54 protein-coding genes (1 of these 54 running past the window's edge) are annotated in these 57,671 nt (G+C 68.1%); 15 read left to right on the plus strand and 39 right to left on the minus strand.

Annotation, left to right across the window (positions count from 1 at the left end; genetic code table 11):
- A partial coding sequence (gene eccD, locus NG1_RS16505) for a type VII secretion integral membrane protein EccD (RefSeq protein WP_157114089.1) occupies positions 1 to 882 on the minus strand: 882 nt, incomplete at its 3' end.
- A 287-nt stretch (positions 883 to 1,169) separates the two neighbouring features.
- On the opposite strand from eccD, the gene eccA reads away from it, so the two are divergent.
- A complete protein-coding gene (gene eccA, locus NG1_RS16510) occupies positions 1,170 to 3,002 on the plus strand; it encodes a type VII secretion AAA-ATPase EccA (RefSeq protein ID WP_062971797.1) in 1,833 nt (610 codons plus the stop codon).
- A gap of 83 nt (positions 3,003 to 3,085) precedes the next feature.
- Here the strand turns inward: eccA and eccB are convergent, their stop codons facing one another.
- A complete protein-coding gene (eccB, locus tag NG1_RS16515) occupies positions 3,086 to 4,594 on the minus strand; it encodes a type VII secretion protein EccB (protein WP_062971799.1) in 1,509 nt (502 codons plus the stop codon).
- Between the two features lie 265 nt (positions 4,595 to 4,859).
- Between eccB and eccE the strand changes: the two genes are divergently transcribed.
- Positions 4,860 to 6,506, plus strand: coding sequence for a type VII secretion protein EccE (gene eccE / locus NG1_RS16520; protein WP_245659930.1), 1,647 nt, complete (start codon positions 4,860 to 4,862; stop codon positions 6,504 to 6,506).
- A 63-nt stretch (positions 6,507 to 6,569) separates the two neighbouring features.
- On the opposite strand, the gene NG1_RS16525 is transcribed toward eccE, so the two are convergent.
- From NG1_RS16525 to dtd, 19 genes are all read right to left on the minus strand, one after another.
- Positions 6,570 to 6,863 carry a WXG100 family type VII secretion target gene (locus NG1_RS16525; protein WP_062971801.1) on the minus strand — a complete coding sequence of 98 codons (294 nt, stop codon included), beginning with the start codon at positions 6,861 to 6,863 and terminating at the stop codon, positions 6,570 to 6,572.
- A 60-nt stretch (positions 6,864 to 6,923) separates the two neighbouring features.
- Complete coding sequence (locus NG1_RS16530) at positions 6,924 to 7,229, minus strand: WXG100 family type VII secretion target (RefSeq protein WP_062971803.1); 306 nt, start codon at positions 7,227 to 7,229, stop codon at positions 6,924 to 6,926.
- A 90-nt stretch (positions 7,230 to 7,319) separates the two neighbouring features.
- A complete protein-coding gene (locus tag NG1_RS16535) occupies positions 7,320 to 8,111 on the minus strand; it encodes an ESX secretion-associated protein EspG (protein ID WP_062971805.1) in 792 nt (263 codons plus the stop codon).
- Positions 8,108 to 9,082 (minus strand): PPE domain-containing protein, encoded by a 975-nt coding sequence (locus tag NG1_RS16540; RefSeq protein WP_062971807.1) that lies wholly within the window; start codon positions 9,080 to 9,082, stop codon positions 8,108 to 8,110. The genes NG1_RS16535 and NG1_RS16540 overlap by 4 nt, the downstream gene beginning before the upstream one ends.
- Before the next feature lie 43 nt (positions 9,083 to 9,125).
- The gene (locus tag NG1_RS16545; protein ID WP_062971809.1) at positions 9,126 to 9,467 is read right to left on the minus strand and encodes a PE family protein; all 342 of its coding nucleotides are present in this window, start codon (positions 9,465 to 9,467) and stop codon (positions 9,126 to 9,128) included.
- 32 nt (positions 9,468 to 9,499) lie between these two features.
- Positions 9,500 to 10,876 (minus strand): hypothetical protein, encoded by a 1,377-nt coding sequence (locus NG1_RS36745; RefSeq protein ID WP_062971811.1) that lies wholly within the window; start codon positions 10,874 to 10,876, stop codon positions 9,500 to 9,502.
- A complete protein-coding gene (locus NG1_RS16555) occupies positions 10,873 to 11,190 on the minus strand; it encodes a type VII secretion target (protein WP_062971970.1) in 318 nt (105 codons plus the stop codon). The genes NG1_RS36745 and NG1_RS16555 overlap by 4 nt, the downstream gene beginning before the upstream one ends.
- 51 nt (positions 11,191 to 11,241) lie before the next feature.
- Positions 11,242 to 11,577 carry a YbaB/EbfC family nucleoid-associated protein gene (locus NG1_RS16560; protein WP_245659931.1) on the minus strand — a complete coding sequence of 112 codons (336 nt, stop codon included), beginning with the start codon at positions 11,575 to 11,577 and terminating at the stop codon, positions 11,242 to 11,244.
- Positions 11,578 to 11,614: 37 nt separating this feature from the next.
- Positions 11,615 to 11,971 (minus strand): hypothetical protein, encoded by a 357-nt coding sequence (locus tag NG1_RS16565; RefSeq protein WP_062971815.1) that lies wholly within the window; start codon positions 11,969 to 11,971, stop codon positions 11,615 to 11,617.
- A gap of 16 nt (positions 11,972 to 11,987) precedes the next feature.
- The gene (locus tag NG1_RS16570; RefSeq protein WP_062971817.1) at positions 11,988 to 12,764 is read right to left on the minus strand and encodes an ESX secretion-associated protein EspG; all 777 of its coding nucleotides are present in this window, start codon (positions 12,762 to 12,764) and stop codon (positions 11,988 to 11,990) included.
- On the minus strand, positions 12,761 to 14,611 hold the full coding sequence (locus NG1_RS16575; protein WP_062971819.1) for a hypothetical protein: 1,851 nt from the start codon (positions 14,609 to 14,611) through the stop codon (positions 12,761 to 12,763). The genes NG1_RS16570 and NG1_RS16575 overlap by 4 nt, the downstream gene beginning before the upstream one ends.
- 470 nt (positions 14,612 to 15,081) lie before the next feature.
- Complete coding sequence (locus NG1_RS16580) at positions 15,082 to 16,692, minus strand: hypothetical protein (protein WP_245659932.1); 1,611 nt, start codon at positions 16,690 to 16,692, stop codon at positions 15,082 to 15,084.
- A 98-nt stretch (positions 16,693 to 16,790) separates the two neighbouring features.
- Positions 16,791 to 17,234 (minus strand): TY-Chap domain-containing protein, encoded by a 444-nt coding sequence (locus NG1_RS16585; RefSeq protein ID WP_062971823.1) that lies wholly within the window; start codon positions 17,232 to 17,234, stop codon positions 16,791 to 16,793.
- Positions 17,231 to 17,722 carry a DUF6301 family protein gene (locus NG1_RS16590; protein ID WP_062971824.1) on the minus strand — a complete coding sequence of 164 codons (492 nt, stop codon included), beginning with the start codon at positions 17,720 to 17,722 and terminating at the stop codon, positions 17,231 to 17,233. Before NG1_RS16590 ends, NG1_RS16585 begins: the two co-directional genes overlap by 4 nt.
- Positions 17,723 to 17,751: 29 nt before the next feature.
- Positions 17,752 to 18,036, minus strand: coding sequence for a hypothetical protein (locus NG1_RS16595; RefSeq protein WP_040864907.1), 285 nt, complete (start codon positions 18,034 to 18,036; stop codon positions 17,752 to 17,754).
- 48 nt (positions 18,037 to 18,084) lie between these two features.
- Positions 18,085 to 30,405, minus strand: a complete 12,321-nt coding sequence (locus tag NG1_RS16600; protein ID WP_062971826.1) for a WXG100-like domain-containing protein — start codon at positions 30,403 to 30,405, stop codon at positions 18,085 to 18,087.
- 37 nt (positions 30,406 to 30,442) lie between these two features.
- Entirely contained in the window at positions 30,443 to 30,943 is a 501-nt protein-coding gene (locus NG1_RS16605) for a YbaB/EbfC family nucleoid-associated protein (RefSeq protein WP_062971828.1), read from the minus strand.
- A 19-nt stretch (positions 30,944 to 30,962) separates the two neighbouring features.
- On the minus strand, positions 30,963 to 31,286 hold the full coding sequence (locus NG1_RS16610) for a hypothetical protein (RefSeq protein WP_062971830.1): 324 nt from the start codon (positions 31,284 to 31,286) through the stop codon (positions 30,963 to 30,965).
- 185 nt (positions 31,287 to 31,471) lie between these two features.
- Complete coding sequence (dtd, locus tag NG1_RS16615; RefSeq protein ID WP_040864905.1) at positions 31,472 to 31,915, minus strand: D-aminoacyl-tRNA deacylase; 444 nt, start codon at positions 31,913 to 31,915, stop codon at positions 31,472 to 31,474.
- A 166-nt stretch (positions 31,916 to 32,081) separates the two neighbouring features.
- Here dtd and NG1_RS16620 point away from each other — a divergent pair, with 166 nt between their 5' ends.
- The 4 genes from NG1_RS16620 to NG1_RS16635 all read left to right on the plus strand — a co-directional run bounded on the left by NG1_RS16620 (position 32,082) and on the right by NG1_RS16635 (position 35,687).
- Positions 32,082 to 33,605, plus strand: a complete 1,524-nt coding sequence (locus NG1_RS16620) for a hypothetical protein (protein WP_245659933.1) — start codon at positions 32,082 to 32,084, stop codon at positions 33,603 to 33,605.
- Positions 33,606 to 33,966: 361 nt separating this feature from the next.
- Positions 33,967 to 34,425: a hypothetical protein gene (locus NG1_RS16625; protein WP_062971834.1), complete on the plus strand. Its 459-nt coding sequence runs from the start codon at positions 33,967 to 33,969 to the stop codon at positions 34,423 to 34,425.
- On the plus strand, positions 34,422 to 34,850 hold the full coding sequence (locus NG1_RS16630; RefSeq protein WP_040864902.1) for a DUF4254 domain-containing protein: 429 nt from the start codon (positions 34,422 to 34,424) through the stop codon (positions 34,848 to 34,850). The genes NG1_RS16625 and NG1_RS16630 overlap by 4 nt, the downstream gene beginning before the upstream one ends.
- Positions 34,851 to 34,886: 36 nt before the next feature.
- On the plus strand, positions 34,887 to 35,687 hold the full coding sequence (locus tag NG1_RS16635) for a class I SAM-dependent methyltransferase (protein ID WP_062971836.1): 801 nt from the start codon (positions 34,887 to 34,889) through the stop codon (positions 35,685 to 35,687).
- 441 nt (positions 35,688 to 36,128) lie between these two features.
- On the opposite strand, the gene map is transcribed toward NG1_RS16635, so the two are convergent.
- From map to rpsH, 9 genes are all read right to left on the minus strand, one after another.
- Entirely contained in the window at positions 36,129 to 36,926 is a 798-nt protein-coding gene (gene map, locus NG1_RS16640; RefSeq protein ID WP_062971838.1) for a type I methionyl aminopeptidase, read from the minus strand.
- 29 nt (positions 36,927 to 36,955) lie between these two features.
- Positions 36,956 to 37,501, minus strand: a complete 546-nt coding sequence (locus tag NG1_RS16645; RefSeq protein ID WP_062971841.1) for an adenylate kinase — start codon at positions 37,499 to 37,501, stop codon at positions 36,956 to 36,958.
- On the minus strand, positions 37,498 to 38,820 hold the full coding sequence (gene secY / locus NG1_RS16650; RefSeq protein WP_040864899.1) for a preprotein translocase subunit SecY: 1,323 nt from the start codon (positions 38,818 to 38,820) through the stop codon (positions 37,498 to 37,500). Before secY ends, NG1_RS16645 begins: the two co-directional genes overlap by 4 nt.
- Positions 38,821 to 38,992: 172 nt before the next feature.
- Positions 38,993 to 39,436 (minus strand): 50S ribosomal protein L15, encoded by a 444-nt coding sequence (gene rplO / locus NG1_RS16655; RefSeq protein ID WP_051168540.1) that lies wholly within the window; start codon positions 39,434 to 39,436, stop codon positions 38,993 to 38,995.
- Position 39,437: 1 nt separating this feature from the next.
- Positions 39,438 to 39,617, minus strand: a complete 180-nt coding sequence (gene rpmD / locus NG1_RS16660) for a 50S ribosomal protein L30 (RefSeq protein WP_040864898.1) — start codon at positions 39,615 to 39,617, stop codon at positions 39,438 to 39,440.
- Complete coding sequence (gene rpsE / locus NG1_RS16665) at positions 39,617 to 40,276, minus strand: 30S ribosomal protein S5 (protein WP_039795557.1); 660 nt, start codon at positions 40,274 to 40,276, stop codon at positions 39,617 to 39,619. The genes rpmD and rpsE overlap by 1 nt, the downstream gene beginning before the upstream one ends.
- Positions 40,277 to 40,307: 31 nt before the next feature.
- Entirely contained in the window at positions 40,308 to 40,715 is a 408-nt protein-coding gene (gene rplR, locus NG1_RS16670; RefSeq protein ID WP_062971843.1) for a 50S ribosomal protein L18, read from the minus strand.
- A 2-nt stretch (positions 40,716 to 40,717) separates the two neighbouring features.
- Positions 40,718 to 41,257 carry a 50S ribosomal protein L6 gene (rplF, locus tag NG1_RS16675; protein ID WP_062971845.1) on the minus strand — a complete coding sequence of 180 codons (540 nt, stop codon included), beginning with the start codon at positions 41,255 to 41,257 and terminating at the stop codon, positions 40,718 to 40,720.
- A gap of 13 nt (positions 41,258 to 41,270) precedes the next feature.
- Positions 41,271 to 41,669 (minus strand): 30S ribosomal protein S8, encoded by a 399-nt coding sequence (gene rpsH / locus NG1_RS16680; RefSeq protein WP_039795549.1) that lies wholly within the window; start codon positions 41,667 to 41,669, stop codon positions 41,271 to 41,273.
- A gap of 283 nt (positions 41,670 to 41,952) precedes the next feature.
- On the opposite strand from rpsH, the gene NG1_RS16685 reads away from it, so the two are divergent.
- Positions 41,953 to 42,606 carry a Uma2 family endonuclease gene (locus tag NG1_RS16685; RefSeq protein ID WP_062971846.1) on the plus strand — a complete coding sequence of 218 codons (654 nt, stop codon included), beginning with the start codon at positions 41,953 to 41,955 and terminating at the stop codon, positions 42,604 to 42,606.
- Positions 42,607 to 42,663: 57 nt separating this feature from the next.
- Entirely contained in the window at positions 42,664 to 42,912 is a 249-nt protein-coding gene (locus tag NG1_RS16690) for a hypothetical protein (RefSeq protein ID WP_062971847.1), read from the plus strand.
- A gap of 48 nt (positions 42,913 to 42,960) precedes the next feature.
- Here NG1_RS16690 and NG1_RS36750 read toward each other — a convergent pair whose 3' ends face one another.
- Complete coding sequence (locus NG1_RS36750; protein WP_157114090.1) at positions 42,961 to 43,098, minus strand: hypothetical protein; 138 nt, start codon at positions 43,096 to 43,098, stop codon at positions 42,961 to 42,963.
- 372 nt (positions 43,099 to 43,470) lie between these two features.
- Positions 43,471 to 44,406 carry an AraC family transcriptional regulator gene (locus NG1_RS16695; RefSeq protein ID WP_062971848.1) on the minus strand — a complete coding sequence of 312 codons (936 nt, stop codon included), beginning with the start codon at positions 44,404 to 44,406 and terminating at the stop codon, positions 43,471 to 43,473.
- 131 nt (positions 44,407 to 44,537) lie between these two features.
- On the opposite strand from NG1_RS16695, the gene NG1_RS16700 reads away from it, so the two are divergent.
- From NG1_RS16700 to NG1_RS16710, 3 genes are all read left to right on the plus strand, one after another.
- A complete protein-coding gene (locus NG1_RS16700; protein ID WP_168434221.1) occupies positions 44,538 to 45,230 on the plus strand; it encodes an NAD(P)H oxidoreductase in 693 nt (230 codons plus the stop codon).
- 66 nt (positions 45,231 to 45,296) lie between these two features.
- A complete protein-coding gene (locus tag NG1_RS16705; protein ID WP_084498976.1) occupies positions 45,297 to 46,889 on the plus strand; it encodes a cytochrome P450 family protein in 1,593 nt (530 codons plus the stop codon).
- Between the two features lie 236 nt (positions 46,890 to 47,125).
- The gene (locus tag NG1_RS16710; RefSeq protein ID WP_084498977.1) at positions 47,126 to 48,364 is read left to right on the plus strand and encodes an AraC family transcriptional regulator; all 1,239 of its coding nucleotides are present in this window, start codon (positions 47,126 to 47,128) and stop codon (positions 48,362 to 48,364) included.
- Between the two features lie 108 nt (positions 48,365 to 48,472).
- Here the strand turns inward: NG1_RS16710 and NG1_RS16715 are convergent, their stop codons facing one another.
- From NG1_RS16715 to rplN, 4 genes are read right to left on the minus strand one after another with little or no spacing between them, the layout of a single operon-like run.
- Positions 48,473 to 48,658 (minus strand): type Z 30S ribosomal protein S14, encoded by a 186-nt coding sequence (locus tag NG1_RS16715; RefSeq protein ID WP_014981705.1) that lies wholly within the window; start codon positions 48,656 to 48,658, stop codon positions 48,473 to 48,475.
- Positions 48,659 to 48,662: 4 nt separating this feature from the next.
- The gene (gene rplE, locus NG1_RS16720; RefSeq protein ID WP_040864866.1) at positions 48,663 to 49,226 is read right to left on the minus strand and encodes a 50S ribosomal protein L5; all 564 of its coding nucleotides are present in this window, start codon (positions 49,224 to 49,226) and stop codon (positions 48,663 to 48,665) included.
- 1 nt (position 49,227) lies between these two features.
- On the minus strand, positions 49,228 to 49,545 hold the full coding sequence (gene rplX, locus NG1_RS16725; RefSeq protein ID WP_040864865.1) for a 50S ribosomal protein L24: 318 nt from the start codon (positions 49,543 to 49,545) through the stop codon (positions 49,228 to 49,230).
- Between the two features lies 1 nt (position 49,546).
- Positions 49,547 to 49,915, minus strand: coding sequence for a 50S ribosomal protein L14 (gene rplN / locus NG1_RS16730; RefSeq protein ID WP_039795505.1), 369 nt, complete (start codon positions 49,913 to 49,915; stop codon positions 49,547 to 49,549).
- A 337-nt stretch (positions 49,916 to 50,252) separates the two neighbouring features.
- Here rplN and NG1_RS16735 point away from each other — a divergent pair, with 337 nt between their 5' ends.
- Positions 50,253 to 52,301, plus strand: a complete 2,049-nt coding sequence (locus NG1_RS16735; protein WP_245659934.1) for a M13 family metallopeptidase — start codon at positions 50,253 to 50,255, stop codon at positions 52,299 to 52,301.
- Positions 52,302 to 52,304: 3 nt separating this feature from the next.
- On the opposite strand, the gene NG1_RS16740 is transcribed toward NG1_RS16735, so the two are convergent.
- On the minus strand, positions 52,305 to 52,967 hold the full coding sequence (locus NG1_RS16740) for a TetR/AcrR family transcriptional regulator (RefSeq protein ID WP_084498978.1): 663 nt from the start codon (positions 52,965 to 52,967) through the stop codon (positions 52,305 to 52,307).
- A 69-nt stretch (positions 52,968 to 53,036) separates the two neighbouring features.
- On the opposite strand from NG1_RS16740, the gene NG1_RS16745 reads away from it, so the two are divergent.
- From NG1_RS16745 to NG1_RS16755, 3 genes are all read left to right on the plus strand, one after another.
- Positions 53,037 to 54,479: an MFS transporter gene (locus NG1_RS16745; protein ID WP_174315474.1), complete on the plus strand. Its 1,443-nt coding sequence runs from the start codon at positions 53,037 to 53,039 to the stop codon at positions 54,477 to 54,479.
- Between the two features lie 282 nt (positions 54,480 to 54,761).
- Positions 54,762 to 55,151, plus strand: coding sequence for a cupin domain-containing protein (locus NG1_RS16750; protein WP_062971861.1), 390 nt, complete (start codon positions 54,762 to 54,764; stop codon positions 55,149 to 55,151).
- 104 nt (positions 55,152 to 55,255) lie between these two features.
- Entirely contained in the window at positions 55,256 to 55,552 is a 297-nt protein-coding gene (locus tag NG1_RS16755; RefSeq protein WP_062971863.1) for a hypothetical protein, read from the plus strand.
- Here the strand turns inward: NG1_RS16755 and NG1_RS16760 are convergent.
- On the minus strand, positions 55,501 to 56,634 hold the full coding sequence (locus tag NG1_RS16760; RefSeq protein WP_062971869.1) for a DUF6545 domain-containing protein: 1,134 nt from the start codon (positions 56,632 to 56,634) through the stop codon (positions 55,501 to 55,503). The two genes, NG1_RS16755 and NG1_RS16760, sit on opposite strands and share 52 nt — an antisense overlap.
- Positions 56,635 to 56,683: 49 nt before the next feature.
- Positions 56,684 to 57,671: the 3' portion of an MFS transporter gene (locus NG1_RS16765; RefSeq protein WP_084498987.1), read on the minus strand. 752 nt of this gene lie beyond the right edge of the window; only the last 988 of its 1,740 coding nucleotides appear in the window; its start codon lies off the right edge, out of view; its stop codon occupies positions 56,684 to 56,686.

Consider the following 57,671-nt stretch of genomic DNA (forward strand, 5'->3'; position numbering starts at 1 on the left):
GCCGCCCGCGGTCGGGACCGGCGGAATCGGCAGCCGCGCGAGCACCGCCGCCAGCCTCGGCACCGCCGAGATGATCGCGATGCCCGCCACCAGCAGACCGGCCGACAGCTTCGGCAGGCCCGGATGCCAGATCAGGTAGATCGCCGCGGCGACGCCCGCGATGACGGCAAGCGCTGCGGCGCAGGAGAACAGCGTCGCGCCGGTGCCGGCGACCCGGTAGCCCACCAGCGCCGCGATCAGCAGCACCGAACTGCCCAGCAGCAGATGGGGACTGCCGAGCGTCCCTGGCACCAGCAGTGCGGCGCCGCCGAACAGCAGCAGCAGTCCGTCCAGCGACAGCCAAGTCGCGGTCACCGCGTCGGTGTACCTGTGCGCGGCGATACCCGCCGCGACGAACGCGGCGATACCCGCGCCGAGCAGGGCGAAAGCGGGCGCGAGCGGATCGCCGTTCCCACGCGAGACCACCAGCACGGCCAGCGCGGCGAGCACGGCGAGCGCCGAGACGATCAGCCCCATCCAGCGGGCGGCCAGGCCGGACCAGCTCTCGAAATCCTCTGTGGTGAGCCGCGATACCGCGTCGATGACGTCATCGAACAGTGCGGGCGATTCCTTCGCGGTGACCGACCGCAGCACCAGCAGTTCACCGTCGTAGACCTCGGCCTCGGTGAGCGTGCGACTCGGCGCGATCGCCTCCCGGCCCAGCCGGGCCAGCGTCCAGTGCCGGGCGTCCAGCGGCGCCGACTCCTCCTCGGTCTCGGGTCGCTCCGGATTGCGGGATTCGATCAGCGCCACCAGATCGCCGATGAAGGTGGCGATCGGCACGGTAGCCGGCAATCCGACATCGACCTGGGTGTTTCCGCCGATGACCGAAACACGACTCAATACGGGCTCGGTGGTACGTGTAACGCTCGCCGACTCGATCAACGGCAACCATCCCCCGCCCTCATCCGGAACAATGAATCACACATCGACAACATTTGCTGGAACACGTCCTGAGTGAACGACTTCACCACTCGTCGAGCACTCTCACACATAACCGACTCTTGCGTTGCGACCTCCCGGCAGCTGAACCTAATGTAACGGACGCACCGGGCCACGCGCGATCGGTAGTCTGGTATCCAGATGAACGTCTCTACTACGAGAAACGAAGATTTCGGGGTTCGACAGCAATGACCGGCAACCGTCAAGCACAACGCGCATTCGATGCCGGAATCCTGTCGCTCGGATTGTCCATCGAGGGGCAAGAATCCGCACGTGATCTCGACTACGCGAAACTGGCTTTTCAGCGCGCCACGGAGTGGGATCCCACGATGTGCGACGCATGGCTCGGCCGCGCCGCCGCGGGCGAGCTGACCAAGGACGTTCTGTTCAACCTGTACAAGACCGCTACGAGCACGCTCTATCGCGAGCAGCGCAGGCTCGGCCTGCGCCCGCGTGAACTCGCGGGCCGGTTCGTGCCCGGTCTGTACATCGACTACCCGCTGGCCAACCACACCGAGATCACGCTGGCCTGGGCGTCCCAGCTGATCGCCGACAAGGAGTACGACGAGGCCGAGCGGGTGCTCGACGAACTCGACACGTTCCGACGTGGCCAGTTGAGCAATCCCGACGGCGAGATCGACAACCGCATCTGCGCGTATATCCGTGGCGTACTGCACTACAACACCCAGCGCTGGCCCGATGTGATGGCGGTGCTCGCGGGTTCGGCGGACTGGGAGGACCCGTACCTGGCGGCGGGCGCGCACGTGATGGTGGGCACGGCGTGCGCGCAACTCGGCTTGTTCGGCGAGGCGATCCGGCGAATGCAGCAGGCCGAGGCGGGCCCGATACCGGCGGCCCGCTCGACCGCGATGTTCTGCCGCGGCCTGTGCCTGCGGGAATCGGGCAACGAGGAGGAAGCCCAGTCGCTGTTCGAGAAGGTGTACTCGCAGGCACCGGATTTCGAGGCGAACGCGGCCGCGATGCGCGACCGCACCTATCGGATCACCGTCACCAGCCGCGAGGTGATCGATGCGCGCACCGACAAGTGGGACCCGGCGTCCTCGCCGTCGATGGAGCAGATGGAGCAGGCGGAAAGCCAGGACCGGGCGAAGAGGATCCTCGTCGAGGCCCGTGCCGAGCTGGATTCGCAGATCGGTCTGGCCTCGGTGAAAACCCAGGTGGCCAAGCTCCAGTCGTCGGCGCAGCTGGCGAAGATCCGGGCCGAGAAGGGGTTGGCGAGCCAGCCGCGCGGCCAGCACCTGGCCTTCACCGGGCCGCCCGGTACAGGTAAGACCACCATCGCCCGGGTGGTCGCGAAGATCTACTGCGGTGTGGGTTTGTTGAAGACGGACAAGGTGGTCGAGGCCAAGCGCGTCGACTTCGTCAGCCAGAACCTGGGCGGCACCGCGATCAAGACCGAGAAGCTGATCGACACCGCCATGGACGGCGTGCTGTTCATCGACGAGGCGTACACGCTGATCCAGACCGGTTTGCAGGGCGGCGACGCGTTCGGCCGCGAAGCGGTGGACACGCTGCTGGCGCGCATGGAGAACGACCGGGATCGACTGGTCGTGATCATCGCGGGCTACGACGGCGAGATCGACCGGCTGCTCGCCGCCAACGACGGCTTGGCGTCGCGCTTCTCGAAGCGGTTGCAGTTCCCCTCCTACACCCCCGACGAGCTGGGGCAGATCGGTCAGGTGATCGCGCGCAAGCGCGACTCCGACCTGTCCGAAGGCGCGCTCGAGCAGCTGGTACGGGCCTGCGAGCGCCTGTACGCGATGCAGAGCACCGACCAGAGCGGTCAGCCGCGCCGTGGCGTCGACCTGGCGGGCAACGGGCGATTCGTCCGCAACGTGATCGAGGCGGCCGAGGAGGAGCGCGAATTCCGCTTGGCCAACGACGAATCGCTGGACCTGACCGACATCGATGAGGCGGTGCTGCGCCGCATCGAGGCGTCGGACATGGAGCTGGCGTTGTCCGGCCTGCTCAGTACCCTGAACGTCGGGTGGACGGACTGAGGACGGAACCCACTGCGTGGGCTGGACGGACCGCGTTCAGCCCCTTGACGTACAGCGTGCCGGTGATCGCGATCCTCCGCGCGTCAAGGGTTGGCCAGCGCATCGTGGCTGACCAGCGCGTCTCGCGCCGACAGCGTGGGCCCCGGCACCATCTGGCCGATGATCGCCCAGGGCGCGAGGCGCGGGGTGTTGCCGAGCCCCAGTACGTTCGCGGTGGCCGCGTCCGGGATGCCGTAGCGGACACCGGTGTCGGCGATGTAGAACAGGCTGCCGCGGCGCGGGCTGCCCGGCTCCATGCCGGTCACCTGGACGAACTCGCCCGATCCCGGTGCGATGTAGGCCGCGTCGACCCGGTCGCCGACGCCGTCGGAGGTGGACAGCTCGACGGCTTGCGCGGATTCCGTGATCGGCAAGCGTGTGCCGACCAGCAGGCTGACCGTTGCGCGTTCACCAGGGCCGTCGCCCGTGCTGTCCTCGCTCTGCCCAGGAGCGGTGCCCGGCGACTTCGCCCAGGCCACACATGCCACGGGCGCGTCCTCGGCAGGCAGGATCCGCGGGGTTCGCACCGGGAAGTCGTCGAGCGGCAATTGCCGCACCACCGCGACGCGGTCCAGCACATCGGGTGGCATGGTCGCGATCTCCCGCATGCCGTGTGAATCGGCGTACCTGATCACCTGCGCGGTGAACGGCGACACCGGCTGCAAACCGTCGGCGAGCACGACGTACAGCGCGGAACCGCCGTCCGGACCCACACCGGACACCGATATGACGCCGCCGATCGGGATGCTCGACAGCGGGCCCGGACCCGGCTCGCCGGCCCGGGGGATCTGCGGCGGGGTGAGCGCGGGCACCTGCGTCGTCGCGCCGAGCAATCCGGTGCCGACCGGACGCGGCCGGTGCGATTTCAGGTCCAATGCCCTGGTCATCACCGAATTCGCCGGGTCCACCTCGGCGCGTTTGCCGTCGTAGACCAGGTAGGTCTTGTCACCGCGCCGGACCAGCAGCGCCTCGTCCTGATTCGAGGTCTTGATCCGGTCGTTGAGCGCGGGACGACCTGCGATCACCGTCGTCGTCCCGCCCGAGGAGGAGGCGGCGCTACCGCCTTCGGACAGTGCGATGGTCTCGCACAGTGACCACTCGGAGTTGTTGCCCTGCCGCGAACCCGGTAGCGCGCCGGGAGCGCCCGGAATGCCGAGTAGCGGTCCGCGCGGCAGATCGTCGAGCTTGTCGTCCTTCACCGCGTGCGGTTCGGCGTTCGCGCCGGTGATCAACCGTGCGGATGCCAGATTCAGCACCGGATGCAGGGTCTTGTCGCCATCTCGGCCCTGCACCACCACATACAGCGCGCCACTCTGTTTCCCCGACACGATCAGGGCGTCGCCGATCGCGCCCTGCGGCCGCAGGAAGGCCAGGATCGCGGCGCCTGCCACCACGAGCACGCCGAGCACCGCGCCGACGAGCAGCGAGCGGATCTGGGAACGCATCGGATCGTGCAACATGCGAACGTCGCGGCGCACCAGCGCGTGATCGAGCCTGCGCAACAGAAATCGGTATCCGTTGACCTGGGCGCGGGTGGTCAGCTGTGCCGGCACATGGTCTCCATCGAGCTATCGATCACCATTCTCCTCGACACGGTACCGTAATTCATCGACGGCCCTGAACCGATGGAATACGAAGCCGATCGATGACGGCCGCACGCAGGCGAGGCAGGGGCGAATAATGGTGAACGAGACGATGAACGGCGAGACAACTGTCGGCGAAATATCGGATGCGCCGAGAAATGAACGCCGATCGGACTATGACACTCTGCGAGACCCGGAATTCTGGTTGTTTCGCATTTTTCCGCTCCGGGTGATCGTGCCCGTCGCGTTATCGGCCGCGGCCGTCGCGTGGATTGTTCTCGCGCTCGGTGATTCGGTCCGGGGCGCGATCGCCGCGGGGGCGGTGACAGCGCTGGCGGGCCTCGCGCCGATCGGCGGCCGTACACCCGCCGCGCGCATCGGTAGCGCGATCGCTCGCAAGCGCCTCGGCCCGCGCCCGGCCGAACGCCTGACGCGGGCACCGGCACTCGACGTGCCGCTCACCGAGGGCGGCGGTTACGGCGTGCGCTGGGACGGCGACCTGCTGCTCACCATGCTCCGGATCGATCCCCCACCGGACACGCTGACGCTGCTGGATCGCGGCTCGCTCAGCACCGACCAACTGCTCCCGCTGCCCGAGATCGCCCGCTGCCTGGAGCAATTCGATCTGACCCTGGCGAGTATCGACGTGGTCAGCACCGGCGCGCGCACCGCGGGCACCGGCGTGGCCGCACAACTCTACGACCGCATCCTCGGCCCGCTGCCCGCCATCGCACACCGCACCTGCTGGCTGGTGCTGCGGATGGATCCGCTGGCCAACGCCGAAGCGGTGGACAACCGAGGCGGCGGTGGCAGCGGCGCGCTGCGCACCGCGATCATCGCCACCCGCCGGGTCGCCAACCGGCTCGCCGCGCACGACATCGCCGCGTCGGTGCTCACCGCCACCGAGATGAACACCGCGGTGCGCCGGCTCACCCATGGCTTCGACGTCGACCAGCTCGTCGAGTCCCCGAAATCGCTGGAGTATCACGGCCGTTTCCTCACCCAGTACCAGATCGCGGCCGACATGATCGGTCCGCGCGGACTGGCGGGCATCTGGGCGGTGCCCAGCTTGTCCACCACGGTGACGCTGCGCTTGCGCCCGGGAGCGGGCAAACACGATCGACACACCGATTTCGCCGACACCGTGGTGCTCAATGCGGTCGTCCGCTTCGATACCGTCGCGCCGCCGGAGGAACCGGCGCTGCCCGGATTGCGTGAGCTGGTCGGCAACCAGCTGCGAATCCTGCTGGACACCTTGCCCATCGGCTACGCGGGCCGCTGGGGCAGCGACATCGCCTATCGCGGCACCCTGACCGCGCTCACCGAGTTCGCGGTGCCGACGGCGGGCTGCGGTCAGCTCATCGGCGCCGACGAACGCGGCCAGGGGATCGCGGTGCCGTTGATCGGCGACGGCACCCGCCACCTCGAGGTGATCGGCAACCTGGATCTCGCCCAGCAGGTGATTCTGCGCGCCACCGCGCTGGGCGCCCATGCCATCGTGCACACCGCCCGGCCCGAGGCATGGCACACCATGGTGACGAATCTCGATGCGCCGCACGTACTTTCGATCGCGCCGCGCGCCGCGGGCGCCAGCTACCACCCACCCGCTCCCCCGCCGCCGCCCGCCGCACCCTATCCGAGCACGACGGTGCTGGTGTTCGACGGGATCCCGCCGATCGCGCACGCGGGCGGCGCGACGGTCGTGCACGTGCGGCGGCCGGACGATACCGGCGGGTCGATCGACGCGGACGTCACGCTGGTGCAGGATCCGGACGCGCCCAACCGGATCACGGTACGCACCGCCGCGCGAAGCGCGACCGTGCTGATGGTCACCACGCCGGACGAGATGCACTACATCGGGGAATCGCTCGCGGCGCGCTGACCGGCGGACACACGAAACGGCCGGCTGGAACCCTTACCGTTCCAGCCGGCCGTCGTTCGTGCATCAGAAAGCGGCGAAACCGTCGCCGACCTTGCCGTCCGCCTCGATGGCGCGACCCAGCGCGTTCTCCACCTTGGTGGCGAGGTTGTCCAGCTTCTGGAGGGTGTCCTCCAGCTCGGTGGTGAGGTTCTTGTGCGCGGTGTCGAAGTTCGTGACGGCCTGCTCACCCTGCAGGTTCTCGCGGAACGCGGCGGCCGCGCCGTTGAGCTCGTCGATCTGCGCCTTCATGTTGGAGCCGTACTGGTTGAGGTCACCGACCATCTCGGTGATGGCGGGCGAGTTGTACTTGATCGTCATCGTTGTTTCCTTCTGGTCGTGGGGGTGGTGATCCGGCTGGACGGCAACACCGTCCAGGGGTCACAGACCACCCTGGTCGGAGCCGACAATGGTGTTCTTGCCCGAGGTGACGGCCTGGGAGAGCCGGTCGAGCTTGCCGTTGAGCGCGGTGACCTCGTCGTGCCACTCGGTGGCCGCGGTGTTGAATTCGCGGTGGGCGTCACCCTGCCAACCGCGCGCGACGGCCTGCACCGACTCGTCGATCTGGTTGATCGAGGTGCGCAGCGTCGAGATCGAGTCCTCCATGCGGCTGACGACGCTGTCGATGCCGCCCTCTTCGACACCGTAGGTCTGTCCCGAGCCGTCGCCGAGAGTTGTGTAAGCCATTTCGTTGATCCTTCCGTCAGAACTGGTGATGGCGAGATGCGGACGATCTCACCGGGCAATGAGGCAACCGAGTTACTTGCGACCCGAGAGCTACGGTGGCAGCCACCTCCCCCCGGGCAGCCCTTCCAGCAACGTGGCGACCGCCTGAGTCACCCGGTGGTCGGTGCCCGTCGTGACCGTCGACCAGATCTGCTGATCCGGCGAGACCATGGGGGCGGCGACGATGCGCCCGCGGCCGGTGTCGTACACCACCACCGTGCCCGGCGCCCTGCTGGTCAGCCCGTCCCGATGGGCGTAGGCCACGATCTCGGCATAGGCGCGGCAGGAGCCGAAAGCGAGTCCGAGCACGGCGGCGTCGCGCTCGCCGACGCCGATGGCATACATCGCGTCGGCGTAGCCGCTGGAGCCCTCGGCCGCGTCCAGGCGATCGGCCAATTCGGCGGCGAGGGCGCTGAATCCGCCGATCTCGGCGGGCTCGCACGGGCCGAGCGCGGCCAGCAACGGACGAGCCAGCGACACGTCCGAGCCGTCGGCCCAGATCGGATGAACCTCGAAACGGTCGCCCGAGCGCACGGCGAGCGCGTGCTGCTCTCCCCTTCGCGCCAGGCAGAAGCGGCGTGCACCGTCTTCGGTGTAGACGCGGGCGACGAGTTCGCGGTCCGGCTGCGCCAAGACGAACAGCGCGGCGGCCAGTTCCGATTCGACTTCGCCCTCGGCGTCGAGCAGGCCGTCGCCGAGCAGCGCGGTTACCGCGCGCTCCCGCGCGGCACGATATTCCTCGATCGAATCCTGTTGCGGTCCAACGGCAAGAGCCAGAGGCAGGGTCTGTACGCCGAGCCGTTCGGCGACGACGAGCAACGCGTCGTTCGTCAGTGACGTCACGCCGTGCCTCCCGTCCCGGGGGCGGTCTCCGTCGGCGCGGGCTCCGGGGCGCCGAGCACCGCGGGCGCCGCACGGATGCCGCCTTCGAAGCCGATCTGATCGCTCGCCTGCCCGGGTAGGCCCGCGCGCGGAAACCGAGCGGTGTCCTGGGCCGCAGCGGCTTGTCCCAGCGCACCGGGAACGAGCGGAGCGGGCTGTCCGCCAGCGCTCACCGTGGCCTCCGTAGCGCGCGGCGCCACTTCGGCTGTCGCGGCCGACTGGGCGTACACCGGCGCCTGATACGCGGTGGGCACCCGCGGCATCGCCGGGATGGGCACCGCCCCGATCGGCATCGCACCGATCGGCGCGGCACCGCGCGGCAGCACGGCCTCGGTCGGCGTCGCGGTCCGTTCGGCGGTCAGCGCCTGTTCCGGCGCCACCACCGGCGGCGGCTGGTGCTGCCACGGCGCGGCGAGGGGTTCGGTGGCCATCTCGTAGTTCTGCATGACCCGCGAGGCCACGGCCTTCGCCACGTCCGCTTCGGCGTCCGTCTCCGCCGCGATCGCCCGGATCGGCGCGCCGACCATGCCGCCCATCGACTCCAGCATTCGCTGGACCTGCTGGAGCGATTGGAGGTCCGCGGTATTCGGCATCGCCAGCCGGGCGATCTCGTAGGCGGCGACCTGCGCCTGGAACCGGGTGGCGTTCGCGGCCGCCGCGGCGGCCGCGTCGATCAGCCAGTCACGCAGGGTCGTAATGCGTTGCAGCACCTCGCCGCTGCGCCCCGACTGCCAAGCGCCGCGCACGTCCGCGAGGACCTTCTCGTACTCGACCACCGCGGCGCCGAACGACGCGGCCAGGCGCGACCATGCGGCGACGGCCTCGGCCATCGGCACGGCGCCCGGCCCGGTGGTGAGGTCGCGCGCGAGCCGCTCGGGCGGTCGCGCGGGCCACACCACACCGGTGAAACCTGGCTGCGGTGGTTCGATCATTGCTGCGGAAGACCTTTCGGTTGCCCGACCACGCCGGGGACGGTCAGGCGGACCGGCCGCCCGTGGTGTCGAAATCCGCCGTGTTGGCCGATTCCATGCCGTCGAACTGGCTGGAGTGCAGCCGCAACGCGGCCGCCAGCTTGTGCAATTCGTGCACGCCTGCCTGCGCGCCCCCCAGATATGACGCGGCCACGTCGTTCGCGGTCTGCGCGGCCCGGCCGGAGACCTCGTCGGCGCCCGCCGGAACGACGGTCAGCGCTTCCTCCGCGGAGCGCAGATCCGACACCAGCCGGTCGGCCAGCGCGTCCAGCCCGGAAGACGCCCTGCCCGCCGTGACCGAGTCGAATTGCACGCTGTCGTACACCTCACCCCGCCCGTCACTCATGAGACCCTCCTGTGTAGTGCTCGGCACTCGCGTCAGAGCGTGAGTTCCTTATCCGGCGGTGGTTCCGATGTCGTATCGGCCGCGCCGACCACCGGCAGCGAGACCCCGTCGATCCGGCCGACCACTTCGTCGCCGTGCCGGCCGGTGACCATCTGGCCGCGCAGCGCGTCGGTGCTCGACTCGCCGTCGCGGGCCAGACCCGCACCACCCATGGCACCGCCCATCGGCATGTATCCGGTGCCGGTCCCGGTTCCCGCCGCGGTGGCGCTCGTCGCGGCGAAGGCCGTGGACGCGGTGCCGGTACCTGCCGCGGGCACACCGCCGATGCTGCCGAGCGAACCGCCCGCGACCCGGGTTCCCGGCCACGGGTTGAGCGGTGCGGCAGCGATCGCACCCGGGACGCCGCCGCCGATGCCACCGGCGCCGCCCGCACCGCCGGCGCCCTTGCCTTGCCCGGCTTCCTCGCCTTCCTCGGGCTCACCCGCGGCCTCGTGGCCGCCGGGTGCGCTGATCGGTTTCGGCGCAAGCAGCGACGGATTCGCCGCCGCCAACTGCCCCAGCGACTGGGCGACCTGGCCCGCCGTGCTGATCAGCGGCGTGATCATGCTCATCAACTGGGTCAGCTGCTCGGCCGACTTCACGCCCGTCGGCGCGTTCGTGATCGGAACCTTCTGTCCGGCCTGCGTCATGCTCGCGCTGTGCCCGAGCAGCTCGGCCTTCGTCTCGGCGGTAATCGCCAGCGCCTCGGTCATCGCCTCGATGGCGGAGGCGACCAGGAAGCCCTGGCCTCCCGGTGAGGCCGCCAGCAGCGGCGCGAAGGCCATGGTGGTGGAGAACTTCGCCAGCACCGCCGACATCAGGCCCGCACCGGTGAACACGCTGCCCGCCGCGCCCGTGAGCACCGACTTCTCCTGTGTGCTCTGCGCCGCGAGCTGGTCCGCGTCGGCTTGGGCCGCACCGGCCTTCTTCGCGGCCTCCATCGCCGCCATGCCCTGCCACACCGTCATCAAGGTCTGCACCAGGGACGAGCCGACCTGCATCACGGTCTGCATCACGGTGGACACGTTCTGCAGCAACTGAGTCGGGTCGGCCGGCGGCGCGGGCGCGGCGGCGGCACCGGCCTGCACCGGCGCGGGCGGCGGCGAGCCGAGCTGCCCGGTGCCGAACGCGGAGGCGAGGTCGGTCAGCGGGCGCATGAGCACGCCGAGATCGATCGTCGGCAGCGGCGGCAGCTCCGGCAGCTGGACGAAGGCGGGCATCTCCGGCAGGTGCGGTAGACCCATGCTGTGCAGGACATCGTTCACCGGCATGTCCAACATGGGCGCAAGAGCGCTGCCCCGCAGCAGTTCCAGGACCGTCGGATCCAGTGGATCGGCGCCGGGCGGCGGAATGGCTCCCGGCGAGGTCATGACCGCGTGCGGATCGCTCCGATGGCCGCGCCCGACGCGGTGTCCGTGCCCTCGTAGGTGGCGGCGGCCTGATGCGCCGTCAACGCGGTGCCCGCGTGCACGGCGGCGAGCTGCGCCACCGACGACAGATGGTTGGCCTGGGCGAAGGCGTACGAGACGAGGAACTCCTGGCCGATCAGGCCGAACACCGGGACCACCGCGGCGATCGTCGCGGCCTGGTCGGTCGCCGCGATCGCACCGACACCGGCGGCCATGGCCGCCGATTCGCCTCCGTATACACGCAGCGCATCCGGGACTACTTCAATGTGGCTCATGATCATCGTCCAATCCCGAAACATCCCCCGATGTTTCGTATTCAACTCTACCTAGCGACGACCGCGAATCGCGATCCCGACGTGGTTAACATCCGGTGACCAGCCGGTGGCTTCCTCATTGAATGCGGTGATCAGTTCACCGCGCTCCGCGAAAGCCTTGTGGGCGGCCGCTCGCGCGGTGTCCACAACCGTTTTCTCGAACTCCTCCGGCGAAAGTTTCGATACCGCAGCGGTAAACCTGAGCCCTACCAAAGCGGCGTTTCCGTCCACCTCCGCGGTTACCGCTCCGTCGGGCGATGTCTCGGTGACCCGGATACCATTCATGGCGTCGTTGAGATCGGTGAGCCGGTAGAGCTGATTCCGCACCCGAGCAATGAGCTCGTCCATTGTCTCGACCATGCCGCCTCCCGAATTCCGCTGTCGCTCAGACCGATCGCAGCCAGCTCTGCGGTTCGGTGTCGTATTCCTGCTCGTCGATGATCTCCTGCGTCGCCACCTGCTGTTCGGTGGGCAGACCGGTCAGTGCCAGCATCTCCGAGCCGAATCCCAGTTGCCGCAATTGCGCTCGCCGCGCCAGGCCGGCACGGTTCGCCGCCTGTTTGCACAACCGCAGGACGTCACCCGCCAGCGCTTCCGGATCCCGACGCAATTGATCGGCGTCGACCTCGATACCCAACGGCAGACCCATTTCGGTGGTACGCACCGAAATAGAGCCCGTGAGCGAGGTCGCCATGAATTCCGTGGGGAATTCGCCGGTCTGCCCCGGCTGCGATGCGGTCATCGGCAACACCCTCCGATCACAATCGTTCGTCTTTGATGGATTGGACGACCTCGGCGATCCGCGTGTTGATCAGGCCGGCCAGCCGCCGGACGTCCGCCGCCGCCACCGTCGGCGGCCTGCTCGGCACGATGACGTACCGCCCGTCATCGACGAGATCGCGCCAGGCCAAATGCGTTCGAGTGATACCGCGGGGGCCGAATCGCGAATATCCCTGCTCGACAACGATGGTGCCCGCCGTGGCGACCGGCGCCCGCTCGAAGGACTCCCTCCGGCTCGCCGCGCGATCTTCGACGTCGTTGACGAGGGAACGGCCGTAGAAATGGTCCAGACCGTCGCCCTCGGGCTCGGCCAGATCGAAGGCAGCCCGCTGACCTGCGTCGGCCTTCGGCAAAGCGGCGGCAATGACGTCACCGAGCGCCAGCACGTCGTGTTCGACCACCGTGAATCCCTCGGTTCGGCGCTCCGTGCGATTCGGCTTCTGGGTCACCAGGAAGGCGCGTTCTCCCCTGCGTCCGGCGAGCATGCGGATCGCGCCCATCGGATTCCGCGCCGCATCGCCGTCGACGCCGCGGACCACCAGCCGAATGTCCGGCACCGCGAGCACCGACATCAAATCCTCCAGCTCACGGCCCCACCGTGTTCGAATCCGCTGCCACGCCTCGCTCTTGTGCCTGCGCGCGTCGTCGTAGTACGTCGTGCCACTGACGTACACGAACGGATCCGGCAGGCTCTCGTTCACGGCGTTCCACGCCGCGACGAATTCCAGACCGGAGAACTCCCAGGTGTCGATCATTGCTCGACAACCGGTTTCGCCACCACGGGCGCATCACCCAGCGCCTCTTCCAGATGCTCGGTGGAATCCAGATAGTCGGCGCGCTTGTGTTCCTTCTGCTGTCCGCCCTGTGCGGCGCCGGGACCGCCCATCGGCATTCCGCCCATCGGGCTTCCCGCCATGCCCTGCCCCGCCGCGAGACCCGCGCGCGCGCCGGTGGCCGCTGTCACGGCGTTGGTCTGTGCCCGCGGGAACAACTTCGACGCCTTGTCCAGATTCTGGCCTGCATTGGACTTCGCCGCGCCGAGGCCGCCGGCCGAACCGCCGGGCCCACCACCGCCCTTCGCCAGCGCCGACTCGAGTTTCTTCGCCGCGTCCGACATATTCGGCATACCCGGCAGTCCGGCCAGCGCAGCCTGCTGCGCGGCTTGCTGCGCAGCCTGCTGCGCGGCGCCGGCCACCTGCTGGCCGAGCTGCTGCGCCTGTTGCGCGAGTTGCTGCGCGGCCTGCTGTGCCTGTTGCGCGAGTTGCTGCGCCGCTTGCTGGGCAGCTTGCTGGGCGGCCTGCTGTTGTTGTTGCTGCTGTTGCTCGGCAGCTCGGCGCTGGGCGTCCAGCTGCGCTTGCCGCTGCGCGGCTTCCAATGCCTTGCGCTGTTGCTCGCTCTGCTGCTGTGCGCTCTGCATCGCGGCCAGCTGCGCGGCGCTGGTACCGGGGCCAGGCCCGGGCCCGGCGGCGGTGCCGGGCCCCGGACCGCCCGGACCGGGTACCTGAGCGGTCGTCGGCGGAATGGGATCCGGCAGTACCGCGATGACTTGGTCGGTGGCCTCGACACCCGGAACGTATACCTCTTGCATCGCCCTGACGTAATTCCGTACGGCAGCCTCTTCTTTCCGCTGCCGATACGCGTCGTCGGTCTCGCCGGAGTTTCGGGTCGGCGGATAGTCGTCGCCCTGCTGGAGGCGCACTCCGGTGGTGTACAACCATTCCGACACGTATTCGAGGCTGTCCCCGATGAGCTTCATGTTTGTATTCAGCTGATCGGTGCCGGTGCCGTACGCGGTGATCGCTCGACGCGCTCGATCGGCACCGCCGTTGTTGTTCGGACTCGTCCAGCTCGATCGACTTGTCGTCATCTGATTCGAGAGGATGTCGAACGTTTCCTTCAGTTCTCCCGCCAGCCACCGCCAATCCGACGCGGCTTGCGCGACTTTGATCGGCATGGACGGACTACCGCCGGTGATCGAGGTGATGATCGTCTGATACTGGGAATAGACGAAATTCTCCGGATCGTCCGCACGCACCCCGCGGGGTTCGAATTTCACCTCGCCCGGCTCCGCCAAGCTGGTCGGCAATCCGTGATTCTCTTCCGGCCGCCGGTTACCGACCTCGTTCCAATCCGGATGCGCATAGGTATTTCCGCTGCCGTCACCCGCGGTGGTCAATCCCGCGGGACCCGGCCGGTCCGCGAGGTTCTCGGTGATTCCTTTGTGCTCACTTACCCGTCGTTCCAGCGTGGCGAAATCGACCCTGCTGTCCTCTTCGGTGCCCCGGTAGTGCCTGGCCGCCGCGAACAAAGTATCGGTCAGGTCGTCGAGGACGGTGATGTGGTCGTCCAGAATGCTCCCGAGTTCTCGTCCTTTCTCGGAGAAACGAGAAGCGAGCGCCTCCGCCGAGAGCAGCAAGGCGGCGAACGGCGGCAGCGAATCGATCTTCGACAGCTCCTTCTTGACCGACGCGACGCGAACGCGAACCCCGTTCGCCGCGTTGATCAAACCTTCCAGCGCACCGGGCCGCAGCTCCAAGGTGCCGTTCCCGGCCTCGGTGGACAGGACGCTCCACGGATTCGATGGATTCGACTCTTCAGACATGCCACACCCCTTCCGGCTCGATGATGCGGAAGCACCTTCCCCCTGTTTCCAACGTTGGGAAGTACTGGAGATGAGCGGTGACGGCGCGGGCGGATACGATGCCGAGGTCCGATCCCGGAGACAGAGGCTCCGACCCGCACAACTGCATACACCCCCGACGTGGGCGACGGCTATGCGCGCGCCACGGCGCGGTTTCCTGTCCGCCCCCGCGCACGGGATGATGCTGCTGCGCCCGGCAACTCATACGCTGACGACCCTCCTCATCGCTGGCGTGCCGCGACCGGCGGTGCGCCACACGTCAATATGGCAGCCGGTTCTTACGGCACACCAAATATCGGTTTACGACGCACCAACGATTCTATGGTCAGTCGGGTTGTCTCCGCATGTACAGACCCGAATCCCGGTGGGCCCGCACGCGCTGCCCGCCGCGTCTGACCAGCCGGTTTACTCCGAAGATGAATTCTTGTGGCTCAGCGCTTTTCGTCGTGTGGCCAGGGCGCGCCCACCGGACCGTGCCGGTCCTGGAACCTCCGCTCGAAACCGGCGAGGTACATCGACGGCGCCACCGAGGACGAAGACCGTTCCAGCACGCCGTCATCGGCGATGTAGTAGATCGCCCGGCCGATCGCGATCTCCCCTGGTTCCACCGGGACGTACACCATCCAGCCGACGCCGATCCGATCGGCGCGCAAGTCCTCCAGCGGATAGTCCGCGGTGTCGGCTCCGCTGTTCCGGATGAACCGCGCTACCGAGGCGATCGCCTCCTCCTGCGCCATCGGCCCCGGCGCGGTCATCGTCACCCCGGCCATGGTGAGCTGGAAGAAAGCGCCGTCGACATCGAATTCGCCGTCGTCACCGAAGACACCGGTGAGAATGTCCCGCGTGACGACGCCCCGCTCGGCCGCCGACACGAGGTCGCCGACGGCGGCGCGCCGCCGCGCGTCAACGTCGTCGCCGATCAGGTCGGCGACGATGTCCACGACGGTCTCCGAGGTCCACACGCCCGGCACCGCTTCGGCGAACCGGCCCGGCCCCGGCGACTCACCGCGGTACCAGCGGCCGTTCTCCCACCAGTAGCAGAACGACAGCAGACCGCTGGCGCAGCGGTGGTTCAACACCTGGCCCGCCACCCACTCCGGTGCGCCCGCATACAGATCGGGCAAGCGGGCGCCGTCGTTGTAGGCCGCCGCCAGTTCCGGCGCGTTCCACACCCCGCCCGAGAGCACCGCCCGTCCACCGGGCAGCGCGTACAGCGAACAGCCGCTGCGCTTGGCGCCCTCGAACCAGCCAACCGAGGGCAGTAGGCGTGGGCCCCATTGGGATTCGGCCGCGACGAACGCCGCGGCGAGCACCGCCCACCGGGCGGCCATGAGCGGGAACGGAGGCAACTCGTCCTCGCACGGCACGGCGTGCACGCCCGCCTCCCGATCCGCCCGCGCCCGCGCCGCCGCCACCTGCGGGGGCCGTGACTGGCGGTCGCCGTGCCCCAGATAGGCGCCGAGCCAGACCGGCAGCGAATTCCGTGGGAACGCTGCCAGATCCGCGAGGTAGACCTCCGGCGGGAACAGCTGATCGTCCGGGAACGGCTCGTCGCCGTAGTCGTAGTCGACCTCCATCCGGCCCGCGCTGGTCAGCGTGAAGAGCAAACGCCACCATGGGCCGTCACCGAGCCCGGCCGCCAGCTGCCGATGCTCCCGGACCAGCGCCACGATCCCGGGTTCCGGGGTCACGCGCACGGCGCGCTCCTGGTCGTCGAAGTAGACGGCCAGCGCCACCTCCGCGGCCACGGTCAGCGTGAACACCGCGTCCACCCGCTGCCACCCCGGCGGGCCGCCCGCACCCAGCTCGCGGGCTACCTGGTGCATGAGCGCCTTGGCTCGTTCGGCGACATCCTCGACCGGAGCCGCCGCGGACAAGGTGAAACCGACATCGGGCTCCCGCGCTTCGGACGCGGTGTCCTCGGCTGCCGCTTCGGCCGAATCCGCCGCTTCGGCGGACGGCGTCACGTGTGTCTCGGCCTCGCCGTGCTCCGGGGCATCGGCGGGTTCGTCGCCGGATGCCTGACCGCCTGGGTTGGTCACGTCGCGGAAATCCCCTCGTCCACCGCATCGGAGCCGGCGCACACGCCGCGATGCCTGCTTCGTTCGTCGTTCATCCTGGCACCGCGCCGGTGCGCGGGTCAGGGCTCCTGCCGCAGGCCGAGCAGCGGCAGGTCCAGCTCTCGATTTTCCCAACGTTCATTCCACGCGACATAGGCCAAGGCGGTGGGGGCGCCGATACCGAACCCGTCGCGCAACCCGGTGACGACCATGCCGGCCAGCCGCCGGTATCCGGCCGTGGAACTGGGCCAGGGCAGCTCGGTCCACCAGTTGACATGGCTCGCATCGCGTTCCCGCCAACCCGACTCGGCGATCAGCGCGCGTCCCGAAGCGCCCGCGCGCGAGGCGGGATCGAGCCATTCGTCGTCGACCAATTCGGCCGAGAGGGCGTCATCGAGCTGGAGGAATTGGGCGTAGCGCCGCCGCGGACCGGTGCCGGACTCGACCAGCTTGACGATGGAACCGGCACGCAGCGCGGCGAGTTCCTCGGCCAGACCCGCGGCGAAGCCTTCCCACCCCGTCAACTCTGCTCCTGCTGGTCCAGTTCGACGGACTGATCGTGCAGAGCGAGCCAGGAGTTGTCCGTCAGGGACAGCTCGACCGAGCGACCCAGATCCGCCGCCACCAGCGTTGTGTCCGGACCAGCCCAGCGGATCTCGGCGGTGGCGCCGGGCACCCGGGTGGTCGGTTCACCGAGCGCGCCGGTCAGCGCCTCGACCATCGTGACGAACGCGTCCCTCGACAGCGCCCGCCCCTGCGCGTCGTTCGGGGCGAAATCGGTGACGCGCAACTCGATGTCGACGATGCGGCCGTCACGACCATGGATCTTCCCGCTGGCCATTCCGAATCCGGCATCCAGCATCGCCCGGTCCGGATGGACGGTCAGCACTTTCCAGCCGAACGACTCCGCCAGCCGCGGAACCGCGTCCATCGGCTGGGAGCCGTCGAGCGACCGCAGGCCGGTGGCCAGGTCGACGATCTCGTTGTCGGTCAACGCGCGCCATTCGGTCATGGGCTCACCTTAGGTCGTGACATCGACGATCACCGGGCCGACCGGCGACGGTCGAGCTCTTCGATCTTGCGGGCCAGCGCCTCCTTGCGCTCGCGGGCGTTGGAGCCGTCGAGCTGGCCGGCGAAGGCCGCGCGGGCGGCGTCGACCAGCGCGTCCGGCACGTCGGGATACGCCCGGGCGATCGTCCACAGGGCGTCCTCGGTCTTCATGTCGAGGCCGGTCTCCGTGCGGATGCCGCCGCCGGTGAGCACCGAGCGGAGCATCTCGTCGAAGTTCTCCCGCAGTTCGTCATCGGTCGGATGGTCGATACGCACCCTGCCTCCTCACGTCGATGGTTACCTTGTCGCGTCGCCGGCTCGCGGTCATCCGGCGAAGATCGCGGTGCGGCGCACGGGGTCGGCGAGCACGGCGCGGATCAGCGCGCCGATGTCCATCTCCTCCGGCACCGAGCGATAGATCAGCTCGCAGAAGACGACACCGCCGACGACCACCGCGAACCGGGTGGTCCGCCACCCGACCGCGCCCCACTCGACGTCGACCGGCCCGTCCAGATCCACCGCGCGATCGCCGACGCGCAGGCCGAGGCCGTCATCTCGATAGAACACCACCGAGACCCCGTCGAGTTCACCGTAGACGCCGCTGTGCGTTCCCGCCTCGGACGGGTTGGCGCGCAGCGCGCCGGTGACCGGGTCGAACTCGGCGGGCACTCCGAAGCCCGCGAACGGGCGGACGAAGAGACCGCGATCCGGGCGACGATGCCCGTTGCCGTGCCGGCCGCGGGTGTTCGTCGGGCGGCTGCCGTTCGTCGGAGGCGGCATCGGCATGCCGGGCGGGGGCATGGGCATGCCCGGCGGGACCGCGCCGTCGGGATAGCCGGGGGCGTCCGGGGGGCCGAGTGGCGCCGAGGGATACGGCGGTCCGGACGGTCCTGCATACGGCATCGACGGGTACGAGGGCGGAGTCGACGGGTACGGGGGCAGCGGTACCGGAGGCGGGGGGTAGGGGGGCGGCTGGCCAGGTGTCGGCGAACCGGGTGGGTACGAGAGCGTGGGCGGCTCCGTTGGGTGCGTCGTCGGGACCGGCGAGGTCGGCGGGACCGGCGTTGTCGGCGGGACCGGCGTTGTCGGCGGGACCGTGGGTGGATCTGGCGGTACCGGTGGATGCGGTGGTGTCGGCGGGACCGCCGGTGTCGGCGGCACCGGTGGTACCGGCGCGGCAGGAGGCGTGGACGGCTCCGTCGGCGTAGGCGGCTCCGTCGGCGGACCTGGCGGTACCGGTGGATGCGGCGGAACCGGCGGAACCGGTGGGACCGGCGGTTCGAGAGGCGTGGGCGAAACCGGAGGCGTCGGCTGTTGCGGTGGATCCGGAGGTGTCGGCGGCTGCGGCGGAGGCGCAACGGGAGGCTGCGGCGGCGACGGGGGTTGGGGTGGGTTCGGCGGCTTCGGGGGTTCCGGCCGCGGCATCGGGACGGGCCACGGTTCCACCTCGTTCAGGAACGGGCCGGGCATCTCGAACTCGTAGTCCCTCGGCGGATGCGGAATGTGCGAGCGCAGCGCCCAGTTCGGCGGCATCCGCCGGGAACGTGCCCGATCCGGAGCCGACGGCCCCTCGGGCGGCTCGGAATCACCGTCGCGGTTCGAGCGTGCACCGCCCGACGACTCCTCGTCACCATCGCGATGCGCGCGAGCACCGCTGTTCGACGAATCCTCACCACCGCCCCGCGCCGGACGAGAAGCGCCCCCATTCGTCTCCCCGCCACCGCGAGCCGCCCGCGAACCGGACTCCCCCGCCTGCGGAGAACGATGCGTGGAGCGTTCCCGATCACCCTCCCGCACAGCGGCTTCAGCCCGGCCGAGCTCATCCTCGGCATCGAACACACGCCGAGCCGCCCGCTCGAGACCCGCAACCCGCTCCTGCCACGGCCCCTGCTCATCCACCCGCATCGAGCGACCACGCAGACCATCGAGCGCATCATCCAACGCATCCCGCGTCAGATCCTCATCGTTGACCGGCAGACCACGCCGAGCCTCGGCAAGATCGGCCCGCGCATCCACCAGGGCTCGCGCCGCCACGTCCCGTTGCGCGGACAGACGCGCCACCTCGGCACGTGTAGGGCTCTCAGCCGCACCATCTTCCGTGGGCGGAACAGCTTCGCCGTCGCGACCGATCAGTGCTGTCCTGGTCACCTGATCGGCCTGTTCGAGAGCGTCGTCCGACCGCGCGACCTCATCCTCGGCGTCGAACACACGCCGGGCCGCGCGCTCCAGCTGCGCGACCCGCCGCTGCCACGGACCCTGCTCATCCACCCGCATCGTGCGACCACGCAGGCCGTCGAGCGCATCATTCAACGCCTCCCGCGTCAGATCCTCATCGTTGACCGGCAGACCACGGCGAGCCTGCGCGAGATCGGCTCGCGCGTCCGCCAACTCGCGCTCCGCCGCATCCCGTTGGGCGGACAGGTGCTCCAGGTCGGCACGGGCGGCTCGCTGGACGAGGTCGCCGAGGGCGGCGATGTCGTCGGCGCGCTGGACCACCTCGGCGCGCAGTTCGGCCTGCACCTGGGCGAGCTGGGCGGGAGTCAGTCGCTCGTTCTGGTCGAGTTTGCCGTCGCGGTAGACCTCGTAGACCTCGGCCCACCGCTCGGGGCCCGCGTCGGTCAGGTCGACGCCGACCAGGCGCGCGAAGTCCCGGCTTGCGCCGCGGTCGGGGCCGGGCGGAAGGTCGGTGCTGCCGTCCAGCATGCCGAGGCGGCCGGGAGCCTCGGTGAGATGGGCGACGTCGCCGATGACGTCGAGCAGATGCCGGACGGCCTTGTCGTGCACCGGGAACTCGACATCCGACACGCGGGGATCGATCGCCTGATCGCCGTGGGCGCGCGGGTCGAACACATCCACGGCGGCGAGCGCGTCGGCGTAGTCGGTGAGCGCGTCGACCAAGTCCGGGTGCAGATTCGGCCGCTGCGATAGATTGGCGATCACCTCGCCCAGCTGCGCGATGCCGGTGATCCGTATGGTTCCCGGCAAGGCGTCGATGCGGCGGACCAGCCGATCGTTCGCGGCATCGATCGCGCCCCGGTCCATGCCGCGCAACAGCTTCGCGTACTTGACCAGCGCCTCGGCCCGCTGCTGGCGCAAGGCGTTACGGATATCCGGGTCCGCGACCGTCTCGGCGAGGCGCGGCGGTGTCATCTCGGCGGTGTCCAGGCCGAGCCGGTGTGCCAGCAGATTCCGCGCGTCGCCGACCTGGTGGTAGGTGTCGATGTCCCAGGCGGTGCGCGCGTAGTCGATGATCGCCTCGATCTGGCCTGCGCGAATCGCGTTCTCGTCGTGCAGCACCGCGAGCCGTTCGGCGAGCAGGCCGGGCGAAGCCAGCTCCGCCGCGGTGATGCCGAGGCGCTCGGCCAGTTCGTCGATGCCGACGCGGATCTCTGCCCGCGACAACGATTCCGGCGCCTCATCGACGGCGGGGCGAGCGTCGGGTTCCATCGGAGCGTCCGGCACGACGCGCCAACCGTCGCCGTCGTTCACCACGGTCACGTCCAGCCCGCGTCCCTCGACCTCGCCCGCGAAGTGACGCACCCCCGTCGCCCCGCCGTCGGCGATCACGATCCGTTCCTGCCCCGCCTGCACATCGGTGACCAGGTAGTGGATCTCGACGATGCCCTCGTTGACGGCTTCGGCGAGCCGTGGGTGCGCCGCGAGCGCGTCGGCGATCACCCGATCGTGGTCGAGTCTGCCGTCCATCACCACCAACCGCATCGGCCCGCCGGGCTCGCCGGGCACCAAGCCGAGCCCGGTGCCGTCCTCGAGCAGCGCGCCGCCCCGCGCGAGCACCCACTCCCGCCCGGCCATATCACCGATCACGCCGGTGAGTTCGTCCGCCGCGGCGTCGGCCCGCAGGAACTCCTCGGCGTCGGCGAGGAGATCGGTCAGGCCGCGGGCGTGCTCGCGGATGCGGTCCATCTCCTCGGCGAGCGCGTTCGCCAGCTGATTCGCGTCGAGCGCGTGCAGATCGGTGCCCAGCAGCTGCGCCCACACGGAGCGCTCGTCGTTGATCTGGTCGCGGCGCAGCGCGTTCTCGAAGAACGTGCGCAGACCCTGGTCCTGGCCCGGCTGGTCGGTGTCGTAGAGGTCGCCCCACTCGCGGCTCGGCTCGCCGCCGTTGTTGACGCCCTTCCAGTCCAGCAGGGTGGGATCGCCGCCGAAGGCGCGCACGACCTCACCCAGGAACCGGTTCATCGGGTTGGCGTCGAAGAAGCCGACCTCGTCGCTGTAGGGGATCCGCCCGTCTTCGGCGTTGTATCGGCGGGACGCCTCGGCGAGACCGGTGAGCGCGCCGATCCGGCGGATCTGCTGATACCGCAGCAGATCGATGGCTCGGCGGACGTTCTCGGCGGTCGGTGCCCCGAGGTCGACGCCGAGGGCGTCGGCCGCGGCGGCGAGGGCGTCGGCCAGTTCCTGCCGCCGGACCGACGCCTCGGACAGCTCGTGCAGCCAGTCCGCGAGTTCACCGGCCCCGGCGGGCAGCTCCTCGCCGGACCGCTCGGACGGGTGCGGCATGGTGTCGGGCGCCTCGCCGTCGGGCGGCTCCGGCCTGGAATCCGGCGCCGCGATCGCGCGGGCGTCCTCGGCCTGCCGCTTCAGCTCGTCGAGTTCCACCCCCAGTTCCCGGCGCACCAGCTCCGGATCGGCCTCCTCCAGCCAGTACCGGTACTCCTCGCCGTCGCGGGTGAGCGGTGTGCCGTACTCGCCCGCCCGGTTGTCGACCCGGGAGGTGAGGCGCTTCAGCAGCGGAACGAGTTCGCGCTTGCGCCACATGGTGACGGCTTCCTTCATGATGCGGACCGGGCTGAACTTGGTCTGCATCACCTCGTATTCGTCACCCGGCGCGGGTGTCGGATCGTAGTGCTTGGTCAGCGGCAGCCCCGCTTCGTGGGCGAGCAGCGACTGGCCCGCGCTGTCGATGCCGGAGCCGGACGGGTACTTGGGGTTCTGACCGCGGAATCCGGTGTTCAATGCCTCCCACAGGCGGCGCAGGCGTGACTTCGGTCGCGCCGGTTCCCGTGGTGCGGGCACGGTCGTGTCGGCCGGCGCGGGGGCGTCGAGACGTTCGGGTACCTCGACCCGCCATCCGTCGTTCTCGTCCGCGACCAGACGCGCGGGCACCCGCTCGCCATCGACTTCGAGGGTGTAGCGGCGGGTCGCGCCCGGTTCGGCACCGGTCTGCCCACGCGCCGCTCGGACGGCGTCGGCGAGGTCCGCGATGGCTTCCGCCTCGTGGCGCACCGCGGCCCGGGCGTCTGACACCGTCCCCTCCGGATCGCGCTCCAGATCCGCGGGATCGATGCGGAGCCGCCGCGCCCAGGTGTCGCGGGCCGCGGTCACCTGCGCGCGCAGATCGGGGTCGCGAACGGCGCGGGCCCGCTCGGTCGCCGTGGCCATCGCCTCGACCGCACCGGCGCGCAACAGATTTCGGTACCGGAAATCGGCGATGGTCGCGCCGAGGTTCTCCGGCGACAGGTCGGTCTCGTCGAGTCCGAAGCGGCGCGCCAGCCGGTCGCGAGTCTGCTCGATCGGTTCGGCGCGCGGGGCTCGAGATTCGGGGCCGGTAGGCGCCTCGCCGTCGGGGGCCGCCCCCTCGGGCACACGCTCCGTCAGTTGTGCATCGCGTTCGGAGCCCGCGTCTTTCGCGTGTGCCTCGGCTGCCTGCGCGAGCGCGTCATCCAGGCGGGCCACTTCCGCTTCGGCGTCGAATACGCGCCGGGCGGCGTGCTCGAGCCCGGTAAGCCGGTCCTGCCATGGCTGCTGCTCTTCGACCCGCATCGTGCGCGAGCGCAGTCTCTCCATCGCATCGTCCAAGGCACCCTGCGTCAGATCATCGTCGTCTACCGGCAGATCCCGCCGGGCCTCCGCGAGAGCAGCCCGCGCATCGGCCAACTCACGTGCCGCCGCATCTCGCTGAGCGGACAAACGCTCCGCGTCGGCATCGAACCGGTGCCCGGCTGCCCGATCGGCCTGACGCACCACGTCTTCGGCGTGGGCGAGCTCGTCCTGGGCATCGAACACGCGCCTGGCCGCGCGCTCGAGTTGTGTGAGCCGGTCCTGCCAGGCGCCCTGTTCATCCAGCCGCATCGACCGCGAACGCAGGTCTGCGAGGGCATCGTCCAACGCGCCCGGCGTCAGATCCTCGTCGTTCAACGGCAGACCACGCCGAGCCTCCGCGAGATCGGCTTGTGCGTCCGCCAACTCCCGGGCCGCCGTATCCCTCTGCGCAGTCGCGCGTTTCAGGTCGGTAGGAGCGGGTGGAACGGACACGGGGCTCGCCGGTGCGGCAGGCAGTTGATGTGGTCGTGGTTCCTCGACCGGCAGGCCAGCACGGCGCAGGTCGGCCCGCACTTCGCGCAGTCCGTCGTCGTCTGCCTCGGACAGCCAGAACTGTTCGTCGCCGTAGCGTTCGTCGCTGGTGAGCGGCTCGAAATCGTCCGGGAAGCGCATACGGGGGCCGTCGGCATCGTCGAGGAAGCCACGGGCTCCGGCGAGTTCGGCGAGTTCGGCCAAGGCCGCGAGCGGATCGCGCAGGTCGGTGAAGGTCTCGTCGAGGCCAAGGGCCTCGGCCAGTCGGCGGACGTGCTCGGCCTCGGCGTCGGTGAGCGGGTCGGCATCGCGTTGGCTGGGCCAATCACGCTGTTCCCGGAAGAACTCGACCACATCGCGTACCGGGTTGCCCGTGCGGCGGGGGCCGTCCGGCCCATTGTCCTCGAACAGGACGTCCCCGTCGCGGCCGAGCGAGTCGTCGTGGTCGTCGGCAGTCCGCGGTGGTTGCGCCGCTTCGTCGTTCACAGCATCGTCGCGTCGCAACGGCGCGACCTCGCGATCGCCCGGCTTCGGCCCGCCGCGCGACTCGTCGGGTGACGACGCGGCACGCGGCGGACCGTTGGGGGACTTGTCCGCACCCGGGCCATCGTCCGGAAGATCCACGTGGTCCGGCTCGAGCGAGAGGGGCGCGTCACCGGTCTCCGGCGGCTCGGCGGCCGAGCGGGTCAGCAGATCGTGCAGTGCACGGGCGGGGGCGCTCACCGAGTCGGCGTCGGCGTCGCCGCGCAGCACCCGGTCCGCGAACGCCTCGGGCAGCGCCTCCTCCGGCCGCAGGGTGCCTTCACGGTCGAAGCTGTGGCCGCTGAGCTGGTGCAGCCAGTCCCCGAACGCGAGGTCCGGGTCGCGAGTGTCGTCGTCCAGGTAGCGCTCGTACAGATATTCCTCGGCGCGATGGCGCGCGCTCTGCTGACCGGCGTAGTCGAGCGCGTGCCCGTATTCGTGCGCGACGACGGCACGCACGGGACGGCGCAGCACTTCCGGGGAGAACCGCCCGTTGTCGACACCGAGCCGCATCCGATCGCGGAACGTCTGCGCGCTGCTCGCGTGGTCGTAGCTGAGGACGATCGATTCGGTGAACATGCGGCCGGAAGAGTCCAGCCGCGGCTGCGCCATGCCGATCACCTCGGGCGGCAGACCGCCGATACCGATGCTGCGCAGGTCCACGGCCGGGAATCGATCGAACAGATCGACCATGGCCCTGGCGTATTCGCGCACCACCTCGGGATTGAGACCGGACAGGTCGAACCCGAAGACCTCGAAGTCGGGACGGTCCATCGCCTCACGCAGGTGCTCTTGCAGCCGCTCGCCGACCTCCTCCGGACTCAGGTGCGACCATTCGTCCTCGCCCGATACACCGAGCAACTCCGCGTCGCGGGCGTCCTCCGCGTCGCTGTCGCCATCCCGCGCAACGGCTGATTCGTCGGGGTCGGGTGGCGCTTCGGCGGTGTGGCGCGGCGGTTCGGCGGCAGCACGCGCCGGGGCGGCGGCGTCATTTACCGGGGTGTCCGCCGCACGAACCGAGGTACCGGCCGACGGCGCCTGGCCCGGTATCCGCACCAGCGCGGGCGATGCGATGCCGCCGATGACATCGATCCGCACCAGCTCGCCGTCTCGGGTGAGATCGAATCGGCGAGAGGTGATGTCGCCGTTCTTCGTGGCGTGCACGAGGTGGTATTCGACCCCCAGCGTCCCGTCCCGATGAGCTCGGAGCAGTTGCTCACGCGCCCGCAGCAGCGCCCGCCCCTTCGCGCCGTCCGGATCGACACCGCGCGCTGCCATCTCCTCGGGCGTCTCGGTCAGGATCCGCCGCAGGTTCTTGTCGATCGCCGCCGTGCGGCGCAGATACTCCGGTGAACCCTGTTGCGCTTCGGCGACTTTGGAACCGTTGAGGGTCGCACCGACGCCCTTGGCCTCGATCACCAGCAGCTTCGGCGGCTCACCGTTCACGCCGGGGACCAGCACCGCGATGTCGACGGTATCGGCGCCATCGATGGCGCCCTCGAACGGGGTAAGCAGCACCGCGCCCGGCCACTTGTCCCCATCCAGCCCGAATGCCCGGCCACCCAGTTCGCCGAGCGTCTTCGACGCCTTGTTCAGCAACGGACCCAGCCGGTCGAACTCCGCCGCGTTGCGCGCCATCTCGCCGAGACGATCCAGCTTGGCTAGCTTCTCGTCGTCGGAGAGGTCGGACTCGAGGATCTCGGCCTCGAGATGCGCCACCCGCTTGCGGAGCTTCTCCTCGGCCAGGTCGCTGATCTTCTCGATCCCGAACTCCGCCATATGACCCTTGACCATGTCATTGGCCGTGTCACGTTGCGACTGCAATGTCGCACGCTCGGTGACCGTCTTCGCGATCTGGCGGGCGATCACGTCATCGACCACCGTGTATCGCTGAGCGGGGCCGGGATCGGCCATGAACCGGTAGGGCCGCTTCGTCAGATGATCGGGGAGGTATTCCTTGGTCGGCTCGTCGTGCAGCCGGAAGGTGTCGTCGCGGTAGGTGCCGGGATCGTCGTCCTCGTGATGCCACGTGCCGTCCGGGTCGCGGTAGGAGTCGGGGCGATCACCGAATTTGTGCAGCAGTCCATCGGCGTCGCGGTACATACCCGCCGGAACATCCTCGTCGGCGCCGTTTTCCAACCGATGCTCGGCCTCGTCGGATTCACCGAGGAAGTCGGGGGTCTCGTCGAGCGTCCGGTCGCGCGAGGGCTGCGCCGCGTCGTCGCCCTCCGGACCGTCGCGGTCCAGCGGTGCCACCTTCCGATCGCCCGGCTCCGGCGCCTCGTCGTCCGCGTGGTGCGGCGGGGTCGCCGGATCGGATGGTCGATTCGCCTCGTCCGGTGCATCCCGATCGCGGTCGCCCGGCGGAATCCGCGCCGGTTCCGGCGGGTTCGAATCATCGCCCGGCGGAATCCGCGCCGGGTCGGGAAGGTTCGAATCATCACGGGTGCGTGCCGGATCCGGTTCCGGAGCGGGGTCGGACGGTGATCGCGGCGGTATCGGCGCATCGTCCGCGGGCCGTCCACCGGCGACCCGCCACCAGGTATCGGCGTTCTTGCGGAACTCGCGGGCATGCCATTCCGCCTGCGCCGCCCTGATCCGCAACGACCGTTTCGACACTCCCTCCGGCAGATCCGCGTCATCGATGCGGTCCACCAGGTCGCGCAGCTGCCGCGCCTGCTCGGCTGCCCGCCGGGAGTGCATATCGGCCATCTCGGCCCGCATCCGCGCCCGGAACTGCTTCGGCGTCTCGTCGTCGCGCCGACCGGCGATCTCACCGTCGGGCCGGTAGATCGGGCGATCGTCGGTCGGACGCACACGCGGGTCGGATCCGGTGGGCGGCACCACCTTTCCCTGACCGTCGAACAGCATGGCCGAGACCGCGCGGAGATCCATCGGCACGTCCGGCGGGAATCCCCTGCGGCTGTCGGCTCCCGGATCGGACACGTCGATGTGGAATTCGCCGGTGTCCGGGTGCATGCGCACGGCCAGGGTGTAGGCATGGGCGCCGACCCCGTGCTCGTCGACCGGGCCGGTGTATTCGTCCACCACGAGGGCGCGCGGAACCCTGCCTTCGGCGATATCGCGCGGGTCCATTCCCCTTGCCATCCGCAGCAGTTCGTCGGCGATGGCCTGGTGGCGAGGGTGGTCCGGTCCGCTGTCCGGGTAGTCCCACAGGCGGCCGCCCGCGGCATCCTGAATGTCGCGCAGCGACATGCCGCGCGGGCCGACCGGCTCCTCCGGCGGCCGGATGGTATCGCTCCCGGTGGCCTGCCGGATCTCCTCGAGCGAGAGCCGAGCGCACTCCCCGCGGTTCCCCGGCTCCTGTTGTGCGGCATCGGACTCCGGATCGTTCCGTGACGTTTCATCCGAGTCCCTGCGCGCCGGGTCATCGGTGTCGGAACCCGGACGGCGCGCCGGCCTGGACTCGCCGGAGTCCCTACGGGCCGGACGATCGGTGTCCGGACCCGGGTGACGCGCCGGCCTGGTCTCACCCGTGTCACCCGCGAGCGGCAGCACGACCGGTTCGGCGGTGTCGCGGCGGTCGCCGTCGGATTCCGGCTTGTCGCGGGAGCGCGACGTCTCGCCCTCCGGTCGGTCCGCACTCGCTTGGCGCGTCTCGCCCGCCGGGCGCGCGGCACCGTCCTGGCGCGAGGCAGAGTCCTGGCGCGTCTCGCCGACCTGGCGGGTCGCACCGGCCTCGCGCCTGGATTCGGCTCGCGGCGCCTCGGAGTCGGTCTTGCCCGCTCGCACCGCGGGCTCGTCGCGGACGGGAGCGGACGAGCGATCCGCGACACCGGCTCGTCCCCGGTCGGCGGCGGCCCTGCTGTCCGGCGTGGCGTTCTGAGGACGCGGATCCGCGGACGCCGCGGACCGTGCATCGCTCGATCCCGTCGAAGCGGGCGACGCGTGCGTGGCGCCGGGTGCCACACCGGTGGACGGTGGCGCACCCGTGGTCGACCCAGCCGGCGGAGTGGCCGCCGGACCGGTCAGCGGTGCGCCCGCGACCGGCGTGACGTTCGCCTGCGGAGTATCGGACACCGGCCGCGTCTCAGGATTCTGTACGCCGTCGAGGGTGCCGCGCTGCGTACCCGCGGCATCGCCCGCCACCCTGTCCTGTTGGCCCGCCGAGATATTCGGCTCTTCGGACCGGTCGACACCGGCCCCGCGGTCTTGCCGTCCTTCATCGGCGAGACCCGCACCGGTCTCGGACGCCGACCGTTCGCCCGACGTGGACCGTTCACCGGAGGAGGACTGCTCACCCGGCGACTGCTCACCAGACGCGGACCGCTCCCCCGACGTAGACCGTTCACCCGAGGAGGACTGCTCCCCCGACGCGGATTGTTCCCCTGACGCGGATTGTTCACCCGACGACGCCCGCTCACCGGAGGCGCCCTGCTCACCGGACGCCCCCTGCTCACCGGCCGACCGCTCCGGAGTGCTCGACTCACCGTTCCGCCCGGTCTCGCTACCGTCCTGCCGTGTCCCGTCGGAAGCAGCACTCGAAACCTGGTCTCCCCTGGCAGTACCGCTGTCACCGGCGCCGGAGCGCGCAGTGTCGGAGCTTCCCGAGCCAGTGCTGCCGTTCGCGGCGGCGGGCATCCCAGCGCGCGGGGCGCCCGCACCGTTCGATGCCCCGGAAGTGTTCGACGCACCCGCGAGGTTCTGCGTCCCCGCGCCGGGCGTCGGCCCGCTGCCGTCGCCCGCACCAGGCGTCGCAGCCCCATCAGGCCGGTACCCCACCCGCGGCCCGCTCGCGTCGGCGAACAGATTGTCCAGGCGCGTCCCCAGGTCGGGACGGCTCATCGTGGTCGGCATCAGCTTGTTCCACATGCGCGCGGACCCGACCTTGGCCACGCTGGTCATCGCGCCGTTGGACGCGCCCGCGGTGAACATCCGCCAATCGACCGGCGTGTTCCCCAGGTTCTGCAGCGCCCGGTCCCATCCGTCCGTCACCGCGTCGAAGCCGAACTGCGTCGCGGTCGCGCCCACGAAACCCGCTCCCGCGCCGGCCAATCCCGCCGTCGTCCCGGTGATCGCGCCGTGCAGGAACGGATTGAAACCCGGGCCGAACCGCCGGGTCAGCGCATGGCCGAGCTTCTCGCCGAGCGGTCCCGCCGCGGCGCCACCCGCCGCCGAGCTGACGGCGGTCACGACGACCTGCTCGACGTTGATGTTCTTGCGGTGGCCCTGCTCCACCTGGTAGGCCTGCACCCCCAGTTCCTGCATGGTGCCGAGGATCGTGTCGATCGCGACGTGCCTGAGGATGAAGCTCACGAACCGGTTCGCGACGATCCGACCGACCCGCTGGATCACCGCCTGCACCAACCGCTGGCCGATGATGCGGACCGCGATCCGGGTCGCCGCGATCGCCGCCGCGTCCACCGCGGGCTTGAACGGGCCGGAGAAGAACGACGCGGCCAGTTCGGCCGCCAGCAGCGCCAGCGACGACCAGTACATCAGCTTGCCGTACTCGATCTCCGTGCCGACGTCGTAGGCGGAGTCGCCGATCTCCTTGAAGTAATCGGCCAGCTTCGACAGCGTCTGGTCGTCCTGCGGGTTTCCACCGCCGAAGGTCAGGAAGCTGTCGAAGGCTTTGACCATCTCCGTGTAGCCGTCGCCCGAGGGATATGCGGTCATCGACGCGCTCTTGGCCGCCTCGATATCGGGGATGACCGACCGCAATTCGCTCGCGGCGGTGCGCCAGTCCCCGCCCAAGGCCCACATCTGGTCCTCGTTGCCCTCGGGCCACTCCATGCCGACGATCGGCTCGAGGTATTTCAGTACGGCGGGCAGCTCGATGGCCATCGGCGGCTACCTCGATCCCCCGGCCCGGTTACCGAGCTCACCAGCTGGAATCGGTGACCGATCCACCACGGTCGCGTTCTACGGTCTCGGTATCGGTGAACCGCATGCCGCTGCCATCGGAGAACTCCCTGCGCTCTTTCGCGTTCGGCGGCGCCGTGGGGGCGGGGACCGGTTCCGGCGCACGCACCTCCGGCATGCCCTCGACCAGGTCGGACAGCTTCGGCATCCGCGCCCGATGATTGTCCAGCGGCGCCATCAGATCCCGGGTCTTGCGGGCCACGTCGGCGCTGGCCTGCTGCGCGGCGTCGGTGATCGCCTTGGCGATCTCGGCGTAGCCGAGGTCTTCGATGTTCGGCCCGAACTGGGTCTCGATGACCGTGTTGTCGGCGTTCACGACCACCGTCACCCGCTTGCCGCGCACCGTCGCGCGGCCGGTCAGCTCGGCGCGCTCCTGCTGCAACCGTGCGATGATCCGCATCTGCTCCTGGACGCCGTCGAGGATGTCGGCCAGATCCGCCTTGGCTTGCTCGTTCGTCATCGGTCGGTGAACCCCGGGCTCAGCGGATGCCGTCGCGGTTGCCGTGCTCCATGTCGCGCAGCAGGTCGGCGGTCTTCGTCTGTCCTTCACTGAAGTTGTCGAACGTGCCCGCCACATTGCGCGCACCCTTGATCAGGTTGTCCCTGGTGGTGGTGTAACCGCCCTGACCATCGGGGCCGTTGGCGAAGTTGCGGCCTATCGTGTCGTTGCCCCAGCAGTTTCCGCGCGAAGCGATCGACGTGCTCAACTTGTCGATGATGCCGGTGATCCGGTCCTCGACGTGCCCCGTTTTCCGGGCCGCCTTGCGGAACAGATGCTCATCGAATTCGACATTGTCCGCCATCGCGTCCGCTCCTCCACCCTCGAGTCCTTCCCACCGACGGTAACACCGGATGACTAATCACCAGTGACGCCAACGTGAACGGGATGTTCCTCGGCGTTTGCGGGCAGGCGCCGCCGCAGGTAGGGCGCGGCCGGCTCACGAAATATCGCGGGGGACCCCAATTTTCGGGGCAATACGACTCCGGTTCACAACTCCAGCATGACGGTGACCGGGCCGTCGTTCACCAAGTCGATGTGCATGTGCGCACCGAATCGCCCCGTAGCGACTGTTGCGCCGAGTTCGCGCAGCGCGTGCGCGAAGACGTCGACAAGAGGTTCGGCGATCGCGCCGGGAGCGGCCGCCGACCAGGACGGGCGCCTGCCCTTCTTGGTGTCCGCGTACAGCGTGAACTGGCTGACCACCAGGATCGGGGCGCGCAGATCCGCGGCCGAGCGCTCGCCGTCGAGGATGCGTAACCGCCACACCTTGTCGGCCAGGGCCCGCGCGGTCGCCTCGGTGTCGGAGTGCGTCACGCCGACCAGGGCGACCAGGCCGTGCGGGACACCGTCGGCCGCCGGGTCGATCCGGCCGACGACCTGGTCGTCGACGGTCACCCGCGCCGAACTCACGCGCTGCAACAGGGCTCGCACAACCCTCGATCATGCCTGCCGCTGACACAGTTGCCGTCACACGGGTGGCGGTCCGCCGAACGACCCCGCCTGCCTGGCCGGATACAGGTGCGCGCAGGCGGCAAGCGTGACAAACTCGGTGCGCAGAAGGTTATGTTGCGCGGTTGCCGCGCGTTGGCGGAGGATCATGCTGGAAACGAGGAGCGCGATGGATCTGGACGCGATGGAGCGCCAGATCGCCGCGGATCGGTATGCGGCACTCGACCGTACGGTCGAATCCGAATTGCGCTTGGCCACTTCCCTCGGCGAACTCGCCAAGGGACTGATCGCCACCAAGACCAACGGTTCGATGCGCGATCGCACCCGGGAGGCGCTTGCGCCCGCCGAGGAAGCGGTGGCGATCCGCTTGCGCCTGCTGTCCAGGGGCCAAGTGCTGACCGCCCGCCTGGCGGGTGAGTTGAACGACGCCCTGCGCTCCTTCGAGCAGGCGGCACGGCACAGCGGCCGCAGGGAACTGGCCACCACGACGATCCGTCGTGCCTGTGATGTCTACCGTCAAGTGGCGCGCGAGCATCCCGAGGTCGCGGGCCCGTGCGCCGACGGTCTGTCCAAATGCGGCGTCTGGCTGGGCAGGCTGGACCAGGACGCCGCCGTCGCCGCGACCGAGGAGGCGGCCCGCATCCGCGCCGCCCTGGCCGCGGCGAACCCGGAACTGTCCGGCAAATACCTGGCCAGTTTGAGCACGCTGCTGCGTACGCTCATGGTCGGCCGGTCGCGCAAGCAGGCCATCGCCATGTACCGGGAGCGGTATGCCGCGTTCACCTCGACCACCATGTCGATCCGGCTGCGCGCGTGCGGTATTCAAGACCTCGATCTCACCCCGAAATCGCACCGGGCGCTGGTGGAACTGGGCTGCCGCACGCTGGAACAGGCGGGACGGCTCACCCAGCAGCAGGTCATGTTCAAGTCCTCCGGCGACCTGTCGACCGTCGAGGAGATCAACTGGAAGCTGGCCCTGGTCGGCCTGCGCCCGCTCGCGCCCGGTACCGAACAGGATCAGCCGGCCACGCCCGTGCAGATCGGCTCCACCTTCGGCGCGCTGAGCGTGTACTTGCCCGCACGAGACGCAATAGCCCAGGTACGCGCCGCGATCATCGCGGCCTATGCCGTCGACGACGCCTACCCCCTCGACCGGGAAAGTTACCTCGGTACGCACGAGTCGAAGTGGAAGATCCGCGAGCCCGAGCTGAACACCTCCCCCACCCTCGGTGACGACATCGTGCTGATCGACCAGCCCTACGGCGGCTGGGTCACGATCATGAGCCTGAACTGGGAACTCACGCCGGTGGCGAAAAACCCACTGGCGCTGCGCCTGTCCCAGGACTGGCCGGTCGCGGCGATCACGGTGACCGATAACGTGGCCTATGAGCTGTGCTGGTACGAGCACGGCGCGGCTACCCAGTACGCCGCGCTCGGCCGTCCGGCCGGGCAAGCGCCCCTCGAGAAACCGCTCGCGCCAATGAACTTCGAGACGCTGGCTCTGTACAACCCCGACCGGGCGACCGAGAGCAAGCTGCGCGCGGCCTTCGGCAACACCAAGGTGTTCGCCAACCTCACCTATCTGCCGGACTGCGGCCTGCGCCAGATCAGTGTCGACACGCCGCTGTCCGAGCACGGCGACCGCGTGCTGTTCTTCCGTACGACACCCTGACGTGGCTCCGGATACGCCTGTCGCGGCGCGGATTTGCGGCAAGGTAGCACATGCGTCAGCGGCGGCGGTGAACAAAATACCCGGCACCCCCGAGCCCCGCATCGCCACAGGTCATTTGACCAGGTCATGCGTATGCCGAAGTGAACGGGGAGCGGCGCCATGCCCCCGGCCGGTCAACGCAACCCGCCGGTAACCAGCACGCAAACGAATTTCTGGAGAACTAATTGAACGGAATGTTTGATCCGCTCCATGGAGTGCTCTACTGAAACAACGCTCGCACGGTGTACCGGATCACAGCATCGATGCCGCAGTACCGTCCGAGCGGCTTGGAAAAAGTCACCCGAAGCTACCCGAGGGCCCCATGGACCAACTGGCGTTGGCGGACACCCCGACCGCCCGATGCGCCTTCTATCGACACACCTGCGATCTGCCCGCCGGAGTTCATCCGGAGATCGGCCGAATCGTCTTACGCGCCGGATTCGTCGGCGCGATCACGATGCCCGCCGCATTGGGGCAGCAAGTGCGCGACGATCTCACCCATCGACGAATCGGCCTGGGTCCGATCATCTCGCACGTCCGGTCCAAACGGTGGACCTTTCTGACCCGCCCCGATCTACCCGACGACGTCCGGCTGTTCGCCGAGCTGTTCCGCCTCAACGTCTCGATCGTGCCCAGCGGCGGTGAGATCGCCCTGCCATCCCCCGCCGCCGCCGACTCCGATTACCGGCACTGGATCGTGGCTCCGCAGAACGGTTTCCGGCCTTCCGGCTCATCCATCGTCGATACCGTCCGTTCCTGCACGAGAACGGCTGCGCGATGACGACCGGGGCACTGCCCGCCAAACATCAAGTACTGCAAGCCTGCCGAGGCGAACTGCCGGAGAGCAATCCACTGCTGCGCAGTGCGCACGAACTCACCACGTTGCACGAACGCAGGCTCGGTGCGGCACAAGATTCGCTCGACGAGATAGACGCGTTGCGCGCGAGCTTGATTCGTGACATAGATCGCTGGATCACGGTGCAGCTGCCGCCCGCCCACGGCGCGGCACACGTGCACACCGAGACCGTCGGCGCCGTGATCGACCGCCTGGCCCAGTTCACCGCGAACGCCTATGCGGCCCTGGCCAGCGCCTCCGAATGGGATCTATGGGATGCCTGGCAGCGCCTGGCCGAGCTGGCCGTCGGATATGACGACCTGGCAGCCGAGGTCTGCGCGGGCGTGCGCAGACTCCCTGGCGCATCGTAGGTTCCGCCGCGGCTCCCCATCCGTAAACTGGGACGGATGGGGAGTCCGGACGACCATGCCGATGAGGCGCTCGCCCTGCACAACAGGAGGGCGGGTTCCTTCGGCGCTCGTGCAGCGGCCTACGCGGAGCACCGGCCCGACTATCCGGCCGCGGCCATCGGCTGGGCTCTGGCTCGTGTCGCCGATCGGAGACCACCGGTCGTCCTCGATCTCGGCGCGGGCACCGGCAAACTGACCCGCGGTCTTCTCGCCGTCGGTGCGTCGGTGATCGCGGTGGAACCCGACACGCACATGCTCGCCGAACTGATCCGCCGGTTCCCGGACGTCCCCGCACACACCGGTACGGCCGAAGCCATCCCGCTCCCGGATGATTCGGTGGACGCGATCATCGCCGGGCAGGCGTTCCACTGGTTCGACTTGGACCGCGCCTACCCGGAATTCCTCCGGGTGCTGCGGCCGGGCGGCGTTCTCGCGGCCCTGTGGAACACCGCCGACGACTCGGTGAAGTGGGTCGCCGGGCTGAAAGAGGTCGACCGGTCGAGCGTGTCGGCGGCCCAGCCACCGAGCGGACAAATCGTTCTGCCCACGCACCCGCTGTTCGATGAGCACGAGTTCGAACGATCGACGTTCCCGCATCGGCATCGGCGCACGGCAGAGTCCCTGACGGCGACGATCGGCACGCAATCGCACACATTGGTGATCCCACCCGAGGAACGGGCCGAATTGCTCGACCGGATCATGGACTATCTGCGCGCGCAGCCGGAGACAGCAGAGGGCGAATTCGACCTGCCCATCGTCACTTCGGTGCTGCGAACCACCCTGCGCGCCGCGGACTGAACGGCTACTTACGCAGACGAAACGCCCAGGCCACAATGCTTCCGACACCCATGCGGAGGCGACGAACGGGCCCGATCGCATCGAACTGCGGCGCGCGCCAACCCAATTCGAGTAGCGGCCTACTCACGTCCGCGCCACCCGTCCGGCCATACGCTGACGGCATCGTTCAAAACAGTATCGAACCAAGGAGAAAGTAACCGTTCCACCCCGCACGGGCACCGCCCAGGGCCCACCGCTTCGGCTCAACGCGCAGGACGCGGGTGCAAGGAACGACGTCACCGATCCAGCGAAAGCTGGGTATCGCCCGATGGGCGTGTCGGCGCAAGGTGTCGGCACGCGGCGACGCGGCGAGATCGACCAGGAAGCCTGGCGTCGGTGCGGCTCGTTTCCTCGCCGCGCAGTGTTACCGAACCGGGCCGCCCGACGGCCGCCCACCGTGCGCTACTCCGGACGCAGCGTCAGGATCCGGGGTCCGTCTTCCGTGACGGCGACAGTGTGCTCCCAATGTGCCGCACGACTGCCGTCCACGGTGACCACGGTCCAGTCGTCGTCGAGCACCTTCGTCTGGGTGGTGCCGAGCGTGAGCATCGGCTCGATCGCGAGCACCGACCCCACCACGAGCTTCGGGCCCTTACCCGGCTCGCCTTCGTTGGCGAGGAACGGGTCGAGGTGCATCTCGCGGCCGATGGCGTGCCCACCGTAACCGTCGACGATGCCGTAGGCGCGCCCGTGCTCCTTCTCGGCCGCCCGGGTGCCGAGCTCGATCGCGTGCGAAACGTCGGTCAGCCGGTTGCCGGGCAGCATCGCCGCGATTCCCGCTTCCATCGACGACTTGGTCGCCTCGCTGAGCAGGCGGTCGGCCTCGATGATCGTGCCCACACCGAAGGTCCAGGCCGAATCACCGTGCCAGCCGTCGAGAATCGCGCCGCAGTCGATGGAGACCAGGTCGCCTTCGGTGAGGATCTCCTCCGTCGTCGGGATCCCGTGCACCACGCGATCGTTGACCGACGCGCAGATCGACGCGGGAAAGCCGTGGTAGCCCTTGAACGACGGCACCGCGCCCGCGTCCCGGATCACCTGCTCGGCGACCTCGTCCAGTTCCAGGGTGGACACCCCGGGTTTGGCAGCCGCGCGCACGGCGACCAGGGCGCGGCCGACGATCGCGCCGGCCGCCGCCATGGCATCCAGTTCGCCTGCCGTCCGGAACGGCACGACCTTCTTCTTGCGGTTGAAGACCATCCCGCCTCAGCGCTCCATCGTGAGCCGACTCAGTGGCCCAGCGCGCGAAGTGCCCGCGCGTTGACGTCATCGACCTCGCCGACGCCGTCCACCGAGACGACCAGGCCGTCGTAGTGCTCCAGCAGCGGTTCGGTCTCCTCGCGGTACACCCGCAGGCGGTTGCGGATCACACCCTCGTTGTCATCGGTGCGGCCACGGGCGAGCATCCGCTCGACCACGGTGTCCTCCGGCACGACGAAGCGCAGCACCGCGTCGAGCTTGGTGTTCATGTTCTTCAGGATCTTCTCCAGCGCATCGGCCTGATCCACCGTGCGCGGGTATCCGTCGAGTACGAACCCGTTGGCGGCATCGGGCTCGTTGACCCGCGCCTCCACCATGCGGTTGGTCACATCGCTGGGCACCAGGTCGCCCGCGTCCATGTACTTCTGCGCCTCGCGGCCCAACGGAGTCTGCTGGCTGATATTCGCGCGGAACAGGTCCCCGGTGGAGATGTGCGGAACGCCCAGCTTCTCCGACAGCAGGACAGCCTGGGTGCCTTTACCGGCGCCCGGCGGACCGAGCAGTACAACTCTCACTTGAGGAACCCTTCGTAATTTCGATTCATCAGCTGGCTCTCGATCTGCTTCACGGTGTCCAAACCGACGCTCACCATGATCAGCACCGCGGTACCGCCGAACGGAAGGTTCTGGGTACCACCGGAGGCGCCGATGTCGAGGAACAGGTTCGGCAGCACAGCGACCAGACCGAGATAGATCGAGCCGGGGAGGGTGATACGGCTCAGGACGAAGTTGAGGTAGTCGGCGGTCGGCTTGCCGGGCCGGTAGCCCGGGATGAAGCCACCGAACTTCTTCATCTCGTCGGCGCGCTCCTCCGGGTTGAAGGTGATCGCGACGTAGAAGTAGGTGAAGAACACGATCAAACTGAAGTAGATCGCGATGTACACCGGGTTGCCCGGGTTCACCAGGTATTTCTGGATGATCTCCTGCCACCAGCTCGGGTTCTGGTTGTTCTGCGCACCCGTCAGCTGCGCCACCAGGTTCGGCAGATACAGCAGCGACGAGGCGAAGATGACCGGGATGACACCCGCCTGGTTCACCTTCAGCGGCAGGTAGGTCGAGGAGCCGCCGTACATCTTGCGGCCGACCACGCGCTTGGCGTACTGCACCGGGATGCGGCGCTGGCCCTGCTCGACGAAGATCACCGCGGCGACGATGGCCAGCGCGGCGACGCACACCAAGCCGAATACCAGACCGCCCCGGCTGTCCAGGATCGCCTTGCCCTCGCTCGGGATGCGGGCGGCGATACCGGCGAAGATCAGCAGGGACATGCCGTTGCCGATGCCGCGCTCGGTGATCTGCTCGCCGAACCACATCACCAGCGAAGCGCCCGCGGTCATCACGAGCACGATGATGATCATGCCGAAGATGCTGGTGTCGGCCAGGATGTCCTTCTGGCAGCCCTGCAGCAGCTGACCGCGGGCCGCCAGTGCGACCAGACCGGTGGCCTGCAGGATCGCCAAGGCGACCGCCAGATATCGGGTGTACTGCGTCATCTTCGTCTGGCCGGCTTGGCCTTCCTTGCGCAGTTCCTCGAACCGCGGGATGACGACGGTGAGCAGCTGGATGATGATGCTCGCGGTGATGTAGGGCATGATGCCGATCGCGAAGACCGACAGCTGCAGCAGCGCACCACCGGAGAACAGGTTGATCAGCTGGTAGATGCCGCCCGATTCACCACCGGAGACCAGGTCGATACACTCCTGGACAGCCTTGTAGTCGACGCCGGGGGACGGCAGCGAGGCACCCAGCCGGTACAACGCGATCAACCCCAGCGTGAAGAGAATCTTCCGCCGTAAGTCCGGAGTCCGGAAGGCCGATACGAAGGCGGAAAGCACTGATCCTCCTGGCGAACGACATGGTCATGACATGGATGTTCAGCGATGTCCCTGCTCGACACAGAAGGGACGCCGAAAACCACGACGAGGCTTGGCAGACAACAATTGAACTCTAACAGTGGCACCGGACGAGCCGTTCACTCGTCCGGTGCCGCTGTCATGCAGAGTACCGTCAGCCCAGCTCGGTGACGGTGCCACCGGCGGCGGTGATCTTCTCTTTCGCCGAGCCGGTGACCTTGTCCACGGTCACCTGGACCGCGACGCCGATCTCACCATCGCCGAGGACCTTGACCAGCTGGTTCTTGCGAACCGCGCCGGCCGCCACGAGCTCGGCCTTGCCGACCTCGCCGCCCTCGGGGAACAGCTTCGCGATGGCGCCGACGTTCACGACCTGGTATTCCGTGCGGAACGGGTTCGTGAAGCCCTTGAGCTTGGGCAGCCGCATGTGCAGCGGCATCTGCCCGCCCTCGAAGGCGGCCGGGACATTCTTGCGGGCCTTGGTGCCCTTGGTACCACGGCCCGCGGTCTTGCCCTTGGAGCCCTCACCGCGACCCACACGGATCTTCTCGGTCTTGGCGCCGGGAGCCGGACGCAGGTGGTGCAACTTGATGGTCATGTCAGACCTCCTCAACGGTCACGAGGTGGCGCACGACGTTGATCAGCCCGCGGTTCTGGGCATTGTCCTCGCGGACCACGGTCTTGCGGATACCGCGCAGACCGAGGGTCCGAAGGCTGTCCCGCTGATTCTGCTTGGCGCCGATCGAACTCTTGATCTGGGTCACCTTGAGATCTGCCATTACTTGACACCTCCGGCAGCCTGAGCGCGCGCACGCAGCATGCCGGCAGGGGCGACGTCCTCGAGCGGCAGGCCACGGCGAGCCGCGACCTCTTCGGGACGCTGCAGCTGCTTGAGGGCAGTGACAGTCGCGTGCACGACGTTGATGGCGTTGTCGCTACCGAGCGACTTCGCCAGAATGTCGTGGATACCGGCGCATTCCAGCACGGCACGAGCCGCGCCACCGGCGATCACACCGGTACCCGGCGAGGCCGGACGCAGCATGACCACACCGGCGGCCGCCTCACCCTGAACCGGGTGCGTGATGGTGGAGCCGATCATCGGGACGCGGAAGAAGTTCTTGCGAGCCTCTTCGACACCCTTCTGGATGGCCGCGGGAACTTCCTTGGCCTTGCCGTAGCCGACGCCGACCAGACCGTTGCCGTCACCGACGATCACCAGGGCGGTGAAGCTGAAGCGCCGACCACCCTTCACGACCTTGGAGACGCGGTTGATCGCGACGACCCGCTCGAGCTGGTTCTTCTCGGCGGCGTTGTCGCGACGGTCGCCGCCGCCCCGACGGTCGCCACCACCGCGACGGTCGCCGCGGCCGCCCTCGGGGGCGCTGCCATTCTGTCCGGCGGGTCCGCTTCCGCCGTCACGCCTCTGACGTCCCGGCATCAGACGTTCCTTCCGTTCTTGTTGACGATCATCAGAATTTCAACCCACCTTCGCGAGCGGCATCGGCCAGTGCGGCGATCCGGCCGTGGTAGTCGTGGCCACCACGGTCGAACACGACGGCCTCGACACCGGCGGCCTTGGCGCGCTCGGCCAGCAGGGCACCGACCTTCTTGCTCTTGGCCGACTTGTCGCCGTCCAGCGCCCGCACGTCGGCTTCGATGGTCGAGGCGGCGGCGATGGTCGTGCCCGCCGAGTCGTCCACCAGCTGCGCGTGCAGGTGCCGCGAGGAGCGGTTGACCACCAGGCGCGGACGCTCGGTGGTTCCTTCCACCTTCTTGCGCAGACGGAAGTGACGGCGCGTCTTCGACAGACGGCGCTGGGTCGACACGTCCTTGCCCAGGGGGATGCGCTTGGCCTTCTGGTTTTCGGTTTGCGCCATGATCACTTACCCGTCTTTCCGACCTTGCGGCGAACGACCTCGCCGGCGTAGCGGATGCCCTTGCCCTTGTACGGGTCGGGCTTGCGCAGGCCGTGGATGACCGCCGAAATCTGGCCGACCTTCTGCTTGTCGATTCCGGACACGGAGAACTTGGTGGGCGACTCCACCGCGAACGTGATGCCCTCGGGCGCCTCGATCGGCACCGGGTGGCTGTAGCCGAGGGCGAACTCGAGGTTCTGGCCCTTCAGCGCGACGCGGTAACCGACGCCGAAGATTTCCATCTTCTTCTCGTAGCCCTGGGTCACGCCGACAACCATGTTCGACACGAGGGTGCGGGTCAGGCCGTGCAGTGCGCGGCTGCGGCGCTCGTCGTCCGGACGGGCGACCTCGAGCTGGCCGTCCTCGCCCTTGGCGACGGTGATCGGCTCGGCGACGGTGAGCGACAGGGTGCCCTTGGGCCCCTTCACCGAGATGTCCTGGCCGTCGATGGTCACATCCACACCGGCCGGAAGGGCGATGGGCTTCTTACCAATACGCGACATAGTCCCTGCTCCCTTACCAGACGTAAGCGAGGACTTCGCCGCCCACGCCCTGCTTGGCCGCCTGCTTGTCGGTCAGCAGGCCGGAGGACGTGGAGATGATCGCCACGCCGAGGCCGCCGAGCACCTTGGGCAGATTGGTGGATTTCGCGTACACGCGCAGACCGGGCTTGGAGACACGGCGCACGCCCGCGAGGCTGCGCTCGCGGCTCGGGCCGTACTTGAGGTCGACGATGAGCGTCTTGCCCACCTGTGCGTCCTCGGTCCGGTAATCGGCGATGTAGCCCTCGCGCTTGAGGATCTCGGCGATGTTCGCCTTGAGCTTCGAGTGCGGAGCCTTCACCTGATCGTGGTACGCCGAGTTGGCGTTGCGCAGACGTGTCAGGAAGTCTGCGATCGGATCAGTCATGGTCATGGTTCGACCTAGACACCTTTCTCGCCGCGGTTCCCATACAGCGCTGACATGCACATCGGCACGCCCAGCGGTGGGCCTACGACAATTCGGATGGTCCGGCCGACACTTGCCGACCGGAGGAGGTTCGATCGCCCGAGCGCACGCATGCGGACATGGAGGTGCCCAGGCAACCGCTCTAGTGTAGGCAAGGGGTTCACCGGGGCAAAATCCGGGTCTGTGAGCACGGCGTTTCATCCGGTTTGTGACCAGCGGAAATGAGCTGCCGCCGGTCTACCATGAGGCTATGTCGAGCCCAGGCGTCGAACGACCCGACCTCCCGGAGTCCATGACCTGGGAGGAGTTCGAGCAGCTACCCGAGGAGATCGCCGGCCGGATCGAACTGCGCAACGGGCGCGTCGTCTGGCGAGGGCGGGAACCCGCCGAACAGCAAGCGTTCACCTTCGCGCTGACCGGCGCGCTCAAGCGCTGCGCACGCGACGGCATGGCCGAGCAGCCGCAAAGCTGGTGGCGCGTGGATTTCGAAACCAACGTCTTCTTCGGTACGACCGGCAAGTCGGACTTCGCCACCCCCGACATCCTCGTCTACCGCCGCCTCGATGCCCCCTACCAGGACATCCGCGCCCAAGACGTGCTCCTGGCAGGCCGAATCCATTCGCCGTGGAGCACCGCTACCGATCCTTACGACGACCAGAGGCGCTACGCCGATGCAGGCGTTCCCTGGTATTGGGACGTGACGCTCGCGCGTGAGAAGAGCACCATCGCGCAGGTCCGCGCATACGCCCTGCAAACCACCCCTGGCAAGCTCCCACCCGGCGTACACCCGCTATATCCGACGAACTACCTCCTGATCGGCGAGTGGGCACCGAACGATTCCGACGCGATCACCATCGACTTCCCGTTCCCGATCCACATCCCGTGGTCGGAGTTGAAGTTCTGATTTCGACGGCGCTTCTGTCTAGAGCTCGCTCGGTGGCATATATGCCACGATACTCATATGCCCCTCAAGCGCACGATGGTCTACGCCGACGCTGAAGATCTAGCCGTCATCAAGGACGCCGCGGCACGGAGTGATGTCAGTGAGGCAGAGATCATCCGTAATGCAATCCATCTGGCCGCGATGCGGGTGCGCCGCCGATCCGAACCATTGCGTTTGAGGCGTTTCGCGAGCGGCGATCCCACTCTGGCCGAACGCGTCGACGACATCCTCGCCGACGACTTCGGCGACGACGCGGACCGCCGGTGACGTCGGGCTTCGAGCGACCAGGAATCGTTTTCGCCGATTGTTCGCCAATTATTCGATGACATCGAGTACGCAAGCGCGCGAGCATTCTTCCGCAGCGAATTTCTCGATCGTCCCATCGAACTCGCTGATCGTAGCCCAATCGTCCACCTCGTTGTAGAGTAAGAAATTCTCCAGCTTCTCGATCACAACGAGCGCACTCCGCGCAGGATCGGCCGCGAAAGTTCCGCCCGGTCCATACCTGGGCGTTGTCCAACTCTTCCTTGAGAGACTTTTTCGGTGGCTTGGGGGCGTCATCGACCTTCTTCCGCAGCCGATCACGCAGGTCGGTGACCACCTTTCTGGCCTTGACAACGGCATCTTTGGCCTCCTGTTTGACGCCCGCGATCTGTAGCGCCTTGCGCCCACGCCAGGCGAGGATGCCGTCTTTGATCTTTCCGGCCCATTTCGGCACCGTGACCAGAGCCTTGCCTGCCGTGACCGCTCCTGCCCCGAGCAAGACTCCACTCGGCTGCCGCCGATCGAAAACGCCCTGAAGTCGGTCTCGGACGGTGAGATCGTTCACGCTCCCAGACCGGTGGCGGCGCGGAAATCAGTGGGACGGACACCTCGAAGCCGCTTGAACGCCGCACTGAAACCGAAAGCGTCCGCATAACCGACTGCCTTCGCCACCTGCGCCACGGTGAGACTGCGGTCGGCCAGTAGTTCCTCCGCCTCATCCATCCGGCATTCGGTGAGGTATGCCAGGGGTGACTGGCCCATGACCTCGGAGAACCGCCGAGCGAACAGCGCCCGGGACACCCCCGCCTCGGCGGCCAGCGACGCGACCGTCCAACCGGCGGCGGGCTTTCCGTGCATGGCCTCCAACGCCGGCCCGACCACCGGATCGGCCGGCCCGCGATACCAACCCGGCGCGTCAGCGTCCAGCCCCTCGAACCAGTCGCGCAGCGTGCACACCAGCGCCCAGTCGAGCAGCCGGTCCATCATCGCCTGCGCTCCGGCCGGACGCCGGGCCGCGTCCGCGGCGATCGACTCCATCCACGCGCACACCTCCACATCGTCGGTCACCACGAGGACGGGTGGAACAGCACGCAGCAGACGTTCGTGGCGTCGGCCGGACGCCCGATAGGCGCCGACGATCAGAGCGGTCTCACCGGCGGGGTCGTTCTCCCAGCGACCGCGACCGAGCGCGGGATCGCATTTCGCGTCCGTCGCGAAGCAGGCGACCTCGTATTCCTCGTGCGGCAGGCCGACAGTATCGGCGCGGTCGACGAGAACGAACGACTGCGGACCGCGCACGATCGCGGTGTCCCCCACCGTGATCCGACGTTCCAGACCACCCGGCAGCAGTAGGGTCCCCGCACCGCGCAGCACGGTGACCATGGTCAACGGCGCCTCGTCGGCGAACCGGATGCTCCACGGTGCTTCCAAGACCGCGGTGGTGAGCACAGCTCCCTCGGCGCGTATACCACCCAGCAGTTTGCTCAGAGGATCCACACCATCGAGGGTAGACGAACTCCTATCGAATGTAGAGCTTCACCCATAGATCGTCCACTGCTCAGGATATGGAATGAAACCCGGACCGAACAACCGATCGTCCGAACTCCGGACCCACAGTGGAGGCCACCTTGCCGCACAACCCGACCGTGGACACCACGATCACCCGCACCGCGCTGGTCGTCGTCGCCCATCCCCGGCCCGATTCGCTGACCGCCCATATCGCCGAACTGGCCATCCGGCGGCTCATCGCGGCCGGCTACCGGATCGACCTGCTGAACCTGCACGCCGAGAACTTCGATCCCCGGATGACCGCCGCCGACCTCCCGGAATGGGGCAACCGGGAGAAGGTCTACTCCCCCGAAGTCGAGAGCCATATGCGGCGCATCCTCGACGCCGAGGTGATCGTCGCAGTGTTCCCGGTGTACTGGATGCACGTCCCGGCGATTCTGAAGGGCTGGATCGATCGGGTGTGGAACTACGGATTCGCGTACGGCCGCAGCAAATCCCGGCTCGGAGGCAAGCGGATGCTGTGGCTGGGCCTGGCGGGCGTGGCAGACGACGACGCGCTCGTCGGGACTATGCGGGATGCGCTCAGCGCGCAACTCGACGACGGTATCGCCTACTACTGCGGTTTCACGCAGTCGTCGGTGGGGTTGTTGCCCGGCGCGGAAGAGAAGCGGCAGCGCCTGGATGCCGCGGGCAACCTGCTGCTCGATGAAGCCCTCACCGGCGCGGCGCGCGAAGCCCACTACGCGGACTTGGAGAACCGGGCGCTGAGCTTCGTCGACGATTTCCTCGCCGCCGACCGGGTTTCGGCCTGACCACGCAGTCGAGCGCGGCATCGCACCAGCTCGAAATCGTGAACGCGAGCGAGGGCACGGACTCGTATGGAGTCCGTGCCCTCGCTCGGGATTAGCATTCCAACCCTGGCGATCTTCGTCGTCGGTTACGCGCTGTGCGCCGTGGTCGGCGTGGTGACCACCGGGGCGCTGCGGCGGAGACGATCCGCCGCAGCGCCCTTCGTGGTATCAACCCGATCACCCGCTGCGCCAGTCCACACTTCCTGGCCTACCACCCCGTGGATTCCACCTGCCGGGGCATCCCAGCAGGGTCTTGGCACATCTCGCTCCCACGTTTGTTCTTCTGCGTCGCACTTTCGTTGTGAGGCAGCGATTCCCGGTTCCGGTCGTTCGGTGTGTCGCTGCGGCCGACACTGGGCGGGCACACGTCAGCCGTGTCCGTGTGTGACCGAACGCACCATGGGAGACATCATGACCGAGCCCGTCGCTCAGCTGCCTACCGCTGGGGAATTGGTTTTCGATACCTTCGACAGGATCCGTCGGCGTGGACCGATCGTTCCGATCGAACTGCCCGGCAATGTCGTGGCCTGGTTCGCCGTCAGCCACAAAGCGGTGAGCGAAATCCTCGCCGGAGACGGCACCGTCTTGAGCAAGAACCCGCGCAACTGTCCGGCGCTGCAAGACGGCACGATTCCAGCCGACTGGCCCTTGCGGGCGCTCACCGACATCGATCACATGATCAACATGGACGGTGAGGATCATCGACGGCTGCGGAGAACGATCAGCCAGGCGTTCACCCCTCGCAGAGTCGCCGCGCTCGAGCCCCGAATCCAGCAGATCGCCACCGAACTCCTCGACGATATTCCCGACCACAAGGCCGAAATCAATCTCGTCTCCAGCTACACCACCCCCCTGCCGGTGCGGGTGATCGGCGAACTGTTCGGTGTACCGGCGTCCGAACAACAACAATTCCGGATCTGGGCGTCCACGGTCATGTCGCATCTGAGCACCGGCGACGAGATTCAGGCCGCGATGGCGGATATGCTCGGCTACCTCGCCGAACTCCTCGGCCGCAAACGGCGCACACCCGGCGACGACCTCACCTCCGCGCTGCTGGAGGCCAACGAAGCGAACGGTTTGACCGACGACGAACTGGTCAACATGTTGTGGTTGGTGCTCATGGCCGGACATGAAACCACTGTGCACCTGCTCGGCAACGCGGTCGTCACGCTGTGCACCCATCCCGAGCAACTCGCCAAAGCCCAGGCCGAAGACCGGTGGAAGGACGTCGTGGAGGAGATGCTGCGCTTCCGCTCTTCGGTGGCCGCTATTCTTCCCACTCGGTATGCGCTGCAAGACATCACCATCGCCGGCGTAGACATTCCCGCGGGAGCCATGGTGGGGTGGTACGGCGGCGTCGGGCGGGACCCGGAGCGCTATCCGGACGCCGGTACCTTCGACATCGACCGCGATCACCGAGACCAGCTGGCGTTCGGCCGGGGACCGCATGTCTGCCTCGGCGCTCATCTGGCCCGGCTGGAAAGCCACATCGCGTTGTCTACGCTGTTCAGCCGATTCCCGCGATTGCGCCTGGCCGGTGACCCTAACCAGTTCTACGGCCCGAATTTCATCACCTGCGGGCCCCTCGCACTTCCCGTCCTGCTGGAACCCAGCGCGTAGTGCAGAGTGAATTCGACACAGCCGGGGAGTTTTGCGCTTCTGCGAGACCCGATGTGTCCATAGCCGACGGAGTGACGCTCGTGACCGATGCTGCGATCGAGCATCGGTCACGCCGATCGTTCGCAGCGTTTCCCGCCTGTCCCCTTCTCACGACGGGATATGCAGGACAGCTACAGGTCCTCCGAGGTGATGTTGAATCGTGAAGCCCCGAATAACACATCTGCCAAGGCGTCATCATGATGTACACCGAGCTTGTTACGAAAGACATCGACGAGTGGGAAGCACTCAGCGACAGCTTTCTGCCGTCCGAGTCCCGGTATCGTGATCCGCGCAACTGGTGGATCCGTGCCACCGTTCAGGACACTGTTGCTCACACTCTCCTGCGCTTCGACCAACGCAGCGAGCGTCTAGCCTGGCGGACCCCGTCACACACCCGGCAGGGCGGTAAAGACTATTGGCTGGTCGTGCCGCAGCGGGCTGTGGGGGGAGTCAACACCTTTGAAATGAACGACACGGTAATGCGCGTAACTCCCGGTAGCGCAATGCTATTGAGCCCAGATCAGCCGTTTCGGTACTACATGCCACGCATGGTGACGAACGCGGTTCGCATACCGCGTGCTGATATCGACAATCGACTGTCGTCCGCCGGACCACCGCAAACGACGCTCGACATGGAATCGGGCCTGGGCCGGATCGTGCAGAGCATGATCCGCGAAACGCATGCCGAGCGATCCAACCTCACGGACTGGCAATTCAACGCTGTCTGCGATCGAATCACTGAGCTGATCTGCTTGATGCTGCTCGGCGATATGGGCCCGCAACGAAGCAATCTGGCTGAAACGGCTGCAGCCGTTCGTCAGTACGTGCGGGAGCACGTCGGTGGCGGGGACTTGCGTCTGCCTGCGGTGGCATCGGCTCTCGGCTGGTCGCCCCGGCAGTTGCGGCTCGCCCTCCAGCAGAGCGGTACCACCTACCGGGAAGTGCGGCAGGACGAGGCGCTGCGCGCCGCGCGCGACCTGCTCTCCCAACAGGGAAAGAGCACGACTGTCAGCGATGTGGCCGCACGTTGCGGTTTCACGCAAACCTGGTTCTCCCAAGCGTTCAAGGCACGCTACGGCGAAACACCCCGAGATTTCCAGAAGCGTCGATCGAGGGAACTGACCGATCGACTGGTGTCGGGCCTTGACGGATCTCATCCAGCTGCATTCGAAACCCACCACGCCGCCGGGGTTCCCACGGCGACCGGGCGCCGTTATGCCACGATGCCGCCGGTGTGCTCTCCGACATGGTCGAACCGGGTGGGCACCGCACTGGAGGGCGCCCTCACCGAAGGTACGCCCTCGCTGGCGGACGCCGCCCGACTCCTCGAGGTCGGGCCACGGACGCTCCAACGCCGGTTGGCCGACGAAGGAACAACGTGGAGCCGCGAACTGAACCAGGCACGCCGACGGTACCTCGACAACACCACCAAATAACAGCGATGAGATAGCAGAGAAACTCCTGGAGACAGCAAAAGGCACGGACTCGTGTGAGTCCGTGCCTTGCTGTTCGGTTATCCGGGTGCGCTCACCAGGAGCGTCAGCTCACCAGGAGCTCTTGTGCACGCCCGGCAGCTCGCCCCGGTGCGCCATCTCGCGGAGGCAGACGCGGCAGAGGCCGAACTTGCGGTAGACCGCGTGGGGGCGGCCGCAGCGCTGGCAGCGGGTGTAGGCGCGGACAGCGAACTTCGGCTTGGCGTTGGCCTTGTTGACCAGTGCTTTCTTTGCCATGTGCTCAGTTCTCCTTGAACGGGAAGCCGAGGTGCTTGAGCAGGGCACGGCCTTCTTCGTTGTTGGTCGCGGTGGTCACCACGGTGATGTCCATACCACGCGGACGGTCGATCCGGTCCACGTCGATCTCGTGGAACATCGACTGCTCGCTCAGGCCGAACGTGTAGTTGCCGTTGCCGTCGAACTGCTTCGGCGACAGGCCGCGGAAGTCGCGGATACGGGGCAGCGCGATGGAGACCAGGCGGTCCAGGAACTCCCACATCCGGTCGCCGCGCAGGGTGACCTTGGCGCCGATCGGCATGCCCTCACGCAGCTTGAACTGCGCGATGGACTTGGTCGCCTTGCGGATCTGCGGCTTCTGACCGGTGATCAGGGCCAGGTCCTCGACGGCGCCGTTGATCAGCTTCGCGTCGCGGGCGGCGTCACCGACACCCATGTTGACGACAACCTTCACCACGCCCGGGATCTGCATCACATTGGCGTAGCCGAATTCCTTGTTCAGCGCGTCCTTGATTTCTTCGCGGTAGCGCTGCTTCAGCCGGGGCTGCACTTTTTCCGTCGTGGTCATGTCAGATGTCCTTCCCGTTCTTACGGGAGATCCGGACCCGCTTGCCGCTCTCCTCGTCGGTCCGGTAGCCGATACGGGCCGGCTTGCCGTCGGAGTCGACGACCATCACGTTCGAGACGTGGATGGGGGCTTCCTGGGTCACGATGCCGCCCGAGGAGGCGCCGCGCTGGTTGGCGGAGTTCGCGACGTGCTTCTTGATCCGGTTCACGCCCTCGACGAGGACCCGGTTCTCCTTCGGGTAGGCCTGGATGACCTTGCCCTTGGCGCCCTTGTCCTTGCCCGAGATGACGAGCACGGTGTCACCCTTGTGCACCTTCATGTCAGAGCACCTCCGGAGCCAGCGACACGATCTTCATGAACTTCTTGTCGCGCAGCTCGCGGCCGACCGGGCCGAAGATACGAGTGCCGCGCGGGTCGTTGTCCGCCTTGATGAGCACGGCCGCGTTCTCGTCGAACTTGATGTAGGAACCATCGGGACGACGGCGCTCCTTGGTGGTGCGCACGACGACGGCCTTGACGACGTCACCCCGCTTCACGTTGCCGCCGGGGATGGCGTCTTTCACGGTAGCGACGATGATGTCGCCGATACCGGCATAGCGACGCGACGAACCACCGAGAACGCGGATGCAAAGGATTTCCTTCGCGCCCGTGTTGTCGGCGACGCGCAGTCGCGACTCCTGCTGAATCACTTCAGCGTCCTCCTTGACCTGGACGTATGTGCACGCCGGATTGCCGACCCGACGGGCATGGTCGGTTGCCCTCCGGACGCGCGCCTGCCAGCGGTTTCCTCGGTTCGAGCAAGAAACGCGGAACCAACCACTGGGGGTTCACTGCCGGATTGCGGGCATAGCTCCCGCAGGCAACCGGTCTAGTGTATGGGAACCCGCAGGTCGTTCCCAAATCGGGGCCACACGGCGGTGCCCGATTCCCCAATCCCGGCCGGCCCGGCGCCGCGCCGGTAGCCTCGTGTCCTGCAAGGCTGCCTTCGTAAATCTGCGGCACCGCCGCGTCGGGGAGAGGATTCTCGTGACATCTACCGGTCGGCCAGCAAAGCTGGATCGTCGTGCCTTCCTGGTCGCCCTCGGGGCCGTGCCTGCCGCCGCGGCGCTGGTCGCGTGCTCGGACGACACCGAACCCGCGAGCAGGACGCTCACCGGCGTCGATCTCAGCGGCGTGGACGAGACGATCCGGCCGCAGGACGACCTGTACCGGCACGTCAACGGGAAGTGGCTGCGGGACTACCAGCTGCCGCCGGACAAGGTCAGCTACGGCTCGGGCAGTGAGGCGGGCGAGCGCACCGAGCAGCAGTTGCGGGAGATCATCGACGGCATCCGGGACCCGAAACCCGGTTCGGAAGAGCAGCAGATCAGGGACCTCTACGACGCCAGGGTGGACTGGGACGAGATCGAACGGCTCGGCATGACGCCCCTGGCGCCGCTGTTCGCCAAGATCGATGGCGCCGCCACCAAGCCGGAGCTGGCGAAGGTGATGGCCGGACTGCCGATCGACGGGTTGATCGGGCTCGGCATCGGCGTCGACCGGAAGAACTCGAACGCCTACATCCCTTCGGTCGGGCAGGCCGGACTCGGCCTCGGCGAGCAGTACTACCGGAAGCCGGAATACACCGAGGTGCTCACGCAGTACCGGTCCTTCCTCGAGCGCATCGCCGCGGGCGCGGGGTTCACCGATCCGGCCGGGATCGCGCAGCGGGTGTTCGACCTGGAGAAGCGGATCGCGCCCGCACACTGGGACAACGTGCGCAACCGCGACACCGACGCGACGTACAACGTGTACAGCTGGGCCGATATGACCGCACTCGCTCCGGGCTTCGACTGGGACCCGTGGCTGACCGGGAACACCGACCGCCCGCGCGAGCTGTTCGCGACGATGGTGGTCAACCAGCCCTCCTACATCACGGCGGCGGGCCAGTTGTGGACCGAAGTGGATATCGCGACCTGGCGGGACTACCTCAAGCTCTACGTGCTGCGCGAGTTCGCCCCCTACCTGCCCAAAGCCGTCAACGACGCGAACTTCGAATTCAAGGGCAAAGTGCTCAACGGGCAGGACGAACGGCCCGAACGCTGGAAGTACGGGGTTTCGATCGTCGACGACAAGCTCGGCGAACAGCTCGGGAAATTGTATGTGGCCAAGCACTTCCCGCCGGAGGCCAAGGAGCGGGCCAAGGAAATGCTCGCCGACGTCGTCGCGGCCTACCGGGAGAACTTCACCAACTCGACCTGGATGTCGCCCGCGACCAGGACGGCGTCGCTGGCGAAACTGGACAAGATCGATCCCAAGATCGGCTACCCGGACAAGTGGGTCGACTACTCCAAGCTCCAGATCACCAGGGGCAAGCTGATCGAGTCGTTGCTCGCCATCAACGCTTTCGAGGTCAAGCGCGCGTTCGCGCGACTCGGCACGCCGGTCGACAAAGACGAATGGGGGATGTCGCCGCAGACGGTGAATGCCTACTACTCGTCGAACTCCAATCAGATCGTCTTCCCGGCGGCCTACCTCCAGCCGCCGTTCTTCGACAAGGACGCGCTGCCCGCGGTCAATTTCGGCGCGGTCGGGTCGACCATCGGGCACGAGATCGGTCACGGTTTCGACGACCAGGGCTCCAAATACGACGGTGACGGCAATCGCCGCGACTGGTGGACGCCCGAGGACCGCGCCGCGTTCGACGCCAAGGCCAAGCAATTGGTCGACCAGTACAACGCGCTCGTTCCGGAGGGGCTGGAACCGAACCAGCACGTCAACGGCGAACTCACCGTCGGCGAGAACCTCGCCGATCTGCGCGGACTCCAGATCACCTTGGCCGCTTTCCGCATCGCCGAGAAGCGCCGGGGTATCGACAATCCCGACTACCGCACCATGTTCCTGTCCTGGGCCCGCAGCTGGCGGGAGAAGCAGACGAAAGAACTCACCGTCCGCTACCTCGCCATCGACACCCACTCCCCCAACGAATTCCGCTGCAACCAGGTTGTCCGCAATCTCGACGAGTTCTACAAGACCTTCGAGGTGAAGGAAGGCGACAAGCTGTTCCTGCCCCCTGATCAGCGGGTGACGTTCTGAGTCTCACAGCGTCCGGAGCAGGCCCTCGATGAGGGCGTCCAGCCCGAGTTCGTAGGTGTCCTCGGCGGCGAGGGACAAGTAGTCGGAGCCGAGGGCGGCCAGGCGAGGGTAGGCGTCGGCGTCGAGGTCGGCGAAGACCTGTGCCCGGAAGGTGGGGCGGTCCTCCGCGGCCCGGCGGGCGGATCGGGCGCGCACGATGAGGTTGCCCGCCGTGTAGTGCCAGATGGCGCGGTACGCCCGCACGGCGCGCTCCAGGGGTAGGCCCCCGGCGACGAACCCGTCCACGATCGATTCGGTGACCCACAGCGCGGAGACGCCCAAAAGATCGTCGGCGGCGAGGATTTCGACGACCCAAGGGCGCGTGGCGAGCACGTCGCGCATGGCCCGCGCCGCGACGCGGACGCGCTGTCGTGGCTCCTCCGGCAGATCGGGCCACACCACCCGGTCGGCATAGTCGTTGAGCAGCAGCCGGAGCAGGTCTTCCTTGTCGCGCACATGGTGGTAGAGCGCCATCGGCGTGCAACCGAGTTCGGTGGCCAGGCGGCGCATGGTCAGCTTCTCCACGCCGTCGGCCTCGATCACCGCGTTGGCCGCCGCGACGATGTCCGCGCGGGAGATACGCGCGGGTCGGCCGGTGCGCTGGGGCTGCGACGACGAGCTCGGCATGGGTCCATCTTCGCCCATCCCCCGAAAAGGGTGTGGACACGGGGCGAGGCGTGCGGTTAGTTTTTATACATGTATAAAAACTCTCGAGGGCGGCCGGGCATGGCGCTGACGGCGGTGGCCGTCGCGCAGTTCATGGTCGCGTTGGACCTCGCGGTGGTGAACGTCGCGCTGCCCGCCATCCGGGCAGATCTGGGCTTCGCGCCGGTCGATCTGGCCTGGGTGGTGCACATCTACGCGCTGACCTTCGGCGGGTTCCTGCTGCTGGGCGGGAAGGCGTCCGACCTGTTCGGGCGGCGGAGGCTGTTCACCGGCGGGCTCGTCGCGTTCGGGGTCGCCTCGCTGGCCGGCGGGCTCGCACAGGAGCCGTGGCAGCTCGTCGCCGCGCGAGCGGTGCAGGGCCTCGCGGCGGCGGCCGTGGCGCCCGCCGCTCTGGCCACCCTGACCACGACATTCCCGGAAGGTCCCGCGCGGGTGCGAGCGCTCGGCGTGTGGAGCGCGGTGAACGCGGCGGGCGGCGCGATCGGTGTGCTGGTCGGCGGATTGCTGACCGAGTACGCGAACTGGCGCTGGGTCATGCTGATCAACGTCCCGATCGTGGTAGTCGCGCTCGGCGCGGCGGTGGCCGGTGTCGCCGCGGATCGGGTAGGCGAGCGAGGACGGATCGACGTGCCGGGCGCCGTCCTCGGCACCGCCGGAATCGGTCTGCTGGTGGTGGGCGTGGTGCGGACCGAACACCACGGCCGGCTCTCCGCCACCACGGCGATCACGCTCGGCGCGGGGGCGGCGCTGGCCGCGGCCTTCCTCGCCGTCGAGGCGCGTACATCGACTCCATTGGTACGGCTCGGCTTGTTCGGCAATCGCTGGGTGAGCGGCGCGAACGTGTTCGTATTCCTCGCCGGGGCCGGACAATTCAGTGCGTTCTATCTGCTGTCGCTGTATCAACAGCAGGTGCTGGGCATGAGCGCGGGCGCGGCGGGCGCGGCGTTCGTACCGTTCTCGCTCAGTGTCATCGTCGGCACGGTGCTGGCCACTCGTCTCGGCGGCAGGCGATCACCGAAAGCGGCGCTGGTCCTCGGCGGAGTGCTGACCACGGTCGGTATCGGCTGGCTCGCCTTCATCAGCCCCGACGGCAGCTTCCTCGCCGACGTCCTCGGCCCCTCGCTGCTGGGCGGATTCGGCCTCGGACTGTGCCTGGCCCCGGTGGCCGCGGCGGCGACCATGGGCGTCGCACCCCGTGAAGCGGGGATGGCCTCCGGCGTCTTCAACAGCGCGCGCCAGCTCGGCGGCTGCGTCGGCGTGGCCGCGCTCGCCACCCTCGCGGCCGCGAGAACCGGCGACAGCACCGCGCCCGCGGCTCTGAACGATGGGTACGCCCTGGCGCTCTGCTGCGCGGCGGGACTCTTCGCGGTGGCGACCGTCGTCGCCGCGACCGTGCTGCCGACGACGCGCCGCACGATCCGCACGACGCCGGAGAGTGAGAAGGCCGCAGAACTCTCCGCCGCGCACACGTGAAGACGCCTCGACAGGCTCGATGGAGATCGTCGACGCACGATATCGGCGTACCGCACCCCGGGTGTAGCCCGGCGAGCCGAAGCCGAGCGGACCCCCGCAGCACGGTGGTCCACAGAGCGAAGCAGCTGCCGACGGATCGACTACGCGGAGTGGATTTCACCGAGCGGCCCGGCACCGGCTCCGCGGGCGCGATCATCGAGCGGCTCTCGCGACCACTGTGCGGAGCGCCTGGAAGCCGAACAACCGAAGTATCCCCACCCATCACATCGAAAGGGACACAACATGAACCAGACCTCGATCGACTTGTTCGGCCGCGCGATCAATTTCGGCCGCGACGGCCGGGTAGCGACCGGTGAACGCCGGATGGCCACCGGCGACGGCGACTGGCAGCTCGCGACGTTCCACGTCGAATCCGACGCCGAGGTGCACGCCGACCACTGGGAAGTCCATCCCGGCAGTGACGAAGCGGTGTGCTGCCTGACCGGCGCGCTGCGCCTCTACCTGCGACCGGAGCACGCGGGCGACGACGAGACGATGGTCCGCCTCACGCCGGGCACCGCCTTCGTGGTCCCTCGGAACCGTTGGCATCGCATCGAACTCGACGAACCCTCCGACATCATGTCCATCGGCCTGCGTCACGACACCCGCCAGGAGCCGGTCGCCGCGCGATGAGTCGCCGCTGTTTCCGCGCACGGGCCGCGTGCGCGGGAACAACCCTGTACCGCGACGACCGATTACCGCCGGTCCCGCTGCCGCCGGGCAGCCAGACTGGCCGCATGACACCGATCACGACCGACTCGACGACCGTTCTGACCGGAATGTATGCCGCGGAAGCGGAATACCTGGCGGCCGGCGGACCGGGCAGCGCCTCCTTCGATCCGCTGGCTCCGTTCTTCCACGCTTCGGTGGTGCTTCATCAGGCCGAGAACCTGCCGTATGGCGGAACCTGGCGCGGCCACGACGGCATGGAGCGGTTAACGATCACCGTCGTAGACGGCCGCATCGCCGAGGTGCGGCCCTTCTACTGGGATACCGCCGCGGTGGCGGCCGCGTGCGGCGTCTCCATTCCGTAGCCGACCACGGCTGCCGCCTTCGGCCATTCGCGAGCCAATCCGATCAAGAACTCCAGCTCCGCCCTGCGATCGCGTCTTCCGGCCCGCACCTCGCCGCGAGCGGAGGAACTGGGGGCAGGCGTGCTGCCGTGCCGCTTCGCCCGGGCGGCCCCGGCCGCTCGAAGCGCGTAGGCGCGCACGTTGTCCGCGGTGACGCTGGGCGAGCCGAGTTCGGACGCGTCGGGGGCGTACGGCTTCAAGTGCAGCAGCGCGTCCCAGATCTCGACGGTCATCCGATAGAGCCGCGAGGCGGAATCCCGCGGTGCGGAAGGGTCGTCCAGCAGAACGACTTCCGGTACCGCGGCGGTCAACTCGCACCACAGCGGGCGCAGGCGGCGGCAGATGCGGCCGGCCCGGTCCCAGCCTGCCCGCGCCACCAGCACAGTGACCAGCGGGATCGCCGTCAGCAGCGTGATGGCAGCCAGCATGAGGACCGCCACTACGGCCGCCACCGTCCCGGGTCGGCTCGGCGGCGTGCCCGCGAGTGATCGAACGAGCAGGATCGGCCACGAGATCGTCCAATAGAGCGCGAACGCCAGCAACAGAGCGTAGGTGAACTTCTCCCTTACCGGGGAGTCCGCGACACGCAGTTCGCGAACGCAGGCGCGGGCGAAGAGAAATCCCGACAAGGATCCGGGAATCCCCGACAAGGTCCAGACGAGTTCGGTGTAGTCGAAGTGGAACATGCTGTGCGCGACCGGTGCGCCGACGATCAGAGACACGGCGACGGCGACGGCGATCGAGTCGTATCGGCGCTGACGCGCTCGCGCGCCCTTCGCGTCGGCGCCGTCGACCAGCCGGGCCAGGCCGTAGAAACCCGAGAGTGCGATCATGCCCGGCCCCAGGTAGAGGCACTTGGCCAAGTACGGATGACCCAGCGCTGCCATGAGTTCGTACAGCAGAACGCCGGTCAGGTCCCAGCTCCACGTGCGGTTGATCAACCGGTCGGAGGTCGTATCGTTGACGAAGATCCACCGCCCGATCGTCATGGGCACGACGAAGACGACGACCGCGATCACCAACCAGACCGGTACAGCGTCCACCGTGGTGACTGTAGATCCTCGAGACGGTGCGCGACCACCGCGAACCGGATCAGCGCGCGGGCACCACGACCGTCGACTCATCCGAATCCGCCGTCTTGTCCCCCTCGGCGAGCGCGGCCGCCTCGTCGTAGACGTAGTCGTCGCCGATGAACCACGACGCCACGGCGGCCAGGAACATCATCACGGCCGCCGAGACGAACACCACGACCAACCCGGAGTGGAACGGACCGGTGAGCAGGTTCGGGAAGAACTCCTGCCCGGTGAGGGTCGCGGCATCGACGCCGGGCTTGCCGAGTTCACCCGACGGGCCGAGCAACTCCTGGATCGGGTTGAATCCGAGAAATGCCGCGAACAAGCTCGCCACCGGTGGCATCGCGGCCAGTTCGGCGGCCGCTGAGGCGGAGACGCCTTGCGTGCGCAGACCGTGGTCGAGCGCCGAGGGCAGACTCGCCGCCAAGCCGACGACCATGAGAGAGAAGAAGATTCCCATCGACAGGGCGTTGCCGCCGTTGAAGAGCGTGCCGCGCATACCGGAGGCCGCACCGCGCTGGGCGGCGGGAACGCTCGACATGATGGCCGCGGTGTTCGGGGAGAAGAACAACCCGCTGCCGATCCCGTTCACCAGGATGATCAACGCGAACAGCCGGTAGTCGAAATCGACCGGGATGACCAGCAGCAGGAGGAACGTAATACCGGTCAGCACGGCGCCGCCGGTGGTGAACGGGCGGGGGCCGTAGCGGTCGGACAGCCAGCCCGACAGCGGCCCTGCGGCAAGGAACCCGATGGTCAACGGCAGCAGGTAGATACCGGCCCAGAGCGGAGTGGACTCGAAGTCGTAGCCGTGCAGCGGAAGCCAGATGCCCTGCAACCAGATGATCAGCATGAATTGCATGCCGCCGCGTCCGATCGAGACCAGCAGATTGGCGAAATTGCCCAGCCCGAACGCCCGGTTGGCGAACAGCTTCAGCTGGAACATCGGATCGGCGACCCGGTTCTCGACCACGCAGAAGACTCCGAGCACCACGATGCCGCCGAGC

It is taken from the genome of Nocardia gamkensis NBRC 108242 (assembly GCF_001612985.1).
In the GTDB taxonomy this organism is placed as follows: Bacteria; Actinomycetota; Actinomycetes; order Mycobacteriales; family Mycobacteriaceae; genus Nocardia; species Nocardia gamkensis.

What these genes read in the sequence shown, in the direction of transcription:
- rplO (WP_051168540.1), bottom strand. Translation starts at nt 39,436, where the DNA reads ATGACCATCAAGTTGCACCACCTGCGTCCGGCTCCCGGCGCCAAGACC.
- NG1_RS16620 (WP_245659933.1), top strand. Translation starts at nt 32,082, where the DNA reads ATGCTGGAAACGAGGAGCGCGATGGATCTGGACGCGATGGAGCGCCAG.
- NG1_RS16630 (WP_040864902.1), top strand. Translation starts at nt 34,422, where the DNA reads ATGACGACCGGGGCACTGCCCGCCAAACATCAAGTACTGCAAGCCTGC.
- NG1_RS16740 (WP_084498978.1), bottom strand. Translation starts at nt 52,967, where the DNA reads ATGCCGAGCTCGTCGTCGCAGCCCCAGCGCACCGGCCGACCCGCGCGT.
- rplR (WP_062971843.1), bottom strand. Translation starts at nt 40,715, where the DNA reads ATGGCGCAAACCGAAAACCAGAAGGCCAAGCGCATCCCCCTGGGCAAG.
- NG1_RS16600 (WP_062971826.1), bottom strand. Translation starts at nt 30,405, where the DNA reads ATGGCCATCGAGCTGCCCGCCGTACTGAAATACCTCGAGCCGATCGTC.
- NG1_RS16570 (WP_062971817.1), bottom strand. Translation starts at nt 12,764, where the DNA reads ATGATCGACACCTGGGAGTTCTCCGGTCTGGAATTCGTCGCGGCGTGG.
- NG1_RS36745 (WP_062971811.1), bottom strand. Translation starts at nt 10,876, where the DNA reads ATGACCTCGCCGGGAGCCATTCCGCCGCCCGGCGCCGATCCACTGGAT.
- NG1_RS16745 (WP_174315474.1), top strand. Translation starts at nt 53,037, where the DNA reads ATGTATAAAAACTCTCGAGGGCGGCCGGGCATGGCGCTGACGGCGGTG.
- NG1_RS16625 (WP_062971834.1), top strand. Translation starts at nt 33,967, where the DNA reads ATGGACCAACTGGCGTTGGCGGACACCCCGACCGCCCGATGCGCCTTC.
- NG1_RS16685 (WP_062971846.1), top strand. Translation starts at nt 41,953, where the DNA reads ATGTCGAGCCCAGGCGTCGAACGACCCGACCTCCCGGAGTCCATGACC.
- NG1_RS16610 (WP_062971830.1), bottom strand. Translation starts at nt 31,286, where the DNA reads ATGGCGGACAATGTCGAATTCGATGAGCATCTGTTCCGCAAGGCGGCC.
- NG1_RS16540 (WP_062971807.1), bottom strand. Translation starts at nt 9,082, where the DNA reads ATGATCGAACCACCGCAGCCAGGTTTCACCGGTGTGGTGTGGCCCGCG.
- NG1_RS16525 (WP_062971801.1), bottom strand. Translation starts at nt 6,863, where the DNA reads ATGACGATCAAGTACAACTCGCCCGCCATCACCGAGATGGTCGGTGAC.
- NG1_RS16750 (WP_062971861.1), top strand. Translation starts at nt 54,762, where the DNA reads ATGAACCAGACCTCGATCGACTTGTTCGGCCGCGCGATCAATTTCGGC.
- rplE (WP_040864866.1), bottom strand. Translation starts at nt 49,226, where the DNA reads ATGACCACGACGGAAAAAGTGCAGCCCCGGCTGAAGCAGCGCTACCGC.
- NG1_RS16590 (WP_062971824.1), bottom strand. Translation starts at nt 17,722, where the DNA reads ATGACCGAATGGCGCGCGTTGACCGACAACGAGATCGTCGACCTGGCC.
- NG1_RS16715 (WP_014981705.1), bottom strand. Translation starts at nt 48,658, where the DNA reads ATGGCAAAGAAAGCACTGGTCAACAAGGCCAACGCCAAGCCGAAGTTC.
- NG1_RS16710 (WP_084498977.1), top strand. Translation starts at nt 47,126, where the DNA reads ATGATGTACACCGAGCTTGTTACGAAAGACATCGACGAGTGGGAAGCA.
- rpsE (WP_039795557.1), bottom strand. Translation starts at nt 40,276, where the DNA reads ATGCCGGGACGTCAGAGGCGTGACGGCGGAAGCGGACCCGCCGGACAG.
- NG1_RS16690 (WP_062971847.1), top strand. Translation starts at nt 42,664, where the DNA reads ATGCCCCTCAAGCGCACGATGGTCTACGCCGACGCTGAAGATCTAGCC.
- rplX (WP_040864865.1), bottom strand. Translation starts at nt 49,545, where the DNA reads ATGAAGGTGCACAAGGGTGACACCGTGCTCGTCATCTCGGGCAAGGAC.
- NG1_RS16565 (WP_062971815.1), bottom strand. Translation starts at nt 11,971, where the DNA reads ATGACCGCATCGCAGCCGGGGCAGACCGGCGAATTCCCCACGGAATTC.
- eccA (WP_062971797.1), top strand. Translation starts at nt 1,170, where the DNA reads ATGACCGGCAACCGTCAAGCACAACGCGCATTCGATGCCGGAATCCTG.
- NG1_RS16605 (WP_062971828.1), bottom strand. Translation starts at nt 30,943, where the DNA reads ATGACGAACGAGCAAGCCAAGGCGGATCTGGCCGACATCCTCGACGGC.
- rpmD (WP_040864898.1), bottom strand. Translation starts at nt 39,617, where the DNA reads ATGGCAGATCTCAAGGTGACCCAGATCAAGAGTTCGATCGGCGCCAAG.
- NG1_RS16560 (WP_245659931.1), bottom strand. Translation starts at nt 11,577, where the DNA reads ATGGACGAGCTCATTGCTCGGGTGCGGAATCAGCTCTACCGGCTCACC.
- NG1_RS16755 (WP_062971863.1), top strand. Translation starts at nt 55,256, where the DNA reads ATGACACCGATCACGACCGACTCGACGACCGTTCTGACCGGAATGTAT.
- rpsH (WP_039795549.1), bottom strand. Translation starts at nt 41,669, where the DNA reads ATGACCATGACTGATCCGATCGCAGACTTCCTGACACGTCTGCGCAAC.
- map (WP_062971838.1), bottom strand. Translation starts at nt 36,926, where the DNA reads ATGGTCTTCAACCGCAAGAAGAAGGTCGTGCCGTTCCGGACGGCAGGC.
- NG1_RS16575 (WP_062971819.1), bottom strand. Translation starts at nt 14,611, where the DNA reads ATGTCTGAAGAGTCGAATCCATCGAATCCGTGGAGCGTCCTGTCCACC.
- NG1_RS16530 (WP_062971803.1), bottom strand. Translation starts at nt 7,229, where the DNA reads ATGGCTTACACAACTCTCGGCGACGGCTCGGGACAGACCTACGGTGTC.
- NG1_RS16635 (WP_062971836.1), top strand. Translation starts at nt 34,887, where the DNA reads ATGGGGAGTCCGGACGACCATGCCGATGAGGCGCTCGCCCTGCACAAC.
- NG1_RS16705 (WP_084498976.1), top strand. Translation starts at nt 45,297, where the DNA reads ATGGAGTCCGTGCCCTCGCTCGGGATTAGCATTCCAACCCTGGCGATC.
- NG1_RS16555 (WP_062971970.1), bottom strand. Translation starts at nt 11,190, where the DNA reads ATGAGCCACATTGAAGTAGTCCCGGATGCGCTGCGTGTATACGGAGGC.
- rplF (WP_062971845.1), bottom strand. Translation starts at nt 41,257, where the DNA reads ATGTCGCGTATTGGTAAGAAGCCCATCGCCCTTCCGGCCGGTGTGGAT.
- NG1_RS16545 (WP_062971809.1), bottom strand. Translation starts at nt 9,467, where the DNA reads ATGAGTGACGGGCGGGGTGAGGTGTACGACAGCGTGCAATTCGACTCG.